General features: G+C 70.1%; 39 protein-coding genes (1 of these 39 cut by a window edge). 17 read left to right on the top strand and 22 right to left on the bottom strand.

Going from position 1 to position 43,219, the window contains the following annotated elements; genetic code table 11:
- Positions 1-19: 19 nt before the first annotated feature.
- Positions 20-727, bottom strand: coding sequence for a phosphatase PAP2 family protein (locus tag DEJ06_RS14150; protein ID WP_071404807.1), 708 nt, complete (start codon positions 725-727; stop codon positions 20-22).
- Between the two features lie 98 nt (positions 728-825).
- Between DEJ06_RS14150 and poxB the strand changes: the two genes are divergently transcribed.
- The gene (gene poxB, locus DEJ06_RS14145; RefSeq protein ID WP_111039725.1) at positions 826-2,550 is read left to right on the top strand and encodes a ubiquinone-dependent pyruvate dehydrogenase; all 1,725 of its coding nucleotides are present in this window, start codon (positions 826-828) and stop codon (positions 2,548-2,550) included.
- A 66-nt stretch (positions 2,551-2,616) separates the two neighbouring features.
- Here the strand turns inward: poxB and DEJ06_RS14140 are convergent, their stop codons facing one another.
- A complete protein-coding gene (locus DEJ06_RS14140; RefSeq protein WP_258372475.1) occupies positions 2,617-3,123 on the bottom strand; it encodes an SDR family NAD(P)-dependent oxidoreductase in 507 nt (168 codons plus the stop codon).
- A gap of 41 nt (positions 3,124-3,164) precedes the next feature.
- On the opposite strand from DEJ06_RS14140, the gene DEJ06_RS18095 reads away from it, so the two are divergent.
- The 5 genes from DEJ06_RS18095 (at position 3,165) to DEJ06_RS14120 (ending at position 8,470) form a co-directional block, all read left to right on the top strand.
- Positions 3,165-3,974, top strand: coding sequence for a hypothetical protein (locus tag DEJ06_RS18095; RefSeq protein ID WP_146245875.1), 810 nt, complete (start codon positions 3,165-3,167; stop codon positions 3,972-3,974).
- Positions 3,975-4,505: 531 nt separating this feature from the next.
- On the top strand, positions 4,506-6,362 hold the full coding sequence (locus tag DEJ06_RS14135) for an AIPR family protein (protein WP_111039724.1): 1,857 nt from the start codon (positions 4,506-4,508) through the stop codon (positions 6,360-6,362).
- A gap of 466 nt (positions 6,363-6,828) precedes the next feature.
- Positions 6,829-7,008: a DUF4259 domain-containing protein gene (locus DEJ06_RS14130; RefSeq protein WP_111039723.1), complete on the top strand. Its 180-nt coding sequence runs from the start codon at positions 6,829-6,831 to the stop codon at positions 7,006-7,008.
- A gap of 143 nt (positions 7,009-7,151) precedes the next feature.
- Positions 7,152-7,949, top strand: coding sequence for an L-threonylcarbamoyladenylate synthase (locus DEJ06_RS14125; protein ID WP_111039722.1), 798 nt, complete (start codon positions 7,152-7,154; stop codon positions 7,947-7,949).
- Positions 7,950-7,969: 20 nt separating this feature from the next.
- Positions 7,970-8,470 carry a hypothetical protein gene (locus tag DEJ06_RS14120; protein ID WP_258372474.1) on the top strand — a complete coding sequence of 167 codons (501 nt, stop codon included), beginning with the start codon at positions 7,970-7,972 and terminating at the stop codon, positions 8,468-8,470.
- Positions 8,471-8,521: 51 nt separating this feature from the next.
- Here the strand turns inward: DEJ06_RS14120 and DEJ06_RS14115 are convergent, their stop codons facing one another.
- The 6 genes from DEJ06_RS14115 to DEJ06_RS14090 form a co-directional block, all read right to left on the bottom strand.
- Complete coding sequence (locus DEJ06_RS14115; RefSeq protein ID WP_111039721.1) at positions 8,522-8,941, bottom strand: Rid family hydrolase; 420 nt, start codon at positions 8,939-8,941, stop codon at positions 8,522-8,524.
- A gap of 42 nt (positions 8,942-8,983) precedes the next feature.
- Entirely contained in the window at positions 8,984-9,664 is a 681-nt protein-coding gene (locus DEJ06_RS14110) for a hypothetical protein (RefSeq protein ID WP_111039720.1), read from the bottom strand.
- A complete protein-coding gene (locus DEJ06_RS14105; protein ID WP_111039719.1) occupies positions 9,661-9,855 on the bottom strand; it encodes a hypothetical protein in 195 nt (64 codons plus the stop codon). The genes DEJ06_RS14110 and DEJ06_RS14105 overlap by 4 nt, the downstream gene beginning before the upstream one ends.
- Before the next feature lie 207 nt (positions 9,856-10,062).
- Positions 10,063-10,362: a Dabb family protein gene (locus DEJ06_RS14100; protein WP_111088349.1), complete on the bottom strand. Its 300-nt coding sequence runs from the start codon at positions 10,360-10,362 to the stop codon at positions 10,063-10,065.
- 57 nt (positions 10,363-10,419) lie between these two features.
- Positions 10,420-11,307, bottom strand: a complete 888-nt coding sequence (locus DEJ06_RS14095) for an SDR family oxidoreductase (protein ID WP_110858568.1) — start codon at positions 11,305-11,307, stop codon at positions 10,420-10,422.
- Between the two features lie 144 nt (positions 11,308-11,451).
- A complete protein-coding gene (locus DEJ06_RS14090; protein ID WP_084740785.1) occupies positions 11,452-12,183 on the bottom strand; it encodes a trypsin-like serine protease in 732 nt (243 codons plus the stop codon).
- Positions 12,184-12,371: 188 nt separating this feature from the next.
- On the opposite strand from DEJ06_RS14090, the gene DEJ06_RS14085 reads away from it, so the two are divergent.
- Entirely contained in the window at positions 12,372-13,082 is a 711-nt protein-coding gene (locus tag DEJ06_RS14085) for a GAF and ANTAR domain-containing protein (RefSeq protein WP_111039717.1), read from the top strand.
- Here the strand turns inward: DEJ06_RS14085 and DEJ06_RS14080 are convergent.
- Together DEJ06_RS14080 and DEJ06_RS14075 are read right to left on the bottom strand one after the other, a co-directional pair.
- The gene (locus tag DEJ06_RS14080) at positions 13,079-14,083 is read right to left on the bottom strand and encodes a diacylglycerol kinase family protein (protein WP_111039716.1); all 1,005 of its coding nucleotides are present in this window, start codon (positions 14,081-14,083) and stop codon (positions 13,079-13,081) included. The genes DEJ06_RS14085 and DEJ06_RS14080 overlap by 4 nt on opposite strands.
- 11 nt (positions 14,084-14,094) lie before the next feature.
- A complete protein-coding gene (locus DEJ06_RS14075) occupies positions 14,095-15,246 on the bottom strand; it encodes an acyl-CoA desaturase (RefSeq protein WP_111039715.1) in 1,152 nt (383 codons plus the stop codon).
- A 166-nt stretch (positions 15,247-15,412) separates the two neighbouring features.
- On the opposite strand from DEJ06_RS14075, the gene DEJ06_RS14070 reads away from it, so the two are divergent.
- Positions 15,413-16,150, top strand: a complete 738-nt coding sequence (locus DEJ06_RS14070) for a GAF and ANTAR domain-containing protein (protein ID WP_111039714.1) — start codon at positions 15,413-15,415, stop codon at positions 16,148-16,150.
- A 33-nt stretch (positions 16,151-16,183) separates the two neighbouring features.
- Here the strand turns inward: DEJ06_RS14070 and DEJ06_RS14065 are convergent, their stop codons facing one another.
- From DEJ06_RS14065 to DEJ06_RS14050, 4 genes are all read right to left on the bottom strand, one after another.
- On the bottom strand, positions 16,184-18,985 hold the full coding sequence (locus DEJ06_RS14065; protein ID WP_111039713.1) for a hypothetical protein: 2,802 nt from the start codon (positions 18,983-18,985) through the stop codon (positions 16,184-16,186).
- 206 nt (positions 18,986-19,191) lie between these two features.
- Positions 19,192-20,406 (bottom strand): ice-binding family protein, encoded by a 1,215-nt coding sequence (locus tag DEJ06_RS14060; RefSeq protein ID WP_239001383.1) that lies wholly within the window; start codon positions 20,404-20,406, stop codon positions 19,192-19,194.
- 376 nt (positions 20,407-20,782) lie between these two features.
- Positions 20,783-22,915 (bottom strand): Ig-like domain repeat protein, encoded by a 2,133-nt coding sequence (locus DEJ06_RS14055; RefSeq protein WP_111028678.1) that lies wholly within the window; start codon positions 22,913-22,915, stop codon positions 20,783-20,785.
- Between the two features lie 138 nt (positions 22,916-23,053).
- Complete coding sequence (locus DEJ06_RS14050; protein WP_181436822.1) at positions 23,054-24,340, bottom strand: HupE/UreJ family protein; 1,287 nt, start codon at positions 24,338-24,340, stop codon at positions 23,054-23,056.
- A gap of 122 nt (positions 24,341-24,462) precedes the next feature.
- On the opposite strand from DEJ06_RS14050, the gene DEJ06_RS14045 reads away from it, so the two are divergent.
- Positions 24,463-25,179 carry a hypothetical protein gene (locus DEJ06_RS14045; RefSeq protein WP_111039711.1) on the top strand — a complete coding sequence of 239 codons (717 nt, stop codon included), beginning with the start codon at positions 24,463-24,465 and terminating at the stop codon, positions 25,177-25,179.
- A gap of 15 nt (positions 25,180-25,194) precedes the next feature.
- On the opposite strand, the gene DEJ06_RS14040 is transcribed toward DEJ06_RS14045, so the two are convergent.
- The 5 genes from DEJ06_RS14040 to DEJ06_RS14020 all read right to left on the bottom strand — a co-directional run bounded on the left by DEJ06_RS14040 (position 25,195) and on the right by DEJ06_RS14020 (position 31,649).
- A complete protein-coding gene (locus DEJ06_RS14040; RefSeq protein ID WP_111028680.1) occupies positions 25,195-26,118 on the bottom strand; it encodes an ROK family protein in 924 nt (307 codons plus the stop codon).
- Entirely contained in the window at positions 26,115-27,800 is a 1,686-nt protein-coding gene (locus DEJ06_RS14035; RefSeq protein WP_111039710.1) for an ABC transporter ATP-binding protein, read from the bottom strand. The genes DEJ06_RS14040 and DEJ06_RS14035 overlap by 4 nt, the downstream gene beginning before the upstream one ends.
- On the bottom strand, positions 27,800-28,693 hold the full coding sequence (locus DEJ06_RS14030) for an ABC transporter permease (protein WP_111039709.1): 894 nt from the start codon (positions 28,691-28,693) through the stop codon (positions 27,800-27,802). The genes DEJ06_RS14035 and DEJ06_RS14030 overlap by 1 nt, the downstream gene beginning before the upstream one ends.
- Positions 28,694-28,807: 114 nt before the next feature.
- A complete protein-coding gene (locus DEJ06_RS14025; RefSeq protein ID WP_027467218.1) occupies positions 28,808-29,767 on the bottom strand; it encodes an ABC transporter permease in 960 nt (319 codons plus the stop codon).
- 88 nt (positions 29,768-29,855) lie between these two features.
- Positions 29,856-31,649 carry a peptide ABC transporter substrate-binding protein gene (locus tag DEJ06_RS14020; protein WP_111039708.1) on the bottom strand — a complete coding sequence of 598 codons (1,794 nt, stop codon included), beginning with the start codon at positions 31,647-31,649 and terminating at the stop codon, positions 29,856-29,858.
- Between the two features lie 227 nt (positions 31,650-31,876).
- Between DEJ06_RS14020 and DEJ06_RS14015 the strand changes: the two genes are divergently transcribed.
- The 3 genes from DEJ06_RS14015 to DEJ06_RS14005 are packed head-to-tail and all read left to right on the top strand — an operon-like array spanning position 31,877 to position 35,344.
- Entirely contained in the window at positions 31,877-33,061 is a 1,185-nt protein-coding gene (locus DEJ06_RS14015; RefSeq protein WP_083404204.1) for an ROK family protein, read from the top strand.
- Positions 33,054-34,610 carry a M81 family metallopeptidase gene (locus tag DEJ06_RS14010; protein WP_111039707.1) on the top strand — a complete coding sequence of 519 codons (1,557 nt, stop codon included), beginning with the start codon at positions 33,054-33,056 and terminating at the stop codon, positions 34,608-34,610. The genes DEJ06_RS14015 and DEJ06_RS14010 overlap by 8 nt, the downstream gene beginning before the upstream one ends.
- The gene (locus DEJ06_RS14005; RefSeq protein ID WP_111039706.1) at positions 34,607-35,344 is read left to right on the top strand and encodes a copper homeostasis protein CutC; all 738 of its coding nucleotides are present in this window, start codon (positions 34,607-34,609) and stop codon (positions 35,342-35,344) included. Before DEJ06_RS14010 ends, DEJ06_RS14005 begins: the two co-directional genes overlap by 4 nt.
- A 200-nt stretch (positions 35,345-35,544) precedes the next feature.
- Here the strand turns inward: DEJ06_RS14005 and DEJ06_RS14000 are convergent, their stop codons facing one another.
- Complete coding sequence (locus tag DEJ06_RS14000) at positions 35,545-36,135, bottom strand: DUF1345 domain-containing protein (protein ID WP_146245874.1); 591 nt, start codon at positions 36,133-36,135, stop codon at positions 35,545-35,547.
- Between the two features lie 268 nt (positions 36,136-36,403).
- On the opposite strand from DEJ06_RS14000, the gene DEJ06_RS13995 reads away from it, so the two are divergent.
- Entirely contained in the window at positions 36,404-37,636 is a 1,233-nt protein-coding gene (locus DEJ06_RS13995; protein WP_111039704.1) for an MFS transporter, read from the top strand.
- Between the two features lie 111 nt (positions 37,637-37,747).
- Here the strand turns inward: DEJ06_RS13995 and DEJ06_RS13990 are convergent, their stop codons facing one another.
- Complete coding sequence (locus DEJ06_RS13990; RefSeq protein ID WP_258372473.1) at positions 37,748-38,392, bottom strand: metal ABC transporter ATP-binding protein; 645 nt, start codon at positions 38,390-38,392, stop codon at positions 37,748-37,750.
- Between the two features lie 50 nt (positions 38,393-38,442).
- Between DEJ06_RS13990 and aztB the strand changes: the two genes are divergently transcribed.
- The 4 genes from aztB to DEJ06_RS13970 are packed head-to-tail and all read left to right on the top strand — an operon-like array spanning position 38,443 to position 42,645.
- The gene (gene aztB / locus DEJ06_RS13985) at positions 38,443-39,336 is read left to right on the top strand and encodes a zinc ABC transporter permease AztB (RefSeq protein WP_111039703.1); all 894 of its coding nucleotides are present in this window, start codon (positions 38,443-38,445) and stop codon (positions 39,334-39,336) included.
- A complete protein-coding gene (locus DEJ06_RS13980) occupies positions 39,333-40,541 on the top strand; it encodes an ABC transporter (protein ID WP_111039702.1) in 1,209 nt (402 codons plus the stop codon). The genes aztB and DEJ06_RS13980 overlap by 4 nt, the downstream gene beginning before the upstream one ends.
- Entirely contained in the window at positions 40,541-41,440 is a 900-nt protein-coding gene (locus DEJ06_RS13975; protein ID WP_111039731.1) for a metal ABC transporter substrate-binding protein, read from the top strand. The genes DEJ06_RS13980 and DEJ06_RS13975 overlap by 1 nt, the downstream gene beginning before the upstream one ends.
- A 26-nt stretch (positions 41,441-41,466) precedes the next feature.
- Complete coding sequence (locus DEJ06_RS13970; RefSeq protein ID WP_111039730.1) at positions 41,467-42,645, top strand: hypothetical protein; 1,179 nt, start codon at positions 41,467-41,469, stop codon at positions 42,643-42,645.
- 142 nt (positions 42,646-42,787) lie between these two features.
- On the opposite strand, the gene DEJ06_RS13965 is transcribed toward DEJ06_RS13970, so the two are convergent.
- Positions 42,788-43,219, bottom strand: partial view of an ABC transporter substrate-binding protein gene (locus DEJ06_RS13965; protein WP_111028690.1) — the final stretch only. Its footprint extends 906 nt past the window's final position; the window shows 432 of its 1,338 coding nt (coding positions 907-1,338); its start codon lies off the right edge, out of view; its stop codon occupies positions 42,788-42,790.

Below are 43,219 nucleotides of genomic sequence, written 5' to 3'. Positions count from 1 at the left end.
GGCCCCAACCAGCCCGGCCTCAGCCCCGCCCCGGCCGCAGGAACGGCACCCGCGGCATGAGCCAGTCGACCCACACCACCCGCACCCCCGGCGCCACGGCGAGCGCCCACAGGATCGAGGCAGCGGCGTCGGTCGGGTAGTGGACCGCGTCGATCGACACCGCGAAGAACACGATCACGATGGCCACGACCCCGAGCGTCAGGGCGAGCCGGTGCCACCGGGTCTCGCGGAGCAGCCAGATCAGGGCGATCACGAACGCCGTGATGTAGACCGTGTGCCCACTCGGGTACCCGGGGTCGGGCTGCACGGGGAACGGGTGCGGCAGCACGGCCACGTCGGGCCGGGCGCGGTGCACGATCTCCTTCACGATCGCGGACGGCACCCACGTGATCGCGATGGTGCCGCCGAACGCCAGGGCCGGGCGCAGGTCGCGCGTGCGCCACCAGATCACGGCGACGACGACGACCGTGATCCCGATCGCCGGCGCCGGACTGATCACGTGGTAGACCGCCGTGCTGAACGCACCGATGAACCCGGTGTGCAGCGCGTTGAGGGCCTTCGACAGCCCCAGGTCCACGGTGCCGAGGGTGAACCCGACGATGGTGATGACGACGACCGCGATGACGGCGATCGCCACCGAGACGAGCGGGTACGGCGAGCGCTCGAGGATCCCGTACGCGGCGGGCTCCCGTCGGCGGGGACGGAGGAGCGGCGCGTCGTCGGTCATCCCGCCATCGTCGCAGCCCGACCCCGGCATCCCAGGGCGAGTGAGCCTCACAAAACTCCGAAAGCGTTCAGCGCAGCGGTCGCGAGTAGACAGGGCACATGCCAACCGTTGCCGAGAACATCGTCGCCACCCTCCGCGCCAACGACATCCACCGGGTCTACGGCCTGCCCGGGGACTCCCTGAACGGCTTCACCGACGCCCTGCGCAAGGACGGCACGATGCGGTGGGAGCACGTCCGGCACGAGGAGGCGGCCGCGTTCGCCGCCTCTGCCGAGGCCGCCCTGACCGGTGACCTGACCGTCTGCGCCGGCAGCTGCGGGCCCGGCAACCTGCACCTGATCAACGGCCTGTACGACGCGAACCGTTCGCGGGTGCCGGTGCTGGCGATCGCCGCGCACATCCCCACGGCGGAGATCGGCTCCGGCTACTTCCAGGAGACGCACCCACAGGAGCTCTTCCGCGAGTGCTCCGTCTACGTCGAGTACGTCGCCGACCCCGTCCAGATGCCCCGCCTGCTCGAGATCGCGATGCGCGAGGCGATCGAGAAGCGCGGCGTCGCGGTGCTCGTGATCCCGGGCGACGTGCTGCTCGCCGAGGCGAAGGACGACCGCACCACCCGCATCGAGCGGGCCACCCCGCGCATCGTGCCGAGCGAGGCCGAGCTCCAGCGCACCGCCGACCTGCTGAACGGTGCCGACCGGATCACCATCCTGGCCGGAGCCGGCGTCGCGGACGCCCACGACGAGGTCGTCGCCCTGGCCGAGCGGCTGCAGGCCCCGATCGTGCACGCGCTGCGTGGCAAGGAGTACATCGAGTACGACAACCCGTACGACGTCGGCATGACGGGGCTGCTCGGCTTCGCGTCCGGGTACCGCGCGATGGAGGACGCCGACGTCGTGCTCATGCTCGGCACGGACTTCCCGTACCAGCAGTTCTTCCCGGCCAAGGCGAAGCACGTGCAGGTCGACATCCGCGGCTCGCAGCTCGGCCGCCGGCACCCCGTCGACATCGGGCTGGTCGGCACCGTCAAGGACACCGCCCTCGCGCTCATCCCGCTGCTGACCGGCTCGCACCCGACGAAGCACCTCGAGGACTCCCTGAAGCACTACCGGAAGACCCGCGAGAAGCTCGACGACCTGGCGGTCCCCGCCGGGAAGAAGAAGCCGCTGCACCCGCAGTACGTCGCCCGGGTGCTCGACCGGCTCGCCGCCGAGGACGCCGTCTTCATCCCCGACGTCGGCTCCCCCGTCGTCTGGGCCTCGCGCTACCTCACCATGAACGGCAAGCGCCGGCTGATCGGCTCGTTCGTGCACGGCACGATGGCGAACGCCGTCCCGCAGGCGATCGGTGCGCAGACCGCGTTCCCGGACCGGCAGGTGATCGCCCTGGCCGGTGACGGCGGGCTGACGATGCTCCTCGGTGAGCTCATCACGATCGTGCAGAACAAGCTGCCGGTGAAGATCGTCGTGTTCGACAACTCGTCGCTCAACTTCGTCGAGCTCGAGATGAAGGCCGCCGGCTTCGTGAACTACGGGACCGAGCTGCAGAACCCGGACTTCGCCGCCGTCGCCGAGGCGATCGGCATCAAGGGCTTCCACGTCGACGTGTCCGACGACTTCGAGGACGCGATGGCCGCCGCGCTCGCGCACGACGGTCCCGCGCTCGTGTCGGTCCGCGCGAACCGCCAGGAACTCTCCATGCCCCCGGCGGTGACGCTGGAGCAGGCGAAGGGCTTCACGCTCTACGCCATCCGCACGGTGCTGTCGGGTCGCGGCGACGAGCTGCTGGACCTCGCGTCCACCAACGCGCGCCAGCTGCTGTAGAAGCGAGCGGATGACGGCCTGGAGGCGCGGTGCCAGCTGGCACCGCGCCTCCAGGCCGCCTTTTCGTCACCACCCGAGCGTCTGGCCGTCCTCCAGGAACACGCCGGTGGGGCCCTCCGGGCCCGCGCTCGCGGCGGCCGCGATCGTCGCGGCGCTGACCTCGACGGGGCGACCGTGCGGGTTCGGCATGCCACCGAACTCGGTGGCCGTGTAACCGGGCTCGATCGCGACGAAGTGCACCTCGGGCACGACGCGTGCGTACTGCACCGTCAGCATCGAGACGGCGGCCTTGGACGCGCCGTAGACCACGGCAGGCACGGTGAACGCGGGCTTCGACGGGTCGTGGGTGGCGGTGAAGGAGCCGAGCGCGCTCGACAGGTTCACCACGATCGGGTTCGCGGAGCGACGCAGGAGCGGCAGCGCGGCCTCGGTCGCGCGGATCGTGCCGACGGCGTTCGTGTCGAAGACGGCGAGCGCCTCGGGCCCGCTCTGCCCCCAGACGGCGATGCCGGCGTTGTTGACCAGCACGTCGAGTCCGCCGTTCGCGTCGACGTGGGCGAAGCCCCCCCCCACACACACACACACGGAAAGAAAAGATACGACATGATGTGCACATGGAGTGGACCCCGATGGATGCTGACCCGGCGGTCTTTGAGACCCTAATTGACGGGGTTCCGGCGTGGATTTACGCTCCACTCAAACGGTGGGCGGCGGCGCTCATCGACACGGGCTCAGGGGTTTCCGTGCTCGAAGACTTTGATGTCGCAACGAGGTCGAACTCGCCGATTGCTTGGGTGTTGGACGAACGGGGCTTCAACCGCTTCTGGGCTGACCTCGACGACGCCACGATTCTCCGACTCGTCGACTACCTGGTTTACCGCTGGCGCGGGAACGCCGCCGTGGTCAAGCGCCTTGCGACGCTCTTGAACGAGGGCGGATCAGCCTGGACGGTAGGCATCAGAGGAGCGTTTACAGGCCTCCAACGGCGCGTCAACGAAGCTGTGGCGGAGGCAGCTGAACGAGCGATGGCCTCGGGCAGCTCTGGCGCGAGACTCGCAGAGGCATGGAATCAGGCATTCGGCCTTCAACCCAATCCCAGCGTTGCGTACTCGATTGCGATCAAGGCTGTCGAGGAGGCGGCCATTCCCGTCGTTCAGCCCAAGCACGGAAAAGCCACGCTTGGGACTGTTATCGGACAGATGAAGGGTGACGGCGATTGGGGCCTACCTTTTGACGGTAGCTCAGGCAGTACGGTGCTCTCCCTCTGCGCCGAGCTGTGGAACGGGCAAACCGACCGCCACGGGAGCAACGACTCAGCACCTCCGACGGCTGAAGCTGCTGAAGCCGCCGTCATAATGGCGGTGTCGCTGGTCCAGTGGTTCACTTCAGGCGCTATAGCCCGCCGCTCAAGCCCCACCACCTAGCGAGAGCAGCCAGGCGCTGGTCCGGGCCGACCTGGAGAACGAAGTAGCGCGTAACCGTGGCCCTGTCCTCGATCGAAATCAGAGTTCGCCAGGACCCACCGGAACGCCTAGCAAGCAGGCCGAAGGACCACCCGCGATCCGCTAGATGATGACATAAGTTAACGCGGAGAGCCGGGACGTTTGACTCTTTCGCTGGACGCAGCACGACCCGAGTTCGTCCGCGAGGCGGCAACCTGCCCTGCGACGAAACCATCACCACCGTAAAGACCTGTGCGTCGCTCGTAGACTCCGCGGAGGCGATCAAACACTTCATCGCGCTGGAGCCATAGGCAGGGTTGGTTGTCTCTGAAGACGCCAAGCTCCCGGCGCAAGAGTAGACACGCAAGGCGACCCATGCCGAGTTCCAGACCCTCCGCTTTGACGATGACATCATCGACGCACGCCTCGAACCACTGGTGCTTACCCGGCTGCGAGTAAGGGCGACGGCCCAATGCAGGAGCTTGCCAAGGCGAGCCTGTATCCGGACAACCCGTGCTCGCCGACATGAGAGTATTGGACGCCACCGGCACCCTCATACCGGACAACCGCGGGGGCGGCGCCCCCAAAGGTAGCTCGAGGGACCAGCGTACGGTGCGCACCTACAATCGACATGGGGGAAAAATGGACCGGATCACTAAAGCCAATATCGAGGCCTTTCGCAAGGAGCAGTCCCTCCCTGCTGCTATGAAGTTAGACGTGCTATTCGAACACTTTGTCAATTACTGCGTCACGAGCGACTCTTACGACGAAGAGTTCGATATCAACGACGTACATACCGGTGGCGGAAACGATCTTGGGCTTGACGGCATCGGGATCTTTGTCAACGGCGTCCTGGTTTCCGCAGTCGATGAAGCCAAAAGCCTTCTTGAAACCAACGGATCGCTGGATGTTCGCTTTCAGTTTACACAAGCGAAGTCAGCTTCGGGCTTTAGCGGTGAGCAGATGGTCGCGTTCGGAGACGGCGTATTCGATTTCTTCAGGGAGGAGCTGGAAACTCCAATCAACGAGAAGATCGCGGCCTTCCGGGACTTGATGACCTGGATATACGAACAAAGTGCGAGCTTCAAAAAGGGCCGGCCGCAATGCGAGTTACACTTCGTCACCACGGGAAGTTGGCAAAACGATCAGCAGCTTGAAATCAAAATTAAACAGATTAGCGCCAAGCTCACTTCATTGAATCTTTTCGAAGATGTGAATTTCCGTGCGGCAGGCGCTTCAGAAGTCCAAGCAAGTTGGTCCCGTAGCAAAAACAGCGTTCTGGCAGAGTTTATCTTTGTGAATAAGGCGACACTGAGTGACATCCCTGGGGTAAGCGAATCCTATCTTGGTGCGCTCCCACTCTCCGAGTTCCTGAAGATCGTGAGTGACCCTGATGCAGGGATCCGCAAGCACATCTTTGTCGACAACGTGCGGGACTACCAAGGAGATAACCCGGTTAACGGTGAGATGCAGGACAGTCTTCAGACGACTACTGGACAGGACCGCTTTGCCGTCTTGAATAACGGCATCACTCTCGTTGCCCGCGAGCTGCGCAACGTCGGTAACAAGTTCTTTGCATCAGACTTCCAGATCGTCAACGGCTGCCAGACAAGCCACGTACTGTACAACAACCGATCCAGCCTCAAGGAAGACCTCCAGGTTCCCTTCAAGCTAATCGCGTCGCTCGACGAAGAAGTCATTAGCGCAATTGCGACAGCGACTAATCGTCAAACTGAAGTCACCGAAGAGGATCTTTTCGCCCTGGAAGGCTTTCAAAAGGACCTTGAGAAGTTTCTTCTGGCTTTCCCCGAAAAGCAACGCCTTTACTATGAGCGTCGATCGAGGCAGTACAACTCGGTAGCAGGCATCGAGAAGGTACGGATTATCACGAAGCAAATCGAGATTCGCGCTTTTGCCGCAATGTTTCTCAACGACGCACATCGGGCGGCCAGATATTACGGAGCATTGAAGAATGGGGTAGGAAGTGCAATGTTCCACAAGGGCCACAAGCTGGAGCCCTACTACACCGCGGCCTTTGCATACTACAAGCTTGAGTATTTGTTTCGAAATGGCCTGCTCCCTGTCCGATACAAGCCGGCCCGCTACCACCTTCTTATGGCATTCCGCTTCCTATCTGGAGGATTGAACATGCCCGCCCTCACTGCCAATCAGATGAACAAGTACGCCAATTCTGTCAATGCAGCACTATGGGACGACGTCAAAGCAATGCAGACCTTTGACCAGGCTGCCGAGATTATCGACGAGGCGCTGGGCGGAGCCCCTCTTAACGGAGATGCAGTTAAGGTACAGAGTTTTACTGACAGCGTTGTCGTGCTGTTGAACAAGGCTCTTGCAAATTCGAAGCCATGAGGTCTGTCCTGGACCACCGATACAGGTATTCTCTACCGCTTGAATAGTCACAGGCGTGGCGCTTCTTCCATTAGTTGATCGACCCCGGAGCTCCAGCCGTATGGCTCTGGGGTCGAGTCACGCCCAGCACTTGTACTACTTACGATCCTCTTGCTGTGCTGTCGCTACGATCGGACAGAAGCTCGGGCCCGGTTGAATTCTCCTGCCGGCGGTTGATCAATTTACGCGGAATCCCACGAGGAGCCCGATCCCGGTCGGGCGCTTCCCCTCCGCTCCCCTCCCCGCCGCCAGGCGGTTTGAGTTTTCGGGAAGTGTCCTACTGTGCGGGGACCCGCCCCCGCTACGAGAAAGCGCCGTTCGCGCGAGGGTCCGGATGTGGAGGGGCACGGTCGTCTCCGCCATCGCAGCAGAGATGGCCACACACGGCCTGGGTCGATTGGCACAGACCGATGCCTAAATCGGAAGCGTGGAGGCTCTCGTCGGTCCCGGACGCAAGCCGAACCGGCGGCTGACCGAGCAGGCCCGGCGGGCCGTCAGCGCTTCCGCCGACCCGGCCGGTGAACTCGCGGAGCTCTGGGCCGAGAGCGACGGGGCGGAGTGGGACGAGGCGATCGCCCGGCTCGTCGCACGTCTCGGCACGGACTGACCACGGCCGTTCACTGCGAGCCCGCCTGAACCCTTCGGAGAAGGCCCACAGGTCGGGTCCTTCGCCCTTGTCCGGCTCGGACGCCGTCCATAGGCTCCCGCTGTCAGACGATCGTCTGACTCCAGAGTGGGACGAGGACGGGCATGAACGACGACACGCAGGTCAGCATGAACCGGGTGCACTGGGACGGTGGCGTGCCGCGCAGTGCGGTGGACGCGCTGCTGCACGACGGCGGGCTGGCGGTGGTCCCGACCAAGGTCGGCTACATCCTGATGACCTCGGACCGCGCGGGTCTGGAGCGCAAGTTCGACGCGAAGGAACGCAACCGCAACAAGCCGGGCGTCGTGCTCGTGAGCTCGCTCGCGATGCTCCGGAGCATCGCGCAGCTCACCCCCGAGATCGACGCCCTGTACCAGCGGTGCTGGGACGAGGACGTCCTACTCGGGTGCATCCTGCCCTGGAGTGACGAGGGTCGAGCGGCACTGCCGGCGGACGGCTCCGACGAACTCATGATGGACACCCGCGGGACGTCCTGCTTCGTCATCAAGTTCGGCGTCCCCGGTGAGCTCGCCGCCCGCGAGCTCTGGACCGAGCACGGCAAGTTCGCCTTCGCGAGCTCGGCCAACCCGTCGGGCACCGGCAACCGTGGCGTGGTGGACGGCATCGGCGAGCGCATCGCCGAGCGCGCCGACGTGATCGTCGAGGCGGACGACTACGTCGCGTCCATCCAGCCGGAGCAGAGTGCCGAGACCCGCTACGAGCAGGGCGTCATGGTGTCGATGGTCGACAGCACCGGAGCCCTGATCCCGCTGCAGGACGGACGCCGATCGGTCGTCCCCGCACCGACGCTGATCCGCAAGGGGCTCGACGTCGACCGGATCATGGGGTTGCTCGCGGACACGTTCACGAGCTGGGACTACCGGCAGGGTGAGTACTACTGAGCCCGCACGAGAGGACTTCCGTGGGCCGGCAGCGCCTGTCGCGTGAGGACGCCTCGAGCCGCATCACCGCGTTCGTGTACGGCAACATCGTGATCCTCGGCACGATCGCACCGATGCTCCCGGACACCGCCGAGAGCGGCCGGGGGCTCTGGTACGTCCTCGCCACCGCGTTCTCGACCTTCCTCGCACACACCTTCGCCGAATCGGTCGGACGACGTGCGCGGAGCGACCACCGCCTCACCGGGGAGACCGTCCGCGCCGAGCTGCGAGATTCGCTGCCCATCCTCACCTCCGGTCTCCTGCCGGCTGCCGTCCTCGCCTACGCCTGGCTGACCGGCACGTCCGGGCTCGCGGCCGAGATCATCGCGATCGCGTACCTCGTGCTCCGGCTCGCGCTCCTCGGGCCCGTCGTGGCCAGGCTCCGCGGGGAGAACCCGTCCCCGCGGACGTTCGTGGCCGGTCTCGTCCTCGCGCTCGTCGGTGTCGGCATCGCCCTGGTCAAAGCAGGTCCGGGCTTCTGAGGCGAGCGTGCGCGAGGCGCGCGAGCGCGGGAACCTCGACACCTCGCGTCGTCACGTGGGCTGACCGTCCGCGACGGCCGCGACGGCTTCGATCTCGACCAGCTGGTCGTCGTAGCCGAGCACCGTGACCCCGAGCAGGGTGCTCGGCACGTCGTGCGCGCCGAAGGCATCGCGCACCACCTGCCATGCGGCGACGAGGTCGGCCTGCCGTGAGGACGCCACGAGCACCCGGGTGCTCACGACGTCCTCGATGGACGCACCTGCGGCACGCAGCGCCTCCTGCATCGTCTCGATGCACCGGGCTGCCTGGCCCGCGTAGTCGCCGACCGCGACGGTGGACCCGTCCGCGGCGAGCGGGCAGGCCCCGGCGAGGAACACGAGCCGCGTCCCGGCCGGCACGGTGGACGCGTACGCGTACTGCGCCGCATCGCTCAGGACGTCGGACCGGATGAGACGGACAGCGCTGGCCATACCGGTCATCCTGCCAGCAGCGACGTTCGACCCTCGGCGGCGTCAGGCGCAGTACTCGTACGGCAACATCGCGACCGACCCCACCCAGATCGCCCCCACGGTGGTGCCGTCCGTCCCCAGCTGGAACGTCATGTAGCGCCCGTCGGCCTGCACGCTCCACATCGAGTACGGCCCCTGGTCCTCACCGTAGGTGCCGGTGTACTGCAGGTCCGGGTACGCGGAGCGCACCTCGGTCAGGGGTGCTCCGATGCCGATCCCGGCGTCGGTCTCGGGCGAGTTCGTCGTCACCGGGTCCGACCCCACCCCACCGATGGTCACCCCGGCGACCTTCCCGTCGCGGGGGATGACGATGAGCCCGGGGGCGTCGGATCGCTCCCAGAACGTCGTCTCCGGGCTGGCCGGGCACGCATCCGTACTCCGGGTGTAGGCGGCTGCCAGGTCGTCGATCTCGCCCTGCACCGGACCACCGAGGGCGATCGGTCCGACCTCCTCGGTCGAGATGGTCCACGTCGCGGGGTCCGACAGGCTGAAGGCCGTGTCCGTCGCGGTCGGGGTCGCAGCGGGGGTCGGAGTGTCGGGGTCAGCCGGCGCCTCCGGGGTCGCGGTGGCAGTCGCGGTCACGGTCCGGGTCGGCGTCGCGGCCGGTGTGCCGAAACAGGCGGTCAGCGCAATCGCTGCGATGAGCCCGAGGGTCACCCCGGCGGTCCGGGCGGTGCCGTTCACGCGGCCCCCGCCGCACCGCGCCGCTGCCGGTGAGGCGGGAGCTGGGGGCCGGGTTGCTGCACGGTCCTCCAGCTGCCGATCCGCGGGTCGAGCCGGACGGCGTCACCGCACTCGTCGCAGTGCGCCGCTCCCGTCTCGCCGAGCAGGATCTTCGCGCCGTCGTGGACGAACGGGTTCGGGTTGCCGGGCATCGTCTGTTTCCCTCCGTCGGCGGATGTCGAAGGGTCCCCGCCCGCAGGCGGGGACCCGACCGGCGCGGGCTCCGGAGAGCCGCAGCGCCGGCCGATGACCCCCGCGCCGTTGCGATGGCCGATCCACCGTACGTCGAGCCTCCACGAGGAACGGAACCCCTCGTCCGCCATCGCAACCAGAGCGTTACACAGCTTCCGACGCAGCGATCAGGCGGCGTCCTCGACGTCGAACACGACGACCCGCGCACTCGCCGCACCGATGAACTCGGCCACCGGCCGATGCTCCGGGTGCGGCAGGTACCCGGCGAGCGCTGCACGATCGCGGAACCGGACGACGAGCATCCAGTGGAACCCGCCCTCCAGTCCCTCGGTGCTCACGCTCGTGCCGGCCTGCACCGACTCGACCCCCTCGACCCGCGGCAGGTGCTCACGCGACAGGGCCGAGGCCTCGGACGACCGGTCCTCCCCGTCCCACTCGACCAGCACGGTGTGCGTCACTCCGGACACGTGGTCCCCTTCCTCGAACGCAAGAACGCGAAAACGCCAAAAGCCCAGAACGGCAGATCAGAACGCCGGCGTCCCGCCCGCGATCGTGATCGTCGACCCGGACTGGTAGCTCGACTCCGGGCTGACCAGGTGCACGTAGGCGGCACCGAGCTCGGCGGGCTGACCGGGACGGCCGAACGGCGAGCTCTCACCGAAGTGCGACACCGTCTCGGCGTCGTCGGAGCCCGGCTGCAGCGGTGTCCACACCGGCCCCGGTGCGACGGAGTTCACACGGATGCCCTTCGGCGCGAGCTGCTGCGCGACGGCCTCGGTGAAGAGCTTGATCGCGCCCTTCGACACGGCGTAGTCGATCTTGTCCGGCGAGGGCGTCGACGCCTGGATCGAGCCGGTCGTCACGATGGTCGAACCGGGCTCGAGGTGCGGCACCGCAGCCTTGGTCAGCCAGAACAGCGAGTAGATGTTCGTCTTGAAGGTGGAGTCGAACATCGAGGTGTCGAGCGTGAGGATGTCCTCGTTGCTCTCCATGCGCCCCGCGACCATGACCAGGGTGTCGAGACCGCCGAACTCGTCGACGCCCTTCTGCACCAGGTCCGTGCAGTACTGCTCGTCGGAGATGTCGCCGGGGAACAGCACGGCCCGACGACCCTCGGACTCGAGCAGGTCGCGGACCTGTTCCGCGTCCTCCTGCTCGTCCGGCAGGTACGAGAGCACCAGGTCCGCGCCCTCGCGCGACAGGGCGATGGCGGCGGCACGGCCGATGCCGGAATCAGCACCGGTGACGATGCCGCGGTACCCCTTCAGCCGTCCGAGCCCGACGTAGCTCTCCTCGCCGTGGTCGGGCTTCGGGTCCATCTTCCACGCGGCGCCCGGCAGCGACTGCTCCTGCTTCGGGTACGGCGGTGCCGGGTAGAGGGTGTTCGGATCGCGCTTCTCGTACTGGCTCATGGCCCCACTGTCGTCGCGGCGCCCGCACGGGCGCTCAGCTGGTGGGTGACGGACGCCGAACAGGCGAGCAACGCCCTGGAGACGGGTGGGACGGACTGGAGGCGCGGTGCCAGCTGACACCGCGCCTCCAGTCCGTCAGGTGGTTCAGACGCCGGCCGTGGTCCGGATCCAGGACGAGGCCTGCGACAGCAGGGCGTAGTTCGAGCCGGCCTTGGTGTTCGCGCCTGGGTCGGCGCTGTCACCGGTGGAGCAGACGGCGACGACCTTGCCGTTGACGAGCAGCGGGCCGCCCGAGTCGCCGTGGTTCGAGGCGCCGGTCACGCCGGTGAGGTGCTGGGCACGACCGCTGAAGGCGTCGGTGCTCGCGCCGGTGAGCGAGACCGTGGCCTGGTACAGGCCGTCGGACTGGGTCGCGTTCGCACGCAGGCCGTAGCCCTGGATGGTGCCGGTGCCGCTCGACTTGGCCGTCGCGGTGAGGTCGAGGGGTGCGTAGGTGGACAGCGAGTAGGCGGTCCGCAGGTGCACGAGCGCGATGTCACCCGCCGGCGAGGCGCTGACGCGGTCGACGGCGACGGCCGTGCCGCGGTTCACGGTGGAGTTGGAGTGGTACACGTTCATCGCGCCGATGCCGTCGATGCAGTGCCGGGCGGTGAGGATCCACGAGGCGTTGAGCTGCTCGCCGGTGCAGTTGCTGACGTAGCCGGAGGGGATGCTGCCGCCGGAGGCTTCGAGCTGCACCGCCCACGAGGTGGTGGGGGCCTTCTCGCCGCCGACGACCTTCGTGCTGACGGGCAGCGCGGACGCGGGCGAAGCGGCGAACACGCCGGCGGTGATGACGGCGACCGCGGCGAACGCGGCTGCGATGGACTTCTTCATGACGACTCCTCTGTCGGTGAAGCACCTGCCAGTTGCTCTGTGCAACTGATGCGTCATCCTGACCCCCTGTCCAGGGGTCGCGCCAGTCCGCACTTCGACGGACGCGGCTGCTTGCGGACCCGAACGCCGTGATCCGGTACGCGAACTGGCTGAGCCGTGCGCCATCGGTCTGGTCGTAGCGTCGAAGCATGACCAGTGACGCGATCAACCTGCCGGATCGGTTGACTCCGGCCCTGGACCCTGACCTCGAGGTGCTCGACGCCATGGACCGTGTCATCGCGGCGTGCGTGGAGGGGACCTCGGCGACGGAGGCGGGGGTCGTGCTCGCGGACCGATCCGGTGCGTTGCAGGTCATCGCCTCGACGAGCGAGCGCAGCAGCGAGGCCGAGGAAGCGCAGCTCGGGACGAACGAGGGCTCGTGTCTCGACTGCTACCGGACCGGCGAGACGATCGACGTGCCCGACGTGTCGACGCACGAGTCGGAGTGGCCGGCGTTCTCGGCAACGATGCGTGACCGCGGGCTGCACGGCACGTTCGCCGAGCCGATCCTTCTGCGGGACCGGACCATCGGTTCGCTGTGCGTCTTCGCCGACCACACCCGCGGGCACAGTGACCAGGACGTCGTGCTGATGCAGCTGCTCGCCGACGCGGCTTCAGCTGCCCTCGTGCGACAGCGCGACCGCGGGGTGTCGACCACGATCGAGGAACAGGTCGAGGACGCGCTCGAGGCCCGGGAACTCCTCGAACAGGCCAAGGGTGCACTCGCGTACCGACGGGGCATCCGGATGGACGAGGCGTTCCAGATCCTGCGACGTGCTGCTGCCGGTGCGGGCCGCGGGATCCGGGCCATGGCGGAGGACGTCGTGCACCGGGGTGCCGACCTCGGCAGCACCGGCTAGGCCCGTCGGGTCCGCGGCCCGTCCGGCTCCGTCCGCAGCACCAGGCCGTGGTGGTCGGTGGTGAGCGTCACCGCGACCACCTCGCCGAACGCGTCGCCGTCGAGCTGCACCCGCTCCGGGGTGTCGACGGTCAGCCGCAGCGTCCTCGCCCGTGTGTACCGGAGCGCACGCGAGGTCGGCAGCACCCGCGCCAGGAGTCGCCCGAACCGGGTGCGCGCGAAGAAGCGGTTGAGCGTCAGGGCGTACCCGACCTTGGTCCAGCCGTACCACCCGGCCGGCCGGAACGCCACGGCGTCGAGGATGCCGTCGTCCGGTCGCGCCGCGGGGAGCAGCAGGATGCCCGCGGTCAGGGTGCCGCAGTTCCCGACGATGATCGTGTGTGCGCTCATGCTGCGGAGCGGGCCGTCGTCGATCCCGTAGTGCACGGGGATCTGCCGGTTGCCGATCACGGACCGGGCGATGGGATCCGAGTAGGCGACCCATCCGAACCGCTTCTTCACCCACGCGTTCGTGTCCGCGGCCATGCTCGCATCGAGCCCGATGCCGGTCATCACCAGGAACGCGTGCGACGTCGTGGTGCCCGCCGGGTCGGTCAGGTCGGCCAACCCGACGTCGATCGGGCGGTCCGTCCCGCTGAAGCCCGCTCGGACGGACCGCACCAGGTCGCCGAGGGGCAGACCGAGGTTCCGCGCGAACAGGTTGCCGGTGCCGCTGGGGAGGAGCGCCACCGGGATCCCGGTGCCGCGGAGTTCCGCGGCGACGACCCGGAGCGTGCCGTCACCACCGGCGACGAGGACGACGCTCGGGTGGGCGTCGCGTGCGGCCCGGGCAGCCGCCCGTCCGTCGTCGTCGGCGCTCGTCTCGAACCAGAGCGACTCGGCCCATCCGTGTGCGCGCTCCTCGGTGCGGAGCACCGCTCGGAGGCGGGCCTGGTCGATCTTGGTCGGGTTCACGACCACCGCCGCTCGGAGCTGCTGCGGTTCGTTCGGGAGGTTCGGCACGGGGCTGGTGGTCAGTGGATCCGGAGCTCGGACACCATCGGGCAGACGAAGGGGTCGCGGGCTGCGAGGCCGACGCGGTTGAGGTACCGGACGACGATCCCGTACGAGCGCAGCAGCGTCGTCTCGGTGTACGGCACGTCGAGGGTGTCGCAGTGGTCACGGACGAGCAGGCGGGCCTGCTTCAGCGCCGGACGCGGCATCGACGGGAACAGGTGGTGCTCGACCTGGTAGTTCAGCCCACCCATCAGGAACGACACCCACCAGCCGCCACGGATGTTGCGCGACGTGCGCACCTGGCGGGAGAAGAAGTCGACCTTCGCGTCGTGGGCGATCGTCGGCATGCCCTTGTGGTTCGGGGCGAACGAGGCACCCATCATCACGCCGAACACGGCCAGCTGCACCCCGAGGAACGCACACGCCATCCCGAACGGCAGGAACCAGAACACCACCGTCAGGTAGATCGCGAACCGCGCAACCAGCAGGATGCCCTCGAGGACCCGCCCCCGGACGTCATTGCGCCCACCCGTCCCGCGGAGCACCGACATGACCGCAGCCCGGTGCAGGTTGATGCCCTCGAGCGTGAGCAACGGGAAGAACAGCCAGCCCTGGTACTGCACGAACACCCGGAGCGGCCCGTTCTTGACGGCGGCGGCGTCCTCCGGCAGGAACCGGATCACGTCCGGCGCGATGTCCGGGTCCTTGCCGACGGTGTTCGGGTTGCCGTGGTGACGCGTGTGCTTGTTCATCCACCACGAGTAGCTGAGGCCCACCAGGAACGTGCCGACCCAGCGGCCCGCGCGGTCGTTCCACTTCTGGGACTCGAACACCTGACGGTGCGCGGCCTCGTGCGACAGGAACGCGAACTGCGTGAACAGCACACCCAGCGCACCGGCCACGATCAGCTGGAACCACGAGTCACCCAGGAACGCGAACGCGACCCAGCACGCGGCCGTCGCCACGACGAGCGCGGAGAACAGCGCCCAGTAGAACCCCCGACGGCGCTCGAGCAGCCCGGCTTCCTTCACCTGCGCCAACAGCGCGGAGTAGGACGAGGTGCCGCCGGTCCGCGGCCCGGCCGGGGAGCCGGTCTTCCGGTAGCCGCCGGTGAGGGGTTTCGAGCTGGTCTCCCGCTGCGGGCTGGTACCGGCGTGCTGCGTGGTCATGGATTCCCTGGTCGTCATCGGAATGGAGGATCGTTCCGGCGGCCGGGGTCTGGGGCTGCTGGTCCAACGCTAGAGCCGCCGCGCTCCTCGGTGCAAGCCACAGGTCAGCGTGTCCGCTGCTCGGCTACGGTTGTCCCGCCTGCTCGACGGAAGGACCGTTCCCCACATGACCGAGGTACGCGAAGCACGACTGGTCGAGACGTTCGTGACCCTCACCGACAGCCTGGTGGCGGACTACGACGTGGTCGACGTCCTGCAGACGCTGGTCGACCGGGCGGTCGAGTTGTTCGACGCCGCCGCGGGCGCGATCCACCTGCTCGACCAGCAGGACGAGCTGCGCGTCGTCGCGTCGACGAGCGAGCGCAGCAGCTTCATCGGTCTGCTCCAGCTCAACGCCGGCGAGGGGCCCTGCATCACCGCCGTGACCACCAGCCGGCTGGTGACCTCGGAGAACGCCGACGACCTGCGGCAGCACTGGCCGCGGTTCGCCGAGGCCTCCAGGGCGCGCGGGTACGCGGGCGTCCACGCCATCCCGCTCCGGCTGCGGGACACCACCGTCGGGTCGCTGAACCTGTTCCGCGAGACCGAGGGGGCGCTGAACGGAGCCGATGCCCGAGCCGCGCAGGCCCTCGCCGACGTCGCGACCATCAGCCTGTTGCAGCAACGGACCCTCGAGCACGCGACCCTCACCGCGGAGCAGCTCCAGCGCGCGCTCGACAGCCGGGTCGCCATCGAGCAGGCCAAGGGGTACCTCGCCCGTGCGGCGGGGGTCGACGTCGAGCAGGCGTTCGGCATGATCCGTCGCTACGCCCGCGGCCACCAGCGCTCGTTGAGCCAGGTCGCCGCCGCCGTGGCGCGCGACGACGTCCCGCTCGCCGACCTGATCGGGGCCGGAGCGTCCTGAGGGTTCGCTCGGGACGCTCCGGACCGCGCACGACTACTTCGTCGTCGTGAAGGTGCCCCGGGCCCGCTGGTCCGAGCCGTAGCCACGGGCGTGCACCACGTGCGTGCCCGGCGCCAGCGCCGCCACGGCCTTCGTGATCTTCAGGCGGACCTTGCCGTCGGCGTTGGCGGTCGTGCGGGTGGCCCGACCGCCGTCGATGCTGACGGTGACCGACTCCCCGGCACGGAACCCCGTCGCCGAGATCGCGACCTTGGCACCCTTCCGGCTGCTCGTCGGCGTCACGGCGATGGCCGTGCTGGACGCCTGCGCCTCGGCGCACGCGTCACCCGGGGTCCCGACCGCCGGAGCGGACGCGGTCGGCCGTCCGTTCACGCTGCGCACGCCGTCGTCCTCGCGGATGCGCATCGTGCCGACCGAGTCGCCGATCACCGAGCCGCCCTGGGTGTTGCTGAGGGTCATCGCGTAGTCCGACGTCCGCGAGAACGACGGCGTGCGGTCACCGTTCACCGAGACCGCGACCGTGCGGCAGACCTCACCGGGCTGGAACGTGACGGGCTGCACCGCCGGGCGGATGCGCCCGTCGTACGCCTGGTCGAGGTCGAAGGACACCGTCGTGGCCTGCTCGGCAGGTCGGGAGAGCACGACCGCTGCCCGGACCACCGTGCGGGTACGGCCCTCGTCGACGAACCGGTCCGCGATGCGTGCGGCGGGACGCTTCGTGACCACCGGGGTGCCGAGGGTCGCAGCGGGCACGAGCGACAGGTCGCTCAGCAGGACCCCGCTGTTCTTCTGCGGGACGTCGATGGTCACCTCGCGCACCGACGTCAGGTCGATGCCGGTGAACGTGTCGAGGGGGATGCGCGCCTGCTGCAGGATCGTCTTGCGCGGGGCCATCCGGGTACCGGGGAGCAGCTGTCCGGCACGGCTGGTGTCGGACAGGCGTCGGGTCGTCACGGCACCGGTCGCGTCGCGGAGGGTGATCGAGACGTTCGCGTTCGTCGTCGCGGTGTCGTCCGGGGTGAGGCGGAGCGACAGCGCCTGGAACCCGGTGAAGTCACCGGCCGCCGGAGCCACCGGGACGTGCACCTGGCCGCCGGTCGCCGCCTTGGTGGGCGAGACGTGCAGGGCGGGGGTGGCCGGCACCGAGGACGCCAGGTAGGCCGGGGTGTAGTCCGGGGCGTTGGACGAGATCGAGACGCACGCCGGCAGGATCTGCTTTGCGGGCAGGCTGTCGGAGCTCGCGCAGGTCTTCGCCGTCAGGGCACCGGTCGTGGTGATCGCCGGGTTCGCGGTGTCGAACAGGGCGAGGTCACGGCGGCTCGCGCCGGGCTGGGAGGCGCTCACCCGGATGTCGGCCGCGCCCAGGGCGGCGGGCTGGCGGTTGGTGCCGTCGAACATCGGCAGGAACTGCTGCTCACCGTCGAGCGTCAGGCGGAAGAAGCCGCTGATCAGGCTCGTGCCGACGGCGTACTGCTGGTCGGACGACAGCCGCGTGGTGTGCTTCGCCTTCGCCCCGCAGACCGCGTCGGACTCGTCGTACCAGTCGTCCGACGACGCCTTCGCGTACTTGCCGGGCGTCCACGTCGTGTTGAAGAAGTTGTGGTTCGCACCCATCACCAGCACCGAGGAGCGCAGCACGTCGTCCCCGAAGGCGGTGCGGGAGTCGTCGTAGAAGTGCTGTCCCTGCAGGTCGGACACGTCGCCGTCGCAGTACGGCAGGACGACCGCCGTGTTGGTGTCCGGCAGGGTCATGCGTCCGAAGTCGGTCGGCGCCAGGGGCAGGACGGCACGGATGCCGAAGGGGTTCGTGCGCTGCGTGTTGAGCAGGGCCGCGCGGACCACGCCGTCACCACCGCGCGAGTGGCCCATGAGGCCGACGTCCTGCAGGTCGAGCTTGCCGGTGAGCAGCGGCGAGAGCCGGGGCTCCTGTCCGGCGTCCGCCCGCTGCAGCAGGCTGAGGTGGTCGAGGACGAGCTGCCCGCGGGCCACCGCTCCGCCGTCGTCCGAGTAGCTGCCGTCGAGGGCGTTGATCGCGTTCGCGGAGATCGACACGACGACGTTGCCGTGGCTCGCCAGCGCGGTCGCTGCCGCGTTGTAGCCGAGGTAGCTCGGGATGTCGGTCTGTCCCTTCCCGCACGGCCACGCCTTCGGGTTGTACGTGCCGCCGTAGCACGCCTCGTGGCGGCCGTGCAGGAACACCACGACCGGGCGCTTGCCCGGGGCGTCCTTCGGCACGAAGACGGCGGCACGCATCTCGCCCTTGCGCCCGAAGCCCTTGATCGTCTCGGCTTCGTTGCCCAGGTCGTAGTCGGCCCGGGTGACCGCGTACTGGCCTGCGGACGCCGGGTCGTCGGTCAGGGGTGCCGGGGCTTCGCTCGGCGCGACCGTCTGCGGCGCGGTGGCGGCCTGCCGGTTGCCCTGCAGGTCGGTCTCGCCCGTCCAGCCGAGCTCGACGCTGCGGGCATCGGCGACCGCCGGGTCGGTCGTGGTGACCGTCAGCTGCCGCTGGTCGAGGCTCGTCTGCGCGACGCCGACGTCGGTGCCGTCCACGAGCAGGACGGGGGCCGCCGCACGGAGCGGCAGCGGGTCGGCGAGGGTCAGGACGACGGTGTACCCGCCGTCGGTCGGCGTGACCGTCCAGTCGTCACCCTGCGCGACGGGCGTGCCCGGCGTCGTGATCGTGGTCGTCCCCGTCGCGGCGGTGGACCCGTCGCCCGGCGCGGCCGTGGCCGGCACCGCCGCGATCGTGCCGGAGACGGCGAGCGCCCCGGCGATGAGTGTCGAACACGCGATCTGCAGCGCGATGGTGGAACGGCGTCTCGGCGAACGGTTCACGTCGGATCTCCCCTGGTGCGACGGGCATGCGCCACCGCACGCTCCGTCGCCAACAGTAGAGAGCGCGCTGCTCACCGCGGATCGTCCTGGAGGATGAGGTGACGGCTCAGTCCCTGAGGGTCCTCACGGGTGCGACATCCGGGTACCCGACGGCACGCGGACGGCCCCGCGACCAGGGTCGCTGGGCCGTCGATCGTGCGGGTGGATCAGATGCGGCCGACGGTGCGGCGACGACGACGCAGCAGGACCATGAGCGTTGCACCCGCGGCGAGGAGTGCCGCGGCGATGCTCAGCGGGACGGTCGGGTCCGAGCCGGTGAACGCGAGCTCACCGGTCGGCTGGTCGGTTCCGCCGCCACCGCCACCGCCGGCGCCTGCGGGGCCGCTCGGGGTGGCGGTGGGCACCACTGCGGGTGCCGTCGGGGTGGGTGTCGCGGTGGGCACCGGTGCCGGGGCGCGGACCGTGATGGTGACCGTCTGGGTGTCGTCCGGGCTGGTGCCGTTCGACGCGGTGATCGTCACGGTCGAGGTACCCGGGGTGGTCGGGGTGCCGGAGATGACGCCGGTGGTGCTGTCGATCGTCAGGCCGTCGGGCAGGCCCGTGGCGGTGAAGGTCGGGTTCGGGGTGCCGGTCGCGGTGACGGTGGACGAGTAGGGCACGTCCACGGTGCCGTCGGACGGGGTGCCCGAGGTGATGGTCGGCGACTCGGACGGCGTGCCCGGTGCGGGGCAGCCGTTGGAGGCCGTGATCGTGTTCGTGTCGAGGGTGACGGCGCCGGTGCGGGCCAGCAGTCGGCCCTGCACGGTCGCGCCGGTGGTGGCGGTCACGGACTGCTGCGCCAGGACGGTGCCCTGGAACTGGGCGCCGGTGCCGACGGTGGCGGAGCTGCCGACCTGCCAGAACACGTTGCACGAGCTGGCGCCGCCGGTGATCACGATCTGGCTGGCGGACCCGATGGTCAGGGTCGACGCGGCCTGGAACACCCAGACGGAGTTCGCGCTGCCGGCGAGGGTCAGCGCACCGTTGTTCGCCAGCGCGAGGGCGCCGCCGGAGTACACGCCGGGTGAGAGCGAGAGGCCGTTCAGCTCGGTCAGACCGGTCTGGGTCGGGGAGAGCGACGCGGCGACGTTGTACGCGGTGGTGGTGTCGCGCTGGGCCTGTGCGGCCGCGGCGTCGGTCTGGTGCGTGGTGCCGTTGACGACGCCGTTCGGTGCGCCGCCGAAGCCGGTGATGGACGTGCCCGGCGACAACCCGAGGTCGCCGTTGATCACGGAGGGGCCGGTGTTCGTGACCGCGCTCGCGCCGAGGACACCGTAGGTCGATGCGGTGCCGAGGTTGACCGGACCGTCGATGACCGTCGCGGCGGATGCTCCGCCACCGGTCCCGAGGGTGACCAGCGCGGCGACGGCAGCCGCCGACACGACCAGGAGGGAACTGCGTCTGAGATGGCGAGCCTGCACGGTCCGACCGCTTCCTGCAAGGAGAGGCGGGGTGACGTCGGCGACGAGCGCGCATTCTCGGTGGCTCGAAGTATGCGCTTCTCCACAGTGATTACCTAGGAATGTCTGAACATTCGCCCAAAGCCTGGCAGTTGGCCTGGCTGCCTAGGCGATCCCGGCCCGTGAGCGCATGCTCACCACAGGTTGACCGGCCGCTCTCACCAGCGGACGGGTAGGGAGTTCGGGTCTCCCGTCAGCCGGTGCGGCGCCGGTCCCGGGTAGGACCGGTCGCCCACCCCCGGACACACGGCGAAGGGCCCCGCGATCGGGATCGCGGGGCCCTTGCTGGTGCCGGGTGCTACTTGATGACGACCTTGATGGTCGGGCTGGTGCTCGTGCTGAGCTCCGAGGTCCCGGCGAAGACGGCGTGCAGGTTGTGCGTGCCCTTCTTCAGCGGGAGCTTCGACGTGACCACGCCGTTCTCCACCGTGACGGTGGCGAGGCGCTTCGAGCCCTGGTAGATCCGGGCGGTGCCGTCGACGCTGAAGCCGGTGGCCTTCACCTGGACGGTCGCCTTGCCACCGCTGTACTTGATGGCGGTGCGGGACGGGGCCTTCTCGACGGTGACCGTCATGGCCTTCGCCGTCTTCGAGTTCGTTCCCGAGTACACCGGGTCCGCGTTGACGAACGAGGCCGTGACCGCGTGCTTGCCGATGGCGAGCGTCTTCGGCAGCGTCATGCTGGCCGCGCCGTCCTTGACCGGGGCGGTGCCGAGGACCTTGCTGCCGTCCTTGAACGTCACCGTGCCCTGCTGGGTACCGATGCCTCCGGCGATGGTCGCGGTGACCGTGGCCGGCTTGGCGGTGCCGTAGGTCTGCTCGGCGGCCGACGCGGTGAGCGTGGTGGTCGTCGTCGGCAGCGTGGCGTGCAGGTTGAACTTGTCGACCGTCGAACCGATCGCAGCCGGGTCGGCCGTGGCCGTCGGCTGGAGGGTCACGCCGCAGCTGTCCACCTTGCCGTGCTGCACCGCCGAGTTGAGCGTGGTGCAGTCGCTGGCGCGGATGTTCTCGACGGCGAGCTTGTCGTCGGTGACCGAGACCTTCACGAAGGTGCGGACGTGCTCCTGGTTCTCGACCGAGTTGGCGAAGTGACGCTCACCCTTGGGGTCGAGCGGGTCCGCGCCGTAGCCCTGGGTGGCGTCCGGGGTGGTGAGGTCGTAGTACTTCGAGCCGGAGGCCGAGTTCGCCGTCATGTAGATGACGCCGCCGGGGCCGGAGAAGACCTCGGGAGCAGCGGGCTGCTCGTTGACGTTGGCCTTCTTGCCGTTCTTGATCGCGTAGCTGCGCGAGTAGGAGTGGTCGTGGCCCTGCAGGACGAGGTCGACACCCATGTCCGAGAACGAACGCGTGAAGTCGAACCGGCGCTGCTGGTTGTCACGGTCGTTCGCGTGGTCGGCCGGCGAGTAGATCGAGTGGTGGTAGACCAGCGTCGTCCACTTCGCGTCGTCGCCGTAGCGGTTGATGACGTCGCGCACGTAGTTCACGTGGGCAGCGTCCGAACCGGCCGCGTAGGCGTTCGAGTTGATGTCGATGAACAGGACGCCCTTGTACATGTACCAGTAGTCGCCACCCGAGTTCGCGGTCGTGTTGCCGCCCGGGTAGAAGTCCGGCACCTTGAGGGAGTTCGGCACCTGGTTGTGCTGCTCGTAGGCCTTGCCGCCCACGTCGTGGTTGCCGATGGTCGAGGCCCACGGGTAGCGCTTCAGCACGTCGCTGCTGTCCGCGAACGCGCCCCACTCGTACTCGTTGTTGGCGTGCTCGACCTGGTCGCCACCGGAGACCAGGAGCTCGGCGTCCGGCTCGGTCGACGTGGCGTACTTGAGCGTGTCCGCCCAGCCGGCGCCGTCGTCGTCCGTGAAGCCGGACGAACCGATCTGCGGGTCACCGAAGAACAGGAAGTCGAAGTCGCCGGAGAAGCTCTTCGTGGTGAAGGTGTACGACGCGGACCAGGCCGAGCCGTCCGCCGCACCGACGTGGTACGTGTACGAGGTGTTCGGCTCGAGGGCCGAGATCGTCGCGTGCGCGTTGATGTAGCCCGACTCGGCGGCGATGCCCGGGATGCTCTTGGTGTTCGAGTCGGTCGCGCTCGAGTCGGCTGCGGTGTTCGCGGCCTCCGAGGCGGCGACCGTCTGCTTGGCGTCCGTGAAGACGCCGTCCGTCATGGACGCGGTCTTCTGGATCTCGAGCGACTGCGCGACGTTCGTGGGGAAGTACCACGAGGCGATGCGCTGGCTCTCGGTCGCGCCGACGCCGAGCAGGATGTGGATCGGGCCACCGGTCGAGATGTTGGTGGTGGGGGTGTTCGTCGCAGCGGTGGCGGCGTTCGTGCCGACCATCGAGGCACCGGCGATGAGCGCGGCCCCGAGGACGGCCCCGCAGACGCGGAGGGTGGTGGTTCTGCGCCGGGTAGTGGCGCCGGACAGGAGACTCATGTTGGTCCGTTTCTCAGACGTGGGATGGTGCAGCACGGAAGACTCTGCATGCACTGCAAAACGTCTTGGTAAACGCTGAGTGACAGTTCGTCGCCGTTCAGGAACGAACGCGGCTCGTCAGCAGGTCCGTGGCGAGCGTCAGCCCGCCGCGAGCCGCTCGACGAACCAGATCATCCCCATCACGAACACGCCGGCGGTCACGGCGCCCGTCACCCAGAGCGACACCCGGTGCGCCTTCCGCCGCAGCAGCGAGAGCGGCGGGAAGACGATGACGATGATCGCGAGCTGCACGGCCTCGATGCCGACGTTGAAGATGAGGAGCGAGACGAGCAGCTGCCACGAGAACGCCTCGTGGATACCGAGGGCCCCGGCGAACCCGAGCCCGTGGATGAGCCCGAAGGCGAAGACGACGGCCAGGCGGGTCCACCCGGCGCGGTCGAGCGAGAAGTGTCCGTGCTCACCGACCACCAGTTCGTCGGCCCGCGATCGACGACGCCAGAGCCGCCACAGGTACCAGCCGGCGACCGCGGCGATCGACAGGGCGATGAGCGGCTCGACGACGATCGCGGGCGGGCTGACCACACCGAGGGCGGCGAGGATGAACGTGATCGAGTGGGCGATCGTGAACGCGGACGCCGTGTAGACGACCTCGCGCAGACGACGCGAACCGGCGATGAGCGCCACGAGGAACAGGATGTGGTCGATCCCGGTCAGCAGGTGCTCGGCGCCGAGCCGGAAGAACTCCCAGAAGCGCTCACCCGCGGACTGCTCGGTCGAGAACGTGCGCTGCGAGGCGTCGAGGGTGGCCGAACCCGTCCGGTCGTCGACGTCGTAGGTGACGATCGTCTTGGTGTCGCGCACGAAGGTCTCGTCGTCGGGGAAGAGCTCCGACGACACCACGTGCCCGGACTGCGTCTCGGACGGTTCCGGGCAGGTGAAGTCCGCGGTCACGTGGGCGTACGGCACCTCGTCCTGCAGGTCGACGGTGACGGTGTCGTCGAGCGTGCCCGTGCAGGCCTGCCCGCCGGCTCCGGTGACCCGGAACCGGTCGAACACGTACTTCCCGATCGCGTCGGTGTGCGCCTCGGCAGCCGTCACCATCCCCGGGAAGTCCCCGTCGTCCCAGGCCTGCTGCCCCTGCTCGTGCAGCGCGTCGTCGTGCTCGCTCGTGGCCACCGAGACGAGCATCAGGTCGTACTCGAGCCCGAGCTTCGCCTGCACGACGGTCGGCTTCGTGGACGTGACGTCGGCGTAGACCACCGAGCTGAAGCCGTGCGCCGACGCCGGTGCGGCTCCCCCGAGCACGCCGATCACGACCACCCCGAGCAGCACGAGCGCGGCGACGACCCGTCCGACGAGCGCGAACAGGGGGAGGGAGCGGGCAGGGCGGGCGCGCAGGAGCGCGGCGGTGGTTCCGGAGGGCACGCGCAGACGATCCGGCCCGCAGACGACCGGCAGGTGAACAACCGGTGACCAGCAACGGGACGGCGGTCGGACAGGTCCCCGTACCAGCCCGGAGCGGCCGTCGGGCGTGCTTGCATGGTGCCGTGATCCGCCCCGCCACCCGGACGACCTCCCTGTTGACCGCCGTCGCCCTCGCCGCGGCCGGCACCGCGCTGCTGGCCGGCTGCTCCGGGGCGTCGAACGGCACCACCGGCGGCACCGGCCCGACGGCGACCGCGTCGGCGCACGCCTCGGCCGGGGTCCTGGGCACCGGGTTCTCCGACCCCGACCAGCCGCCGGCCCCCGAGGCCACCATCCACCCCGAGCCCGGTTCGTGGTCCGGGGTGCACGCCCCCGCCGACTACGACGTCGTGCTGCTCTCCGACGCGGGTGACGCCGCCGACGCTCCGACCCGGACCCTGCTCGACGCCGTCGAGTCGTGGGCAGCGGACGAGGACGTCACCGTCACCCCGGTCTCGGCGAAGGGCCCCGACGACCGGATCGCCGCGGTCCTGCGCGCCGTCGACGCCGAGCCCGACCTGGTCATCACCGTCGGCAACCACATGGTCGACCCGCTCGCGGCGGTCTCACCGACCGCGCTCCACCAGCAGTTCCTGGTCGTCGGTGCCGAGATCGCGGAGCCGACGTCGAACGTCACGGCAGCCGACTGGACGGGCGGCGGGTTCCGCGGCGAGGGCCTCGGCCCGTCGAGCCACTACGACCCGGAGACCTTCACCGAGGACCGCGCGGCCCGCGGCCTGCGCGCCGGCCTCGCCGCCGTGCTCCACGACCTGCGCGGCATCGTCGTCTGGGTGCCCTGACCGGGCGCTCCCCCGCTACGCGGTCTCCGGCTCCAGGACGCGCGCCCGCACCTGCGCCGCTGCGCCGAGTGCCACGGCGTCGGACCCGAGCGTCGACTGCGCGAGCCGGATCGTCGCCCCGCTGACCGGCGGTTCCGCGGCGATCGCCGCCGAGATGGCCGGTTCGAGCAGGTCCCAGGACCGAGCGATCCCGCCGCCGATCAGGACGGTGGTGACGTCGAGGATCCCCGCGGTCAGCAGTGCGGCACGCGCCAGCCCCCACCCCGCCGTGGCGAAGACGGCGGCCGCGTCGGCGTCCCCGCCGCGTGCGGCGACGGCGACGTCCCGTGCCGAGAGCATCCGCCCGGAGCGTTCGGCGTAGCGGTCGGCGATGCCGCGCGCGCCCGCGATGGTCTCCAGGTGCCCGGCCTGCCCGCAGGTGCACCGGGCGTCGCCGAAGCCGGGGACGTGGCCGATCTCGCCGGCGGCTCCGCGCGGGCCGGCGAAGAGCCGTCCGTCGAGCACGAGCGCGCCGCCGACACCGGTGCCGAGGGTCATGCCGAGCACGTCGGACTCCCCCACGACCGCACCGGTGGCGATCTCGCCGAGCAGGAACGCGTTCACGTCGTTGTCCAGGGTCGCGGGGACGCCGAGGGCGTCCGTCACCGCGCGGGTCACGCCGTACCCGGCCCAACCGGTGAACGAGTTGCCGGTGACGAGGACGGTCCCCGTGGTCCGGTCGACGACGCCGGCCGCGCCCACCCCGACACCCGCCAAGGAGGCCCGGTGCGTCTCGAGCAGACCCGTCACGGCCCCGAGTGCGGCCGTCACGATCGCCGCCCCGCCCGCGTGGGCGGGCGTCGGCAGGTCGAGGCGGTCGATGACCTCGAGGTCGGGCGTGGTCAGGACGACCTTCGTGTTCGTGCCGCCGACGTCCACCCCGGCCAGGACCCGGGTCACGCGGTCACCGCCGCGAGTGAGGCGAGGCGCTCCGTCCGACGCTGCCGTTGCAGCACGGGGTCGGGCACCGGTACCGCGGCGAGCAGGCGACGGGTGTAGTCGGTGGTGGGGTGCAGCAGCGTCGTGCCGGTCGTGCCCTGCTCCTCGACGACGCCCTGGCGCATCACGACGACGCGCTCGGCGAAGTGCTGCACGACGGCCAGGTCGTGCGAGACGAACAGGCACGCGAAACCGAGGTCGTCCTGCAGCTCGCCGAGGACCTCGAGCACGGTCTCCTGCACGCTGACGTCGAGCGCCGAGGTGGGTTCGTCGGCGACGAGCAACCGCGGTTCGAGCACCAGCGCCCGGGCGAGCGAGACCCGCTGGCGCTGCCCGCCGGACAGCTCGCGGGGGGCACGGGACGCCAGGGTCCGCGGCAGCCGCACCGCGTCGAGCACCTCGTTGATGCGACGACGACGATCGGCCGAGGACATCCCGCGACGGTGCACGGCGAGGGGCTCAGCGATGCACTCGGCCACCGACATCCGGGCGTCGAGGGACGCCACCGGGTCCTGCAGCACGACGCCGATGCCGGAGCGGAGTGCACGGCGGTCACGGCCCTTCGCGGTCCGCAGGTCCTGCCCGAACAGCGACACCGTGCCGGAGGTCGGCTTGATGAGCCCGAGCGCCACCCGGGCCGCGGTCGACTTGCCGGAGCCGGACTCGCCGACCAGGCCGACGGTCTCACCGGCGTGCACCGCGATGTCGATGCCCGCGAGCGCGTGGACGGCGCGCGCCCCGCGCCCGAACGTCACCGAGACGTCCCGCAGGTCGACCACCGGGGCCGCACCGGGCCTCCCGGCTGGCTCGGTCTCCGCGTCGGTGACGGGAGCCGGCGGACGATCGCCCGCCACGTCGAGCCGCGGCACCGCGGCGAGCAGCCGCTTGGTGTACTCGTGCTCGGGGCGGAGGAGGACGTCCTCGACCCCGCCGGTCTCGACGATCTCGCCCTGGAGCATGACCGCGACCCGGTCGGCGAAGTCCGCGACGACCCCCATGTTGTGCGTGACGAGCAGCACGCCGGTACCGGTCTCGACGGCGAGCGCGCGGAGGAGCTCGAGGATCTCGGCCTGCACGGTCACGTCGAGGGCCGTGGTCGGCTCGTCCGCGATGAGCAGCTTCGGCGCGTTCGCGATCGCCATCGCGATGACCACGCGCTGACGCTGCCCACCCGACAGCTGGAACGGGAACGACCGGGTGCGCGACTCGGGGTCGGGGATGCCGACGCGACGGAGCAGGTCGACGGCCTCGGCCGCGGCGGCGGACGCGGAGACGTCACGGTGGTTCCGGATCACCTCGGCGATCTGGGCACCGACGCGGGTGAGCGGGTCGAGGGCGGTCGCGGGCTCCTGGAAGACCATCGAGACGGTCGAGCCGCGCAGGGCCCGGAGCGCGGGTTCGGGGGCGCCGACGACCTCGTGGCCGGCGACGACGGCGCTGCCCGAGGCCGTCGCGTTGCCGGAGAGCAGGCCCATCGCGGCGAGGGCGACGGTGGACTTGCCGGAGCCGGACTCGCCGACCAGGGCGAGGGTCTCGCCGGGCGCGACCGACAGGGACACCCCGCGCACGGCGTCGACGGTTCCGGACTCGGTGCTGAATGAGACGCCGAGGTCGGTCGTCCGCAGGATCGGTTCGTTGGTCATCAGCGGCCCCGCACGTCGAAGGCGTCCCGCAGTCCGTCGCCCACCGCGTTGAACGCGCAGACGACCAGGATCACGGCCAGACCCGGCGGCACGATGAGCCACCAGCGTCCGGAGTAGGCGGCGGTGAGTCCCGCCGAGAGCATGCCACCCCAGTCCGTCGCGGGCGGCTGCACACCGAGCCCGAGGTACGAGACGTAGGCGACCAGCAGGATCGCGTCGGCGACCTGGAACGTCGCCGCGACGACGATCGTCGACACCGAGTTCGGCAGCAGGTGCTTGCCGATGGCGCGGGCGTGCGAGCCGCCGATCGCGCGCAGGGTCAGGACGTAGTCGCGGTTCTTGAGCGTCAGGGTCTCGGCGCGGATCAGGCGGGACGGCACGAGCCAGGACACCAGGCCGAGGATGACGATGAGGCCGCCGACACCGGGGTTCGTGATCGCCGAGATGACGAGCAGGATGAACAGGGCCGGGATCGCGATGCCGGCGTCGACGACGCGCATCATCAGGGCGTCGATCCAGCCGCCGACGTACCCGGCGACGGAACCCCACAGGGTGCCGACGACGGTGGCCAGGACCCCGGCGGCGATGCCCACCATCAAGGAGACCTTGCCGCCGTACATCAGGCGGCCGAGGACGTCGTGGCCGACGGCGTCGGTGCCGAGCCAGTGCGCGGCGCTCGGGCCCTGGTTGGCCTGCTCGAGGAGCGTGTGGGTCTGGTCGGTCGGGTACACGAACGGGCCGACGAAGCAGAACAGCACGATGACGACGATCAGGGCGAGGCCGATGACGGCGAGGGTGTTGCTCCGGAACCGGCGGGCGGCGAGCCGGAACCCGGTGGCCGCGACGGTGACGGGGGCGCCCGGGGCTTCGGGGGCCATCTGGACGGCGGTCATGCGCGGCTCGCCTTCACGTCATGGGTGGACGCAGTGTCGATGACTGACGTGTCGGTCATGCGCGGCTCGCCTTCACGTCATGGGTGGACGCAGTGTCGATGACTGACGTGGCGGTCATGCGCGGCTCGCCTTCACTCGCGGGTCGATCAAGGACTGTGCGACGTCGGCGAGCAGGGTGCCGATGACGGTCGCGATGGAGATGACGAGCACGCAGCCGAGCAGCGTCGGGTAGTCGGAGGACTGTGCGGCGTTCCAGAACAGCAGCCCCATGCCGGGGTAGTTGAACAGCTGCTCGGTCACCAGGGCGCCACCGAACAGCACCGGCAGGTAGTACCCGAGCATCGCGACGACCGGGGTCAGCGAGTTCCGGAACACGTGCCGTCGCAGGATCGTCGCGGTCGAGGCGCCGCCGGCACGGGCGGTGCGGACGTAGTCCTCCTGCAGGTTCTCGAGCGTCGAGGCGCGCATGTACCGACTGAACACCGCGATCATCGCGAGGGCTCCGGTCACCACGGGCAGCACGAGTCCGGCGGGGTCCTGGAACACCTCGGCGAGGGTGGTGCCGCTCGGGGCCTGGGACGGCAGCCACGGCAGCTGCTGACTGAAGACGATGATCAGGACGAGGCCGAGGAAGAACGCGGGCGTCGAGTAGAAGACGAACGCCAGGGCGGTCGCGGCGTAGTCGACCGCACCGTTGCGGCGGGCCGCCTGGAGCATCCCGACCGGGATCGCGACGACGAGTCCGAGCACCGCGGAGATGCCGGTGAGCACGAGGGTCTTCGGCAGGCGCTCGGCGATGAGCTGCGAGACCGGCTCGTTGAGCGTGTACGAGGTGCCGAGGTCGCCGGTCAGCAGACGACCGAGGAACCGCAGGTACTGCACGGGCAGCGGCTGGTCGAGCCCCTGCGCCTGGTTGAACTGGGCGATCTGCGTGGGGGTCGCGGAGACGCCGAGCACGCCGCGGGCGGGGCCGCCGGGCAGCGCGTGCAGCAGGCAGAACACCACGACGGTGACGATGAGGATCACCGCGAGCGCCTGCAGGACGCGCCTGGTGAGGTAGAGAGCTGTGGTCATGCGGCTTCCGATGGTCGGATTGGAGACGTGAGCCGGGGAGGAGGCGCGGTGCGCGTCGGACGCGCACCGCGCCTCCAGGGTCGGTTTCCTACTTGGTCCACTTCCACTGGGCCGGGTGGAAGTTGGCGAGCGAGTCCTGGTCGAAGCCGGACAGACCCTTCTTGACGACCGAGATCTGGTAGTCGGGGCTCGGCAGCCAGATCACCGGCAGGTCCTTCGCGACCGCGGCGCTGTAGTCCTGCACGGCGGTGGCGTCGGTCGAGGTGGTGGTCGCGTCGATCAGGGAGTCGACCTCCTTGTTCGAGTAGCTGCCGAAGTTCGCCGAACCGCCGGTCTGGAACAGCGACTCACCGGTCGGGTAGGCCGGGAAGTACCAGCTGCCCGCGGTGCCGAAGAACGACAGGTCCCAGTCGCAGCTGGCCTCGTCCGAGGTGCAGGTCGGGGTCTGCGACAGCACGCTCGACACCGGCGCGGTCTTGATGGTGAAGTCGATGCCGGTCTTCGCGAGCGAGGACTGGATCGCGCTCATCATGTTGTCGGTCACGGTCGAGCCGGACTGCGACAGCACCTGCATCGAGAACTTCGTGCCCTCCTTGACCCCCTCGCCGCACTGGCTGGCGGACGTGCCCGGGTCGGTGCAGACCATCGTGCCGCCCTGCTCCTCCCAGCCGTGGCTGGTCAGCAGGTCCTTGGCCTTCGAGGTGCTGAACGGGTACGGGTTCGACTTCTGCACGTCGGAGACGTAGTCGGACTCCTGTGCCTGCGGGATCGGACCGTAGGTCGAGGTGGCGGTGCCGTTGAAGACGACCTTCGACAGCGACGTCTGGTCGATCGACATCTGGACGGCCTGACGGGCGTACAGCTGCTTGAAGACGGCGCCCATCGTGGGGTTGTTGAAGTTGTACGGCATGTACGTGATCGCCCAGCCGGTCCACGGCTCAACCTCGTAGCCCTTCCCGGTGAAGGACGCCTTCTGGTCCATGTCGGTGGCGTTGATGTAGCCGTAGTCGACCTCGCCCGAGCGGACGGCGTTCACCTCGGCGTCGGCCGTGGTGAAGGGCAGCAGGTTCACCGTCGTGATCGACGGCTTCTCGCCACCGTCGTACTTCTTGTTCGCCGTCAGGGTGACCTTGCCGGCCGTGGTGAAGGTCTTGACGCCGTAGGGGCCGGAGATGGTCTTCCACAGGTCGTCGGTGGCGTAGTCGGAGATCTTGCCCGCGGCGGTGTTGAGGTACTTCCACACCTGCTTCGCGCCGGCGGTGGTCTCGTCGGCGTCGGTCACCTTCGCGGTCGCGCTGGTCTTGTCCCAGGCGTGCTGGGGCAGCGGGATGATGTGGCTCAGCTGGTTGGCGAGCATCCAGTCCGAGTTGTAGGCCTTGTCGAAGGTGATGGTGAAGTGCGTGTCGTCGACGGCCTTGAACGACGTCCAGTTGTCCGGCGCCTTGCCCTTGGAGTACGAGCCCCACTGGTCCTTGTTCGCCTTGATCAGGTTGAACCAGAACCCGACGTCGCGGCTCGTGATCGCCTCGCCGTCCGACCAGTGCCGGTCGCCGAGCGTCATGGTGACGCTCTTGCCGTCGTCGGCGAACTTCGCGTCGGTGGCGACGGAGCCGGCCTTGTTCCACGCGATCTTGCCGGTGGAGCCGTCGTAGGCGACGAGCGGCTCGTACAGCGACTGGGCGATGGAGCCGTTGTTCGTGTTGAGGTGCGCGGCGGTGCCGATCGGCAGGATCCAGTTCGGCGTGAAGTTGGCGGGGAGCGCGTAGTCGATCTCGTCGGTCGATCCCTGCGAGGCGTTGCCGCCTCCGGAACAGCCGGCGAGCAGCGCGCTCACGGCGATCGCAGCTCCGGTGAGGAGCGCCCAGCGACGGGGCTTGGACATGCGGTGTCTCCTTGTGCGAGGGACTTCGGGGAGGTGGAGCACGGGTGCCGAGCGGCACGAGGACAGTCAAGGACCAAAGCGATTGGAAAAACAAACATCTCGATGTAAAAACTGCGTTACTGCGGAACGGACGAAAGGGTGGACCGCTCGATCCGCCCCGTAGGCTCGCGGCAGAACGGACCATCGACCGGTGTTCCGTTCCCGTTCCGCCCGGATTGGAGAAAGTCGTGGCCGATCTCAGCGCCCGCGTCCTCGAGCTCGTCGCCTCGGGGCAGGCCGCCAGCCGGACCGAGATCGCGAAGGTGCTCGGAGCCGCCCCCTCGACCGTCTCGCACGTCGTCGGCCAGCTCCTGGAGCACGGGATCCTCGCCGAGGAAGGTACGGACGTCTCGACCGGCGGTCGCCCCCGCAAGGTGCTCCGCATCGGCGGCGTCGACGAGTACGCGGTCGCCGCGGACGTCGGTGGCGGGCACGCGCGCATCGGCGTGGTCCTGCCTGGAGGCGCGCTCGAGTCGGTCGCGAACGTCCCGTTCGCGCTCTCCGACGGTCCGACCGCCGGGCTCCAGCGCCTGGCCGCGCTGCTCGAGCGGCTCGCCGACGACCGTGGTCGCGAAGGGCTGCGGGGCGTCGGGCTCAGCCTGCCCGGGCCCGTCGACGTCGTCGCCGGGGTCGTGGACCTGCCGAGCCGGATGCCGGGGTGGAACGGGTTCCCCGTGGCCGCGTGGCTGAGCGACCGGTTCGGCCTGCCGGCGATCGTCGACAACGACGCGAACTGCATGGCGGCGGGTGAGCAGACCGTGCAGGATCCCGCTCGACGCCAGACCATCACGATCAAGGCCGGGTCGGCGATCGGCGCGGGCATCGTCATCGACGGTCGGCTCTACCGGGGGTCGACCGGTGCGGCCGGGGACATCACGCACGTGCGGATCGACGCCGCCGGGGACACCCCGTGCTCGTGCGGCAACACCGGATGCCTGGAGACGGTGGCGTCCGGGGCCGCCCTGGTCCGGATCCTGTCGAACGCCGGGGTCGATGTCGCGTCGACCGCCGACGTCGTCCGGCTCGCCTCGGACGCGCACCCCGAGGCCACCCGTGCCGTGCGGATGGCGGGCAAGTACCTGGGCGAGGTGCTCGCCGCCAACGTGAACTTCTTCAACCCGGACGCCGTCTACCTGGGCGGCATCCTGTCGACCCTCGACCCGTTCATCGCCGCCGTGCGCAGCCAGCTCTACGAGAGCTGCCACCCGCTGATGACCCAGCACCTGGCCATCGAACCGGTGTCGCTCGGTGCCGATGCCGGGCTCGTCGGCGCCGGGCAGTTCGCCCTGCAGCGGGGCCTCGCCGCCTCGCTCGAGGAGCTCTCCGCGCCCATCCCCCAGTCCACCACCAGGAACAGGAGCGTCCGTGTCTGAGACCGGTCCCGTCACCCCCGCCGTCCCCGCCAGCACCGCTGGTGCCCGTCGCCCGGTCATCGCCATCGCCGGGCTCGCCATCGAGACGTCGACGTTCACGCCGACCCGGACCCACGCCCCCGCGTTCCACCCGGATCGCGGCGACGAGGCCGTCGCCCGGTACCCGTTCCTGGCGACCATGGCGGACCGGGCGGACTTCCGCGGGGCGCTCATCGGGCACGCGCTGCCCGGCGGGATCGTCGACCGGGCGTCGTACGAAGCCCTGGCCGACGAGATCGTCGAGCGGCTGCGTGCGATGGGTCCGGTCGACGGGCTCTGGTACGACATCCACGGCGCGATGGTGGTCGAGGGGCTCGACGACGCCGAGACGGACCTGCTCGGTCGCATCCGCGCGGTCGTCGGCCCCGACGTCATCGTCTCCGCGTCGATGGACCTGCACGGCAACGTCACGCGTGAGCTCGCCCACCAGGTCGACCTCGTCACCTGCTACCGGATGGCCCCGCACGAGGACACCCTCGAGACGAAGGAGCGTGCCGTCCGGAACCTCGTCGACGTGCTCACCGAACGAGCCGTCGGTGCGCAGCGACCCGTGAAGGCCTGGATCCCGATCCCCGTCCTGCTGCCCGGCGAGCAGACCTCGACCCGTCTCGAGCCGGCGAAGTCCCTGTACGCGCAGGTCCCGCTCGTCGAGCAGACCGAGGGTGTGCTCGACGCCGCGATCTGGGTCGGGTACGCCTGGGCCGACCAGCTCCGCGACCAGGCCGTCACCGTCGTCACCGGGTGGGACGAGGCCGCCGTCGCCGCCGGTGCCGAGCGGCTCGCCCGGGCGTTCTGGGACGTCCGCGAGGACTTCGTGTTCGTCGCCCCAACCGGCACGTTCGAGGAGTGCCTCGACGCCGCGCTCACCCCGGGCGCAGCGAAGCCGTACTTCGTCTCGGACTCCGGCGACAACCCGACGGCCGGCGGCTCCGGCGACATGACCTGGGGCCTGACGCAGGTGCTCGCCCGCCCGGAGTTCCAGGACCCGTCCGGCCCGACCGTCATCTACGCGAGCGTGCCCGGACCGGCCGCGGTCGCCGCGGCGGTGGACGCCGGCGTCGGTGCGACGATCACCGTGACCGCCGGTGCGTCGGTGGACCGCGTGCATGCCGGCCCGATCACGATGACCGGGCGGGTGCACGCGATCAAGCACGGCGACCGGGACGCCGAGACCGAGGTCGTGCTGCAGGTCGGCAGCGTCTTCGCGATCCTGACGAAGCTGCGGAAGCCGTACCACCACGAGCACGACTTCACCGACCTCGACCTGGCGCCGCGGCAGGCGGACGTCGTCATCGTGAAGATCGGGTACCTCGAACCGGAGCTGTTCGACATGTCCGCCGACTGGATGCTCGCGCTCACCCCGGGCGGTGTCGACCAGGACCTGCTGCGCCTCGGGCACCACAGGATCGAGCGGCCGATGTTCCCCTACGATCGAGTGTTCCCGACGGCACCGGACCTCCGCGCCCGCATCGTCCCCGCCTCCAACGAACCGCTCGGAGCCCCTGCATGAGCACCACCGCCGCACTCGAGATCGCCGTCACCTCTCCGGCTGGTGCGATCACCGCGCGGGACGGCGGCGCCGACCGCGTCGAACTCTGCGTCGGGCTCGAGCTCGGCGGGCTCACCCCCTCGCAGGCACTGGTCGAGACGACCCACGAGACCGGGATCCCGGCGCACGCGCTGGTCCGCTGCCGCCCGGGCGGGTTCGTGCACTCCCCCGACGAGGTCGAGCTCATGGTGCGCGAGGTCCGCACGGTCCTGCGGTCCGGGGCCGCCGGTGTCGTGGTCGGTGCCCTGCGCCCCGACCGGACCCTGGACGAGGACGCCCTCCGCCGCTTCGTGGACGCCGCCCGCTCGGTCAGCGCCACCGCCGAGGTCACCCTGCACCGCGCGATCGACCACGCGACCGACCCCGTCGCCGCCGCCGGGTCGCTCGCCGCGCTCGGGTTCACCCGCGTCCTGACGTCGGGTGCCGCCCCCACCGCGGTCGCCGGCGCCCAGACGATCGCCCGCATGGTCGAGGCCGCCGGGCCCGTGCAGGTGATGGCCGGCGCCGGGGTCACCCCCGCCGACGTCCGCGCACTGCTCGCCACCGGCGCCGCCGCCGTGCACCTGTCGGCCAAGCGTCCGGCCGCGGACAGCACGCACGCCGGGGTGCCGATGGGCGCCGGGGACGACGGCTCCGCGCACTTCGTCACCGACGCCGAGGTCGTCGCGGCCGCACGGCGCGCGCTCGACGCCTGAGTCGTTCCGGACCCGCACCGAGTCCCGGACCCACACCGGGCTCCGGACCCGCACCGGGTCCGAGGTGCGGCGCGCGGCGGACGCACACCGCGCCTCCAGGCCGATCCGGGACCACCCGGATGGACCCGCTCCTCCGGTCGGCACCACCTGACCGAACGGAGAACCGTGTCCGCTCCCGTGACCGAGAGCCTGCCCGGGTTTCAGGCCACGGACTGCTGAAGCACCTGGAACGCCACCGCCACCACAAGGGCGTTGTAGAAGAAACTGAGGATGCTGTGCGTCATGACCGTCCACCGCATGCGGCTGGTCAGCACATCGGCGTCGGAGGTGGCGAAGGCAGTGCCGATCGCGAACGAGAAGTAGAGGTAGTCGGTCACGGTCGGCGGCATCTTCTTGGGGAAGGCGATCCCTGGCGTGCGCCCGTCTCGCCGCTGGGTCACCTGGTAGATGTTCGCGAACCCGATGTGGAACAACAGCCATGACAGCAGCACCCCCACGGACGCGAGCACAGCCAGAACGAGGTCGGGCCCGTGCACCGACGCTGCCCCTCGCGCGGCGAGAGCAGTGATGGCCGAGGTGATGCCCGTCGCGCTCGCCACCAGTGGAAAGATCCACGCGATGGCCTCGGCGAAACGAGATTGGTCGTCGTCTTCGCGCACGCTGGGACGGTTCATCGTCCTGATCGCTCCGACGACGACGTAGAGCACCGCCACCGCCTCCCAGGCGATGAGCGCCCCCGAGGCACCCGTCACCAGGTAGGTGATGGAGGCCGCGACGATGATCGCCTCCATCACACCCTTGATCACGCTCGGCGAGCTGCGCGCGACTCTCGCTCTGGCTGTGCGCTTCACCTCGCACCGCCGGCCGCGAGGCGCGCGATGGTGAAGCCCCTGAGCACCCCGGCCACGCGCGGATGGAGAGGAGGCGCGAGGGTGTCGTCCGCTGGCATGCGCATGAGGCTATCGCCTGTGCACCGGCGCGCGCCGCCGTGGACCTCGGCGGCGACAGCAACGCACGAAGCCGGGAATGGATCGTCGCACTCCGGGGCTTGACGCCCCCATGACATCGTCAGCAGCGCGCCGCGGGTGGCTCAGCGTCACGTCCGTCGCACTCGGGTCGTTCGTGCTCGTCCTGTCCGAGTTCCTGCCCATCGGGCTGCTCCCCGCCATCGCCGACGACCTGGACGTCGGCATCGGCACCGCCGGCCTGATGGTCGTCGCCACCGGACTCGTCGGCGCCGTCGCGGCACCGGTCGTCACCGTCCTGACCTCGCGGCTCGACCGCCGGGTGGTGCTCGTGTCCCTGACCGTGCTGCTCGTCGTCGCCGACGGCCTCGCCGCGATCGCGCCGTCGTTCTGGGTGCTGCTCATCGCACGGATGCTGCTCGGTGTCGGCATCGGTGGTTTCTGGGCCATCGGTGCCGGGATCGCCGGGCGACTCGTCCGGCCCGAGCTGACGATCCGTGCGACCTCGCTCATCACGGCCGGCGTCTCCGTCGCGACCGTCGTGAGCCTGCCGCTCGGCGCCCTGGTGTCGTCGCTCGCCAGCTGGCGACTCGGCTTCGTGATCGGTGGGGCGCTCGGTGTCGTCGCGCTCGTCCTGCAGCTGGCGATGCTGCCGAGGATCCCCGCGCAGCAGCGGGTGCGGTTCGCCACGCTCGGGTCGCTGCTCCGTGTGCCCCGTGCCCGGGTCGGGCTCATCGCCGCAGCCTTCGTCTTCGCGGCCCAGTTCGCCGCGTACACCTACATCGCGCCGTACCTGCAGCAGCTCGTCGGTGTCGGCCCGGACACCGTGACGATCGCGCTGCTGGTGTTCGGCGTCGCGGGCATCGTCGGCAACTTCGCCGCCGGCTTCACGCTCGACCGCAGTGTCCTCGGCACCATCGGGGCGTCGAAGTTCGTGCTCGCGGCGGCCGTCGTCCTGCTGCCGCTGCTCGCCCACTCCGTCGTGGGGGTCTTCGTGCTGCTCGTCGTGTGGGGCTTGGTGTGGGGTGCGCTGCCGCTCGGGATGCAGACGTGGATGTCGACGGCGTCGCCGGCCGGGTCCGAGACCGGGCTCGCGCTGTTCGTCACGACGATCCAGCTCGCGATCGCCGCGGGTTCGGTGCTCGGTGGTGCCGCGGTGTCGTCGTTCGGTCTGGCTGCCGACTTCTGGCTGGCGGGCGGGGTCGCGATCGTCGGTGCCGTGGTGCTCGTCGCGATGGGGCTGCGGAAGTCGAGCGCCGTGCCGGCGGTCGAGCCGGTCGCGGCCGACCCGACGCCGACCGGCCCGGTGGCCGTCGCGTGCCCCTGACCGCCGTTCCGGGGCCCGCGGAACACCGGTGTTCGTGCTCTGAACACGCGCGAACCGCGGTTCGACAGGCGAACACCGGTGTTTTGCGGAATCGGCACGACGGACGCAAGGTCAGGCCAGGGTGACGATGCGGTCGGCTGCGGCGATCGCGGCCGGGTCGTGGGCCGCGTGCACGACCACGACGCCGGCCGCAGCCTCGTCGGCGAGCGCCGCCACCACGAGCGCCGCGGACTCCACATCGACCCCCGCGGTCGGTTCGTCGACCAGCAGCACCCCGGCCCGCTGGGCGAGCCCGAGCGCGACGAGCGTGCGCTGCCGCTGCCCGCCCGAGAGCTCCTCGATCGGCCGGTCGGCCAGGTCCGTGATCGCCATCCGTTCGAGCTGCGCGTCGACGACAGCCCGGTCAGCGCGTCCGAGCGGCCGCCACCACGCGCGGTGCCGCCACCGCCCCATCGTGACGGCCGCGCGGACGGTGAGCGGGAGCGTGGTCGGCGGTACGGACTGGGTCACGTAGGCGACACCGTCGGACGGGAGGCCCGTCACCCGCCCGGCGGTCGGCCGCACGACGTCCGCGACCATGTCGAGCAGCGTCGACTTGCCGGAGCCGTTCGGTCCGGTGAGCGCGGTGACGACCCCGGCGGGGAACGTCACGTCGAGCATGTCGAGGACGGTCCGGTCGCCGAGGACTGCCGTCACCCGGTCCAGGTGCACGGCAGATCGGGGCGCGGAGGGGTCGGTCGGCTCGGTCGCAGGCACCTGAGCACGCTATCAGTATCGATACTCGTTTTCATGTAGCGTCTCGGACCGTGACCTGGCTGACCGATCCGTTCTCCGTCGACTTCATGGTGCGCGCCCTGGTCGGTGGCTCCCTGGCGGCGGTCCTCTGCGCCGTGGTCGGAACGTGGGTGCTGGTCCGGGGCATGGCGTTCCTGGGCGAGGCGCTCTCGCACGGCATGCTGCCCGGCGTCGCGATCGCCACCCTGACCGGGATCCCGCCGGTGCTCGGTGCCGCGGTGAGCGCGGGCGTGATGGTGCTCGGCGTCGGGGCACTGCGTCGTCGTGCACGACTGTCGTACGACACCTCGATCGGCCTGCTCTTCGTCGGGATGCTCGCACTCGGCGTGATCATCGTGTCGTCCTCGCGGTCGTTCGCCACCGACGTCACGGCGATCCTGTTCGGCGACGTCCTCGCCGTCACCCGGGCGGACGTCGGTGGCCTCGCGATCGCCGCGGCCGTCGCCCTGGCCGTCGCCGTGGCGTTCCACCGACCCTTCACCGCACTGGCGTTCGACACCCGCAAGGCCACGACGCTCGGACTGCACCCACGACTGGCCGAGGTCGTGCTCATCGGGCTCGTCACCCTGGCGGTCGTCGCCTCGTACCGGGCCGTCGGCACCCTGCTCGTCGTGGGCCTGCTGCTCGCGCCGGCGGCCGCCGCCCGCGCCTGGACCCGGCACGTGGCCTCGACGATGCTCCTCGGCGCCGGCATCGGTGCCGCCGCCGTCCTCGTCGGGCTGCTCGTCTCCTGGCACGCCGGAACCGCCGCCGGCGCGAGCATCGCCGCGGTCGCCGTCGGCGGCGTCGTGGTCTCACGCGCCCTGGCCGCCGTCGTCCTGCGGCGCACCCCGATCCCCACACCGGCGCGCGCGGCCGCGCCGGCAGCACCACGATCCGCCGCACCGTCTCGAGAGGGAGCATGAAGCACTCGACCACCAGCCGCGCCCCCGCGCGCCTCCTGTCCACCATCGGCCTCGCCACCGGCCTGGCCCTCACCGTCAGCGCCTGTTCCACGGGCACCCCGTCGGCCGACGGCTCGACCGGCACCGCCCGTCCCCACGGTTACGTGGCGGGCGCGAGCGAGTCCCAGGAACCCCAGGTGCGCCTCCTGGCCGTGTCAGCGACCGGCGCGACCGCACTGCACGACCTGCTCACCGAGGAGACCACCGAACTCGACGACGTGGACGCACCGGAGCACTCGGCGACCGACGGCCGGTTCCTCGTGACGAGCGACGCCGACCGCACGACGATCGTCGACGGCGGGTCATGGACGGTCGACCACGGCGACCACACGCACTACTACGCCGCCGAACCGCGGGTGGTGGGCACGATCGACGGCGGTGGCCGGGTCGAGGTGCACTCGTCCGAGACCATGACGACGATCGCCTGGCCGGACCGCGCCGAGGCCGTCGTGCTCGACCGGGAGGCGCTGGGTCAGGGCGAGGTCGACGAGACCGCACGGATCGACGCGAGCGTCCTGCTGCCCATGGGCGAGCAGCTCGTGGCGGCCGACGGCGACACGGTCCGCGTGCTCGACGCGGACGGCGAAGCAACCGCCGCCGGCGCCGCCGCCGCCGCCGAGCAAGCGTGCACCGACCCCGCCGGCGGGATCGTCACCCGCGCCGGTGCCGTCGTGGGCTGCGCCGACGGAGCGGTCGTGGTGGACGACGCCGGCGGGACCTCGTTCGTCGACCTGCCCGACGGCGCCGAGCGTCCGACGGCCTTCGCCGCCCGCGCCGGCCGGCCCACCGTCGCCGGACTGGCCGGCACCACCGGGTTCTGGTTGCTCGACGTGCGACAGGGCTCCTGGCGGCTCGTGCCGACCGATCGGCCCCTGCGCGCCGTGGTCGCGGTGGACGACGAGGACGAGCACGTGGTCGGGGTCGACGACTCCGGGCGGGTGGTCGTCGTGACCGCCTCGACGGGGAAGGTGGCCACGACGACGGCGCTCATCGACACCGGCGCAGACGGCCCCGCACCGATGCTGCAGCTCGACGCCCAGCGCGCCTACGTGGCCGACCCCGCGGACGGCACCGTGCACGAGATCGACTTCGCCGACGGCGCCCGGGCCGCCCGCACGATCGAGCTCCCCGTCACCCCCGTCGCCTTCGCCGAGGTCGGACTGTGATGCGCACCAGGGCCCTGACCGCGGGTCTCGTCGCCGCGGCCGTCGCCCTCGTCGCCACGGGGTGCACCACCGCCGGCTCCGACCGACCCCTCGTCGCGGTGACGACGAACATCCTCGGCGACGTCGTCAGCGAAGTCGTCGGGGACCAGGCCGACGTCATGGTCCTCATGCCCCCGGGCGCAGACCCCCACTCGTTCGAGGTCTCCGCGCAGGAAGCCGCACGACTGCGGAGCGCCGACCTGGTGGTCGAGAACGGGCTCGGGCTCGAAGAGGGGGTCGCGCGCCACGTCGCGGCGGCGGCCGAGGACGGCGTGCCGGTCTCCACCGCCGGGGACGCGTTCGACCCGCTGGAGTGGACCACCGAGGACGACAGCGGCCCCGACCCGCACTTCTGGACCGACCCCGCCCGGATGGTCGACGTGGTCGAGGCCCTCGACCAGGACCTGCGCGACGCCGGCATCGAGCCGACCGGCACCGACGCCTACCTGGACGAGCTCCGCGATCTGGACGACACGATGACGACCGCGTTCCGGATCGTGCCCGAGGAACGCCGGGCGCTCGTCACGAACCACCACGTGTTCGGGTACCTGGCCGACCACTACGGCTTCCGGGTCGTCGGGGCGGTGATCCCGAGCGGGACCACCCTGGCCTCTCCGAGCGCCGCCGACCTGCGCGACCTGGCCGACGCCATCGACGAGGCGGGGGTCCGGACGATCTTCGCCGACGCCTCGCAGCCCGCGCGACTGGCCGAGGTGCTCGCGGAAGAGGTCGACCTGCACGTCGAGATCCGACCGCTGGCGACGGAGTCCCTCACCGAGGACGGCGACGCCTCCACCTACCTCGGCATGATGCGCTCGAACACCGAGGCCATCGTCGACGGCCTGTCGATTGGTAATTGAGAATGAGAATCAATACAGTGAGCGACATGACGAACACGAAGACGCTCCGGGCCGCGTGGCCCGCCGCCCTGCTCGGCGCGGCCGCCCTGGCCCTGACCGGGTGCGCCACGAACACCGACGCCGGGTCCGACACCACTGCGACCCCGAAGGCCGACGGGACCCGCATCACCCTGACCTACGACGGCGGCCTGCTCGTCCTCGACCAGGACCTGCAGGTCGTGGCCGACGACGCGATCGACGGCTTCACCCGGGTCAACCCGGCCGGCGACGGACGCCACGTGCTCGTCACCGTGCCCGAGGGCTTCCGGGTCCTCGACACGCAGGCCGAGCCGGCCCTGACCGACGCGGTCTTCCCCGCCGACACCGGTGGCCACGCGGTCGTCCACGGCGACCGCACCGCCCTGTTCGCCGACGGCACCGGCGACGTGACGACGTTCGACCACACCGAGCTCGACGGCGCCGAGTTGCCCGAGGTCGAGACGACGAAGTCCGAGGCCGCCCACCACGGCGTCGCGATCGAGCTCGAGGACGGCACGCTCCTGACGACCATCGGCACCGAGGAGAGCCGCTCCGGCGTGCGCGCTCTGGACGCCGACGGCACGGAGATCACCCGGTCCGAGGAGTGCCCCGACGTGCACGGCGAGGGTGCGGTCAAGGGTGAGGTCGCGGTGTTCGGCTGCACCGACGGCGCCCTGGTCTACCAGGACGGCGCGTTCGAGAAGATCGACGCCCCGACCGAGTACGGCCGCACCGGCAACATGTTCACCACAGAGGACTCGTCCGTCGCGGTCGGCGACTACAACGACGACCCCGACAGCGAGGGCTACCTGCTCGACCAGATCGCCCTGATCGACGCGGCCTCGGGGAAGTACACCGTCGCGGACATGCCCGACGGCGTCGGCTTCACGTTCCGCGACCTGGCCCGCGGCCCCGGCGACGAGGCCGTCGTGCTCGGCGACGACGGTGCCCTGCACACCTTCGACGAGACCACCGGCGAGCAGCTGGAGTCGTACCCGGTGATCGACGCGTGGGAGGGCCCGACCGAGTGGCAGGACGCCCACCCGGCCCTGAAGGTCGAGGGTGACGTCGCCTACGTCACCGACCCCGCCGAGCGGAAGGTCCACGCCGTCGACCTGACCACCGGGAAGGTCATCGCCTCGAGCGACGAGCTGCCGGGCGTGCCCAACGAGATCGCGGTCGCGTAGCGACGAGCAAGACGAGCGCGCTGCGAGCGCGCGGCGGGGTCCGGAACACGACCCCGAAACGGACAGGAGGCCCGTGGCGATCCCGCCACGGGCCTCCTGTCCGTCGTCAACGCGTGGACCGCGCGACGTCAGCCGCCGTCCGTCAGCCCTTGACCGGGATCGACTGCGCCTTGAGCGCCGCGATGGTCTTCGACTGCCCGGACTCGAGCGCCTCGCTCAGCGTGCCCGAGCCGGACGCCGCCTGCCCGAAGCCGTCGGACACGTCCGAGTAGGTCTGCGTCATCGTCGGACCCCAGGTGAAGGGCTGGATGTCCTTCGCCGCGGTCGCGAACTCCTCGTAGATCTTCTGGCCACCGTAGAAGTCGAGCCCCTCGGTCAGGGCCGGCAGGTCGGCGCCGGTGGTCGAGGCCGGGTACAGGTTGGCCTCCTTGTTCAGTGCGGAGAGCGCCTCGGTCGAGGTGTTCAGCCAGACCAGGAACTTCGACGCCTCGGCCGGGTGCTTGCTGCCCGCGAAGACGACGTTCGACGAACCGCCCCAGGCGGCCGACTTGGTCTCGCCGGACTTCCACTGCGG

The organism is Curtobacterium sp. MCLR17_051 (genome assembly GCF_003234395.1).
Classification (GTDB): Bacteria; Actinomycetota; Actinomycetes; order Actinomycetales; family Microbacteriaceae; genus Curtobacterium; species Curtobacterium flaccumfaciens.
Note: the sequence above shows the minus strand (reverse complement) of the source record. Positions and strands in the feature narration are given on the sequence as shown.

What these genes read in the sequence shown, in the direction of transcription:
- DEJ06_RS14150 (WP_071404807.1), bottom strand. Translation starts at nt 727, where the DNA reads ATGACCGACGACGCGCCGCTCCTCCGTCCCCGCCGACGGGAGCCCGCC.
- poxB (WP_111039725.1), top strand. Translation starts at nt 826, where the DNA reads ATGCCAACCGTTGCCGAGAACATCGTCGCCACCCTCCGCGCCAACGAC.
- DEJ06_RS18095 (WP_146245875.1), top strand. Translation starts at nt 3,165, where the DNA reads ATGGAGTGGACCCCGATGGATGCTGACCCGGCGGTCTTTGAGACCCTA.
- DEJ06_RS14125 (WP_111039722.1), top strand. Translation starts at nt 7,152, where the DNA reads ATGAACGACGACACGCAGGTCAGCATGAACCGGGTGCACTGGGACGGT.
- DEJ06_RS14115 (WP_111039721.1), bottom strand. Translation starts at nt 8,941, where the DNA reads ATGGCCAGCGCTGTCCGTCTCATCCGGTCCGACGTCCTGAGCGATGCG.
- DEJ06_RS14105 (WP_111039719.1), bottom strand. Translation starts at nt 9,855, where the DNA reads ATGCCCGGCAACCCGAACCCGTTCGTCCACGACGGCGCGAAGATCCTG.
- DEJ06_RS14095 (WP_110858568.1), bottom strand. Translation starts at nt 11,307, where the DNA reads ATGAGCCAGTACGAGAAGCGCGATCCGAACACCCTCTACCCGGCACCG.
- DEJ06_RS14090 (WP_084740785.1), bottom strand. Translation starts at nt 12,183, where the DNA reads ATGAAGAAGTCCATCGCAGCCGCGTTCGCCGCGGTCGCCGTCATCACC.
- DEJ06_RS14085 (WP_111039717.1), top strand. Translation starts at nt 12,372, where the DNA reads ATGACCAGTGACGCGATCAACCTGCCGGATCGGTTGACTCCGGCCCTG.
- DEJ06_RS14075 (WP_111039715.1), bottom strand. Translation starts at nt 15,246, where the DNA reads ATGACCACGCAGCACGCCGGTACCAGCCCGCAGCGGGAGACCAGCTCG.
- DEJ06_RS14070 (WP_111039714.1), top strand. Translation starts at nt 15,413, where the DNA reads ATGACCGAGGTACGCGAAGCACGACTGGTCGAGACGTTCGTGACCCTC.
- DEJ06_RS14055 (WP_111028678.1), bottom strand. Translation starts at nt 22,915, where the DNA reads ATGAGTCTCCTGTCCGGCGCCACTACCCGGCGCAGAACCACCACCCTC.
- DEJ06_RS14035 (WP_111039710.1), bottom strand. Translation starts at nt 27,800, where the DNA reads ATGACCAACGAACCGATCCTGCGGACGACCGACCTCGGCGTCTCATTC.
- DEJ06_RS14030 (WP_111039709.1), bottom strand. Translation starts at nt 28,693, where the DNA reads ATGACCGCCGTCCAGATGGCCCCCGAAGCCCCGGGCGCCCCCGTCACC.
- DEJ06_RS14025 (WP_027467218.1), bottom strand. Translation starts at nt 29,767, where the DNA reads ATGACCACAGCTCTCTACCTCACCAGGCGCGTCCTGCAGGCGCTCGCG.
- DEJ06_RS14020 (WP_111039708.1), bottom strand. Translation starts at nt 31,649, where the DNA reads ATGTCCAAGCCCCGTCGCTGGGCGCTCCTCACCGGAGCTGCGATCGCC.
- DEJ06_RS14005 (WP_111039706.1), top strand. Translation starts at nt 34,607, where the DNA reads ATGAGCACCACCGCCGCACTCGAGATCGCCGTCACCTCTCCGGCTGGT.
- DEJ06_RS14000 (WP_146245874.1), bottom strand. Translation starts at nt 36,135, where the DNA reads ATGGAGGCGATCATCGTCGCGGCCTCCATCACCTACCTGGTGACGGGT.
- DEJ06_RS13995 (WP_111039704.1), top strand. Translation starts at nt 36,404, where the DNA reads ATGACATCGTCAGCAGCGCGCCGCGGGTGGCTCAGCGTCACGTCCGTC.
- DEJ06_RS13980 (WP_111039702.1), top strand. Translation starts at nt 39,333, where the DNA reads ATGAAGCACTCGACCACCAGCCGCGCCCCCGCGCGCCTCCTGTCCACC.
- DEJ06_RS13975 (WP_111039731.1), top strand. Translation starts at nt 40,541, where the DNA reads ATGCGCACCAGGGCCCTGACCGCGGGTCTCGTCGCCGCGGCCGTCGCC.
- DEJ06_RS13970 (WP_111039730.1), top strand. Translation starts at nt 41,467, where the DNA reads ATGACGAACACGAAGACGCTCCGGGCCGCGTGGCCCGCCGCCCTGCTC.